Source organism: Pseudoalteromonas fuliginea (assembly GCF_000690055.1).
GTDB lineage: Bacteria > Pseudomonadota > Gammaproteobacteria > Enterobacterales > Alteromonadaceae > Pseudoalteromonas > Pseudoalteromonas fuliginea.
Window position 1 is genome coordinate 115,343 of record NZ_JJNZ01000017.1, and the last position, 45,183, is coordinate 160,525.

Consider the following 45,183-nt stretch of genomic DNA (forward strand, 5'->3'; position numbering starts at 1 on the left):
GGTAGCAAGCATTGGAAAAATCAATGTGAGTAACATTGTATTTAATGATTTTGAAATGCGTTTAGCACCTTCTAAAAATGATTTATATTTGAAGTTAAATGCTAAAGAGTTGCGTGCTGATGTATTTATTCCAACCTCTCAACCGAGCCAGCCCATACGAATTAATACCGATTACTTAAGGCTTAATTTTGCTGAAAAAATTAAGCCAGAGTTTGAAGTGGCCGACGTATTCCCCATAGCTGATTTAAGTTGGTTAACAAAACTACCGGCCATAGAGTTTGAATGTGGTGATTGTAAAATTGCACGCTATCAACTCGATAAGGTAAGCGCTTCATTATTAGGTGATGGAAAGCGACTCTTAATTTCAGAACTGGTGGTTGATAAAGGCGATCATGTACTGCGCACTAAAGGACAGTGGGAAAACGGCTTAACGGAGTTTTCAGGAGAGTTAAAAAGTGATGACATCGGTTCTTTATTCAATGAGTTTGATATCACTACGGCTATTAAAGATTCTAAAGCAAATATTAACTATAGCCTAGCATGGCAAGCGGCCCCTTACGACTTTGATGTTGAAAGTCTAAGTGGTGAAATTGAGTGGGATTTAGGCGAAGGTCATTTAACTGAAATCAGCGATGGTGGTGCACGCGTATTTTCGTTACTGAGTCTTGATTCATTAGTACGTAAGCTAAAACTTGATTTTAGAGATGTCTTTTCAAAGGGCTTTTTTTATAACAGTATGCAAGGCTCTATGCAGTTAGAAAACGGTATTGCTTACACTAAAGATACCAAAATGGACGGCGTGCCCGCCGATTTAACTATTAAAGGTTATGCAAATTTAAACACGCTTGATATAGATTATGACCTTGCTGTAGCGCCACAGGTAACCTCAAGTATTCCGGTTATAGTTGCATGGATGGTCAACCCAGTAACAGGGCTTGCTGCCTTAGCAATTGATAAAGTTATTCATTCTGCGCGCGTCATCTCAGAGATCAACTTTAAAGTAACGGGTAAAATGAACGATCCTATTGTTCAAGAACTCGACAGAAAAAGTCGTGAAGTTACGCTTCCTCAAGCTGCGCAAAATCAGCCACAAGCATCAGTCGATTTAAAACTTAAAGATGCACAAGTAACAGTAACGCAATGAACAAAACTGAAATACTAAGCACTCCCACAATAGTTGCCTTGCAAATGTGTTCAGGGCTAAGCCCTGATAACAACATAGCAAGCTTAAAGCGTGCACTTAAAACACTTCCAGCAACAAGACCATTACTTGTTTGTTTGCCTGAGGCTTTTTTAGTGTTTAGTAAAAGTGGTAACGATACGTTACGTGTTGCTAAGCAAGTTGAGCGATACAAACTACAACTTAGTGAATTGTGCCAACACCATAATATTTGGTTAAATGCAGGGACAATGCCTGAGCCATTTAACGAACGTAAATATTATGCAGCATCGCACTTATATAATAATCAAGGCGAGCTGGTTGCAACGTATAACAAAATACATTTATTTGATGTAAACGTAGATGATCAAACAGGTAGCTATCGAGAGTCAGATTTTACCCAAGCAGGTAGCGATGTGGTTGTTGTTGATTCTCCCTTTGGTAAAATAGGCTTAACAGTATGTTATGATCTGCGCTTTAGTGGCTTATTCAATGAACTAGTACGCCAAGGCGCCGATATTATTTTAGTACCAAGTGCATTTACAGTCGTCACAGGACAAGCGCATTGGCAGCCATTATTAGCAGCTCGCGCAATAGAAACACAATGTTATGTAGTTGCAGCAGCTCAGTACGGTACACATGAAAATGGCCGACAAACATATGGCCACAGTATTATTATTTCACCTTGGGGAAATATCCTGAGTGAATTGCCAACAGGCACCGGTTTTATAAGCTGCAACGCAGATTTAGACCAGTTACAAAAAATTAGACGAGATATGCCCGTGCAGTCTCATCAACGATTTAGAGAGCATTTATTATGAATTCGGTTGAACAGCATTTACTACATGACAGCCTGCTAAATAGAGAAGAGCTCGAAAAAACGCTCGCTTACATACATCAGCATAAAGTGGATTACGCTGACTTATATTTTCAATCAAGCCACCACGAATCGTGGGTGCTTGAAGACGGCTTAGTTAAAGAAGGTTCTTATAACGTTGAACGTGGTGTTGGTGTACGTGCTGTAAGTGGCGAAAAAACAGGTTTTTCTTACTCTGATGCAATAAACCTTGAAGCGCTAAATAAAGCGGCAACAGCAGCGCGTAGCATTGCCGATGCTGGCGAAGATAGAGCAATTAAAGTATTTAGCGATGTTAAAGCTAAAGAGCAGTTTGCACCGCATCAACCAATTTCGAGTATGAGCGATACCGACAAGGTTAATTTATTACGCGAACTTGAAAACTACATTCGTGAATTAGCACCCGATGCAGAGCAAGTAATTAGCTCAATGTCTGCGGTATACGAAGAAGTATTAATCGCGGCAAGTGATGGCACGTTTGCTACCGATATTCGCCCACTTATTCGCTTAAACTGTTCAGTACTGCTTGAAAAAAATGGTCGCCGTGAACGCGGCGGCGCAGGCGGTGGTGCACGTTTAGATTATGGCTATTTTAAAGAGCTTGTTGATGGTAAACCGCGTTGGATGGAGTTTGCTGAAGAAGCTGTACGCCAAGCTAAAGTAAATCTTGAAGCTATTGATGCACCTGCCGGCACGATGGAAGTTGTACTTGGTAATGGTTGGCCTGGTGTGCTTTTACACGAAGCAGTAGGACATGGACTTGAAGGCGACTTTAACCGCAAAGGCGCGTCTGCGTTTAGTGGTAAAGTGGGCCAAAAAGTAGCATCTGAGCTGTGTACTGTTGTTGATGATGGCACCATGGCTGATCGCCGTGGGTCACTTAATGTTGATGATGAAGGCACACCAGCTGCTTACAACGTACTTATCGAAAACGGTATTTTAAAAGGCTATATGCAAGATAAGCTAAACGCGCGTTTAATGGGTGTAAATCCTACCGGTAACGCACGTCGTGAGTCTTATGCGCATTTACCAATGCCTCGCATGACTAACACCTACATGTTAGGTGGTGAGCACAGCCAAGCCGATATTATCAGTAGTGTTAAAAAAGGGGTATTCGCGCCTAACTTTGGCGGCGGACAAGTTGATATAACCTCAGGTAAGTTTGTATTTAGCGCATCAGAAGCGTATTTAATCGAAAATGGTAAAATTACCCAGCCAATTAAAGGCGCAACGCTTATTGGTAATGGACCAGAAGTAATGCAGCAAATATCTATGGTTGGTAACGACTTAGCACTTGATAAAGGTGTTGGTGTTTGTGGTAAAGATGGTCAAAGCGTACCGGTAGGCGTAGGCCAACCAAGCCTTAAAATTGATCAGTTAACGGTCGGTGGTACAGCTTAAATATTACTCAAGCGCGAAGTGAATTCGTACCTACGTGCTTGACGTTTATTGTAGGTGAGGTTTTACACCTCGCTTTTTACGTTTAAGCTGGGCTCTATGCGCGAAGTAAATTCGCACTTATATGCTTGATGTTTATTGTAGGTGAGGTTTCACACCTCGCTTTTTAAATACAGACTTAGAAATAGAGCGCGAAATAAATTCGCACCTACGATTTGCATTCTTACTTTGGGTAGGTGAGGTTTTACACCTCGCTTTTTAAATACAGACTTAGAAATAGAGCGCGAAATAAACTCGCACCTACGATTTGTATTTTTACTCTGGGTAGGTGAGGTTTTACACTCGCTTTTTAAATATACGCTCAGAAATAGAGCACGAAATAAATTCGCACCTACGATTTGCATTCTTACTCTGGGTAGGTGAGGTTTTACACCTCGCTTTTTAAATATAGGCTCAGAAATAGAGCGCGAAATAAATTCGCACCTACAATTTGCATTTTTACTCTGTGTAGGTGAGGTTTTACACCTCGCTTTTTAAATATAGGCTCAGAAATAGAGCGCGAAATAAATTCGCACCTACGATTTGTATTTTTACTTTGGGTAGGTGAGGTTTATACTTCTCCCTCATCCCCTTTAGTTTTTTCAGCCTCTTTATACCATAACGAAAAAAAGCACTCTGTTAATTTGTGCTCTATCTCAAGCGCTTTTTCTGTAGGACAAAACAAGGTAAAGCTTGCTTTAAACTCACCTAAATCGGTTGTACCAAAGTGAATTACAGGCTCTGGACCAGATATTTTTGCATCAAGTTTACGCTCAATCATCGAATTATAGCGGCTTGCTACTTCTTGAAACTCTTCGCAGTACAGCTTAGCCTGTTCAGTTAATGTGTCGTGAATAGGGTACGGGTTAAAGCTCTCTCTTCGGACAATAATAAAATGATGTGTAACAAAGCGTTTTACAAAGTTTAAGTTTTTAATCGAGCTGGTAATCAGCTTATTATTTGGTATATATATGGTTTTTCTCGAAAATTGATAAGTATGTATATCAATTTCATGCATGGTTGTTTTTATCCAATCGGTTTCAGCAACTTCACCAAAGTAATCACCAACTTGTATCCAATCACCCACTCTAAATGGGCGTGTTGTTACTAGGTAAAAAAAGCCTATTACACACTGAATAAATTCACGCGTTGCAAGTACAATCGCTACAGCAAAAGCAGCAATAGAAAGTGCAAAGTTTTGAATCTCTGTAGACCATACAAAGAGAAGTGATATCACCATTACAAAGTTAATAAAGTGCTTAATATTATGCGCGATGTAGCGAATATCTTTTTCTTTTTTCTCGGCGCGACTTTTTGCTAACTTATCGACAAGTATCTTAAGCACAAATGCAATTGTTAACATTATTAGTGAGAGAAGAAACGGATGCAGTAATATATCTTTAGTCATAAATTCCTAATGGTTTAAAGTTGATAAACACGACCAGTTTATTGATTTATTTTGCCAATGGGCTAATTTAACGCAAATAAAAACCCTTTAGCAAATTAATGCTAAGGAGTATTCGTTTTTATCAGTAATTTTCAATGGTTAAACCAACCTACTCTATTTGATCTCTGGTTAAGAGGTTTACTAACATATTGAACTACAGTGATATTTAAGTTTATTTCTCTCTAGCTAGAGATTTCAGTAAATTAAACGCAGTTAGCGCTGAAAACAACTGCTTGAGATAAATTTATTATCCAGAGTTCAGGTTATTTAGATATGAGGTCTATTTAACGATAGGTAAATTGCACTATAACTAGAGTCTGTTTATCTTTTAGGTAAGGGTTAGCCTATGTTGTGCGGTTACCCCCATCAATAGGCGATAAAGCAGTATAAATACCAAACATGTGCAGCCCTAGGTTAAATAAATTTTAATACTTAAAGACTAGGTAATATTTTTTATATCTAGTTGTTTTAAATAAAAATTATAACAACGCTATTGGAAGGGGAATTCGTTAAATTGTACCGGTACTTATGTCAGTTGGTATTAAAGGCTATTTAACATCAATAATGCCTTTGCTTGTATTTTATCGAGAGTAAATTAGATGTACCGTGGTGGAATAGTCCAGATCCTATAGATAATTTAGTGTGAAGCACGCATTTCAAGTGAAGATGGGTATTGTGGTTTTAATCGATAAGACAAGCTGCTAGATACGTATTTCCGGCTTTTATTTAAGTACGCGCAATATAGAATTAGAATACTTATCAAGCATTAAATTTATTTCACTAAGTACTTTCCCTTTACTTCATAAGCTCCATTTAACCCATATTTTATAAGTCGGAAATAACAAAACAACTACTTATAAGTTAGAAGGTATTGAACCGTCCTATTGAGACTAGAACTGCTAATTTTTTGTCAGTGCAGTTTTATTTGATGAGGTTTAAGTTCACAGACTTTAATTTATAACGCTATTCTAATAATTAAAACTACATACAGTAATAAAAGCGATTATTAGTTTTTATCACTCCTCTACCTTGCAATATATTGGCGCTTTTTTGTTGTAATGCTTTGTAATAGACACGAATCAAAAAAGTAATACTATTATTTCCTTAAATACAGACAAGTAAGAAAAACACGATTAATGATAAATAACTACATTTTGTTATTTTTTTGTTTTTCTTTTGTTTTATTTTTGTTCACATAACTCTTGGTTCTACGTCATCGCTTCGTAAATTCAATTTAAAGCGGAGAGATGATGTTTTTATCAAGGAGTTCCCATTCAAGCGTTCAGCTTGAAACTAATCCCCACCTAAAGTTTTGGGTTATTTGGTCAGATTATGAAAAACGAGTGCGGGCTTGTTGCTATAAATGGTTATATAGCGACCAAGATCGAGTTGAAGACGCCATGGCACAAGCGTGTGAAAAAGCGCTTAAAGTTTATATACAAGACAGCTCTCAAATAGAAAACATGTTTGCTTGGCTTTGTCGGATAGCCCATAACATCTGTATGGATATACATCGCTTAAATAGTAAAGAAAGCGATTTAGTGAAACAAGCCAACAGCTCCTCAACACAGTTTTATTTTACGGAGAGCCAGTCACAAACATTGGAAAGTGAGTATGAACGTATTCACCTATATCAGAAGTTGATGGATGCCATTAATGATTTGCCTAATGATTTAAAGCAAGTGATCCAGTATAAATTTATTTATGAAATGGAGTACTCAGAAATAGCAAACCAATTACAAATTAGCCAAGAAAATGCAAGAAAGCGTGTGCAATTGGCTCGTAAGAAACTAAGTGCATTACAGTATGTATAAGCCCTCATGTTCAGGTCATCGGTTTTTCTTGGCTTGTAACCACAAAATAATTTAAAAAATCTTTTTCACAAACAGATGAATACCCCGTTATTCAAATAACGGGGTATCTGACCAAGATACCCAAATTTAAATCGAACATTCGCATCACCTTAGCTGGGATTGATGTGGCGGAGCTTGGCTGGAGCATTAATATGAAAAATGAAAGGCAGTGGTTTGTGGTTTATACCAAAGCCAATAGTGAGAAAAAATTTGCTGTACAGGTCAATCTTTTGCAAAGTGATTGTGAAGCATTTTTGCCTTTAATAGATCAGGCCCGCCAATGGAGTGACCGAACCAAAGTGGTAAGCGTACCGTTATTTAAATCATACGTATTTGTTTATATTGACGGTAATGAATTTCAACAGTTAAAACGCCTACCAGGTTTCGTTTCATATATTAAATTTAATAATCTACCAGCTGTGATTTCTCAGCAAGAAATGAAAAAAATTCAACGTTTTATATCTACAGGTAAAGTGGTTGAAGTGCTGTCTAATCGTTTGCTAGTAGGAACTAAAGTGGAAATTGTTAGCGGTAATTTACAAGGGTATTGCGGTATTCTGGTTGAGCGACGTAATCAACAATTAGTCGCAATTGAAGTCGAGGGATTAGCGCAAAGTATGATGCTAACTTTACCTGAAATGCTATTGAAACCGATTGTTGAGGTTTAATTATGGCGTATCTAAGTGAAACAAATATACAAACGCTGAAAGCCCAATTATTGCGTTATGAGGGGTTATCATTAAAACCATATAGATGTACCGAAGGAAAATTAACGATCGGTATTGGCCGTAACTTAGAAGATAAAGGTTTGTCATTGGATGAGGTAGATTACCTATTAAACAATGACATTAATAATGTTATAGCACAGGTTGCAGTGCATATTCGCGTTTTCAAATTATTGAATGAAACTAAAAAGATTATTTTGCTAGATATGGCGTTTAATCTTGGGGTTGCAGGGCTATGTAAGTTTAAAAATATGCTCAGGGCACTGGAAGATAAAAATTACCCTTTAGCAGCGGCTGAAATGCTTGACTCTAGATGGGCTAAGCAGGTTGGAGTGAGAGCTGATGAGCTGGCACAAAAAATGGCTCTAGGAGAGTGATATGAGTGCCATTATACCTCAATTACAAGTGCCTCATTCAGAGCAAGAGCGGCGAGTTGCTTATCATCTCTATCAGTTTGGTAGTGCGCTAAAAGCACAAGATGAACATCTAAGTGATACTGTTAAAGAGCTACATGAGCAGTTAAATAAACTAATTTTTATGCCACGGTTTAACCATCTTACTGATTTATTTTCGTTGTCTCATTCTGAAACTAAGTTGCTAGCACTTGTTTATATTCAAGTTCAAGATCCAGACGTAATAGCCCCATTTTTAGGATTAAGTTGGTTTGAGCAAGGGCCAACATTGAGTTTAGATAAGTTAGTAACATTAGTGGACGAATCTTTAAATAAATACAACACCATAGCAGAATTTGGCCCTAAATCAGCATTGTTTAAATGGGGGTTAATATACCTAACAAATGAGAGTATAGGTTTACAAAGCGCAGTGAATATTGCCCCTTATTTACATGAATTTTTGCAATGTGGTACTACAAGCTGTGATTACCTTAGTTTCTTTACTTTAGTAGACACGGCGCAGGACCCAGTATTTGATAGTTGTTTTAGTTTACCAGAAGAGGTTGCAGCTCAATCATTACTTATTATCGACAGTGAAAATGATGAAATAACCGCCTGGTATACTCAGCAGTTGGCATTACGGTGCGATACCACGTTGGCACACTATGTAGCAGAGCCAAACAATGGTTTCAACATATCTCATTTAGCGCATGAATTTGCCTGCTTACAGCTCATAGCTCAAACGCAACCAGTATTATTGTATTGGCCCGAAATTGGTAGCTTGTTACAACACAACTTAATTCAATTAAATACTCTAGTTGAGCAATGTACAAAATTGGCGTTAATAACAACAACAGCTAGCCCCTTGTTTGACGAGGTATTTACGCAATCATTAAAAATTAAAGTACAAGTACCAAATTTGTCACAATTAAAAGAGGCTTGGTTGTCGTTATGTAATAGCGAGCAACATACGCATTTAGATAAAGCCCAAGCTCAGCAGTTGGTGGCTAAATATCCCGTAGCGTTACCTCATATGAAGCAGCTAGCAAACAATGCTAAGGCAGATAAAAGTGATGAACAAGATTACTGGGAAACATTGCAAGCGCTGTGTTTTTCAGCGCAAAGTCAACACTGCGATGAACTAGCTAAATTGTGTCAAGCGCGCTTTACCCTCGACGACATGATATTGAATGACAAAATTACGGTGCAATTGCAGGAGTTAATCGCCAGAATTAATTTTAAAGCTTCATTACAACAGCGTCTACCTAGTTTTAATCAAGGATGTAAAGCGCTATTTTGGGGTAAACCAGGCACTGGTAAATCTATGGCCGCAGAAGCCATTGCAGGTGAATTGCAACTACCACTGTACATAGTTAATTTGGCCAATATTGCCAGTAAATGGATAGGTGAAACTGAAAAGCACTTAGCTAAGCTATTTGATTCAGCTCAGAAATATAATGCGGTACTCATGTTTGACGAAGCAGATGCGATTTTTGCAAAACGCAGCGAGGTAGAGTCAAGCCATGATAAAAACGCCAATATGGGCGTAAGTTACCTACTTCAACGTATGGAACACTACACGGGCTTGTTGTTACTAAGTACTAACTTTAAAAGTAACCTTGATGAGGCATTTTTACGTCGCTTTCAAGGGGTAATTGAGTTTACTTTACCTGATAAACAGCAGCGCGTTGATATTTGGCAGCGTAATTTAAGCACCAATGCAGATAGTGATTTATGCCAAGGCATTAGCCAACTTGCAGCATTGTTTGAGCTCAGTGCTGCGCAAATAATCAATATCTGCGAAATGGCATTGTTGCAAAGTTTGATCGCTGACAAAAAGTTGATTAGTCGAGCCGAGATTGCCAATGCATTACATAGAGAACTCTCAAAACAACATGCCGGCTTTATGACCCAGCAATCTTTATCAACGTGGTTAACGGGAGGGCACAATGGACGCAACCTTAATTTATAAAGTACAACAGGCACTTGATTCGTTTATTAAAGACAAAGTTTTATCGCTCAATAATAACGATGATGTAGTAGATACTTCTATTGTATTGAGCTTTCAAGCGCCAGATAATGAATTTACTACTAGTTTAGGCAGCGACCCCGCAATAAATTGTTATTTAGTTGGTATAACTGAAGATATTCAGCGTCGTCAAAGTGAGCCACCTCGTACGCAAATAAATTTTACGCAAACTCACCGTACACAATTCATTGAGCCTAAATTTGTGTCATTGACTTATATGCTAACCGTTTGGAGTAAAAACCCACAGCAAAGCGCTGCGATAGAGCATTTGATCATGGGCTATTTAATTGCAGGTATAGGACGGTACGATTTTCTACCTGAAGAGTTACTACTCACACAACAAATTGATATATCACCTTATGGTATCCGCAGCCAAATATTCGGTAATGAGTACAGTGAAAAAGTAACTGGGCAAGTATGGCAGGCACTCGGGAGTACGCCTAAAGCAACCATTCTCTATACGCTCTCTTTGCCTATGCCAGTATTTGAGCCAGTACAACTGCCAATAGTAAAAGAAATTAATAAACTCTTAGATAACAAAGCTTAATTTAACCTCAATTATTTCACCTAACAGATCCCATAATTTAATCGGCAGTTGTTGAGCATTCAGCTCAGCGGCTGAAATCATCATTTATTTATTAGATTACAGAGGAATATTATGAGTACTTCAGAACTCAATGAACGATTAAAAAGCTACTTTCAGCGTGGTGATATCCCTACTCAACAAGAATTTGGGGATCTAATTGATACGGCAACAAGCAGTATCAATAATGATCGTTTACCAGAGCAGATAGATTTAACTCAAATTGGAGAAAATTCATCGCTTAAAGTGAAAGAGGTTATAGCTAATGGCGCACAAATCACGAATATTGCCAACAATCATTTACCGTCGAAAATAGATTTAACGCAGAGTGGGTTGGTCACCGATTCAAGTGTAAAAGCGGGTGAATTAATTGGTGATGGCGCACAAATCACGAATATTGCCAACAATCATTTACCGCCTCAAATAGATTTAACGCAGAGTGGATTGGTCACCGATTCAAGTGTAAAAGCGGATGAATTAATTGGTGATGGGGCAAAAATAAGCAATATAGCCAACAATCATTTACCGCCTCAAATAGATTTAACGCAGAGTGGATTGGTCACCGATTCAAGTGTAAAAGCAGGTGAATTTATTGGTGATGGGGCAAAAATAAGCAATATTGCCAACAATCATTTACCGCCTCAAATAGATTTAACGCAGAGTGGATTGGTCATCGATTCAAGTGTAAAAGCGGGTGAATTAATTGGTGATGGCGCACAAATCACGAATATTGCCAACAATCATTTACCGCCTCAAATAGATTTAACGCAGAGTGGCTTAGTCACTGATTCAAGTGTAAAAGCAGGTGAATTTATTGGTGATGGGTCAGGCCTTATAAACTTACCTCAGATTGATCTCCCTTCGCAAATTGACTTAACCCAAGCGGGAACGGTGACGGATTCAAGCATAAAAGCAGGTGAATTTATTGGTGATGGATCTGGCCTTATAAACTTACCTCAGATTGATCTCCCTTCGCAAATTGACTTAACCCAAGCGGGAACGGTGACGGATTCGCGCATTGAAGCAGGTGAATTTATTGGTGATGGATCTGGCCTTATAAACTTACCTCAGATTGATCTCCCTTCGCAAATTGACTTAACCCAAGCGGGAACGATGACGGATTCGCGCATTGAAGCAGGTGAATTTATTGGTGATGGATCTGGCCTTATAAACTTACCTCAGATTGATCTCCCTTCGCAAGTTGACTTAACCCAAGCGGGAACGGTGACGGATTCGCGCATTGAAGCAGGTGAATTTATTGGTGATGGGGCTAGGTTATCTAATATTCAAACTACTAGTTTACCCATTGCAACGTTTGCAGATATTCAAATGGGTGATACAAGCAAGCTGACTACCGCACAACACGGTGGCTGGTTAAATCAAAAAGTAGAAGCGCTTACATGCCCCAATTTGTTGCCGCTGCTGATTGCATGTGTTGAGACAACACAAAACATCGATATTGATAACGTTCCTAGTGAAATTGATGGTTATATGCTTGTTGATGGTGATTTGGTGTTATTGAACGCCCAAACGAATAAGAGTGAAAACCGCATATGGCAAGTAAATGAACTATCAAGCTCATTTTCTTTACAGTCTGTAGTCCGCTATGAACCTGTTGACATGGTTCACGGCGATGCGGTGATCATAACTCAAGGTGACATTTATAAAGATCAAGCATTTATGCTTAGGGCTATTTACGATAATGATGCTGATTTTGAGTATCAATGGAAAATGACAGCCAGTTTAGTGACTGTTGGTGATGGGCTTATACAGAGTAAAAACCGCTTCAGTGTAAATTTCGCTTCAGCTAATGATCTCGCTAATGGCAGAGTTGATAAGGTTATTGATAGTGCTTTATTAAAGCAAAACTTAACTTCGCTTGGGCAACAGCTTCAAAACCAAATGCTTAATATTAACCCTCAAGTACACACTACTGACTTTACTATTGACGCAAATTCCATTCATTTTTTAGATCTTACAGATGACACTACATTGACAGCTATAATTGATGAAAAAGTCACCTATTTTAGGGTGCAGGACTTTAGTGGAACTTGGGGGACAAACAGCCAAGTTATTCTTAAATTTGCAGATAACTCCAGCCTTACAATATTGCTCAACAGCTCACATGCTTATTATGATTTATACAAAGTAAATGACATTTTTTATTCCTATGACTCAACTGGCAAATTCTTTCTCTAAGGCAACCAGTTATTAATTTAGTCATCAATTCAAACACCCCCTCCCTCTAAAAGGAAAACCCTATGAATAATTTTGTAAACGTGATCCAAAAACTTGAAGAACTGAGTGCTCGTGATAGTAATAAAGCTAGAAGCCTAAACTTATTAAATAGTGTTATTTATCAGGTTCGTGCTGATATGAACCAATATTTAGGTATGCAAACAACTGACTTACACAGGGTAGAAGATATTGCAGATGTGCTTGGCTATGCTGGTCGTGTAGTCGCCGCTAGTGATGACTTTCCAGTGACCCCGGTTGAGCCTGCCATGTTTGGCGCAACAGAGTTTTACACGGGGGATTACTTTTTGGTTAAAAATGGTTCTGATCGCGGTATTTATCCAATCACCATTTTTGATGATGGGGCTGGTTTTAAAACGTACGACCTAGACCCTGCTTTAAAACGATATTTAGGCGATGTTGCCGTTGTTGTACTTAAATTAGTTGAAAATGATTTAGTACAAAAACACAGTATATTCAACCTCTCCAACGATATATGGCAAGAGCGTGTAATTGCGTAATCACGTAATTATACGGTACAACTAAGCCATGTTTACGACCTTTCGAGAAAAGCTAAAACACTACTTCATTACAGGTGCAAAACCAACCCAGGCGCAGTTTGCCGAGTTTTTAGATGCAGCGTTTATTCAAAGTGATGATGGCATTACGAAGAAGTCATCTGCAGCGGGGCAAGTACTGACCTTTTTACTGCAAGAACACCATCATAACAATGCAGTTTTTCAACAAAGTGTGTGTATTCAAGGCGATTTAATTGTAGAGGGGCAGCTACTCGGTGCCCCTTCATCAAGCGCCACAACACCAACCAGCCGAGTTTATGAAACATCAAACTACAGTGCGGCTAACGCAAATACCCAACAAGTTAGCGTGCCAATTGGCTGTATTTTACTCTACTGCGGCGCACAAATCCCCGACGGCTTTTTAGCCTGCGATGGCCTAAACGGTACTCCTAGTTTGGCACCGTTGGTGGATAACCCCATTCAACCGATTCGTTACATTATTAAAATGCATTAATGCTGCTTTTTATTCATTGACATCTTATATACGGCAGCTTCATTTAACCTATTATTATACCTTGGAATTTTTATGTACCAGTCACTTAGTCAAAAGCAGCAAGAACACGACACGCTCCCCGTACAACGCCAAGCAATAAGCCGAGAAACGCGTTTAAAAGACAACGTAGGCAGCATGATGGGCGTCGATTTAAGCCACGTTGCTGTGCATACCAACTCATCCAAGCCCGCGCAACTTAATGCCCACGCCTATGCCCAAGGCAGAGAAGTACACATCAGCCCGGGGCAAGACCGCCATTTAGGGCATGAGCTTGCTCACATTGGCCAGCAAATGCAAGGTCGCGTACAAGCCACTACCCAGTTTGCAGGGCAAGCGGTGAATGATGATCCAAAATTAGAACATGAAGCCGATGTGATAGGGGCAAGAGCAGAGAGTATGTGACTAAGTTAGAGCGTCATGTCGAATTGACAAGCTTTGTTTTAAGTTAAGTGTTATGAAGCAAGTGACTTGACCCCTTATCTCTCTCAAGTGTTATGAAGCAAGTGACTTGACCCCTTATCTCTCTCAGCTACCAGCCTAAGAAAAATTTTTTATCGAGCATTACAGAGTTCAAAAATCCACAAAAAAGCATCGCTGCATACTTTGCGGCATTCGTTCGCTACACACCTATTAGAAAGAGGTACTGACTTGAGATATATCCAAGCATTGCTAGGGCATTCTAGCTCTAAAACGACCGAGATTTATACGCACATAACCACGAAAGGTTTTGAGGGGATAAGTTCACCGCTGGATGAGATTGACGGGTTGTGAATAGATGACCAAAAGAGTGGCGCTTTAACAGCCCATGCGGGTATTAAAGAGCCACCGCTAATGGGAAGTAGATGAAGTTTAAAAAAGTGGACTTTTAACAGCCAAAATAGGTGTTAAAAGTCCAGAAATGATAATGAGATAGTCAGAATAAACGCCACATCCACCACTGTGTGGTGTATCTGGGATTGTTATAGGCAACTAAAAACAGCCTATAACAGTAAATAAAGCCAATTTAAAAAGGGTTGAGATATGTATGCACAATTAGAGAAGCCAAAAGAAAATAAAAGTCGAGTAGTTACAAATTCGGTTGTTCAGAAAAAAACTGCTTTATTACAACTAAAAAAATTTACAGATGAAGCAAATACGATCAGTTCTTATGCTCGGGCAATGATACCGAACTCAGGTAATCGTACTAAAGAAGTGATTGCTTCAAATGGCAAATCTTATGCAGGCGTGGCACTGATTCATTATTTAATTGATAAAGATCATGCTGGAAGCTGGGAGAATCGCACTAATTTAGCCAAACGCGCAACATTAGCAGTTGACATAAAGGCTGCTAATTGCAATCAATTTGCTGCACTCGCTTACAGTGAAGCACTGAGAACTACTAAAGCCGATAATGTGAGTTTAGAATATGATGCACACCATGCTTATGCTGTTGCCTATGATAATGAAGATAAAGCAAAACCTGAGGAACAAACAATTATTGATCCATGGGTAAAAACAACGGGTTTACGCAAAGATCTCCAAACATATTATAAGGGAAGGGAAGGGCATCAAAAAGCAACGACTAAAGCCGATTCTGGAAATTGGTATTATTCACAATACACCGAAGAATTACTTAAGAAGTATGGTCGTTCAGTTGATGATGAGATATACAATGATACAGCTAAATATGGTTTTGATTTGGCAAAGGAAAAAGAAAAAGAAGGAGCTGCTTCATTTTAAATTATGTAAATAGCACGCCATTTTTGGGCTGTAGTGAAAAAACGATTTATTTTAAGTTAAAATGTTTAAAGAAAGCAAAAAAAGGGGTCAAATCACTTGCTTCATGACATGAGTCGACTACCTTCAAAGGAGTATTATTAAAACAAGTAGTTCACAATGCCAAGGCCACAACGAATTGAGTACGAACATGCTTTTTATCATGTTATGAACCGTGGGCGCGGACGGCAAAATACCTTTCACGACGAATTATACTTTCAAGCCTTTTTAACCACATTGGGTGAGGCACAAGCGCGCTTTGATTGCGTTATTCATGCGTATTGCCTTATGACGAACCACTATCATTTGTTGATTGAAACACCCAAAGCGAATTTAGGCCATGTTATGCGCCATATTAATGGGGTTTATACTCAGCGATATAATAAGTTGAAGCATACCGATGGGCCATTATTTCGCGGGAGGTATAAGGCGATATTGGTCGAAAAAGATGAGTATCTGCTGCAATTAAGCCGCTATATCCATCGTAATCCTATTGATATGACTATGCCGCTGGTGGATGACTTAGCGCACTATTCTTGGTCGAGCTACCCAGCTTATATCGGGAAAGTAAAACCACCAGAATGGCTTACGCGCGACTTTACTTATCAAATACTGGGTCATCGTCACAAGTTTAAGCAGTACAAAGCTTATGTATTACGAGGTAGCAGTGATGAACTCACTGACTTTTACGACAAAGGTAATATTGCATCGGTTTTGGGCAGTGATGGTTTTAAACGTTGGTTGAAAAACACTCAGCTTATAAATAGCCCCGAACCTGAGGTTTTACAGCAACTAAAACCGAATATCACAATGAATGAGGTGGTTATGGCGGTTGCTGATTATTATGCTTGCCCGCTATCTAAAATTACCAGTGTGCTTAAAGGGCCAAGCAAAGGATTTGAAGGACGTAAAGTTGCCATGTATTTTTGCCAAGAGGTTTTGGCTGAAAAGTTAAGTAATATTGCAGAGTATTTTAACCTTGGTCATAGTGGCTCTGTGAGTTTTATTACTCATCAAATAAGAGAAAAGCGCAGAGAGGATAAGCAATTTTCAAAACAATTAGATGCTATTTTTGACAGTATTATGAAGCAAGCGATTTGACCCCTTAAACTTCCTTTTGACAGTATTATGAAGCAAGCGATTTGACCCCTTAAACTTCCTTTATGAAGCAAGCGATTTGACCCCTTAAACTTCCTCTGACCCCTTAAATTTCCTACATGATTGTACTTTCATTTATTGTGATAATGTTGGATTTCACATTTTTACTTTTCACGCGTCTGTTCAGGTATGCAATTTATTTTATTTGAGTAAGGGATGGTTATGCCGCTTGTATGTGTGGATGGTGCTGCGATTAAAATTACAGTTAATGGCGCCCAGCAGCTAGTAAAAACCAGTGATAAAATTCCAACTGCGACTAAAAACAAATTCTCACAAGGTAAAAAAGCAGTGCTCACTGAGGATGATGTAAAACAGTGGTTGCAAAAATTTCAGTCAAACTACGATAACGCTGCTTTTAAGGGCGGTATTGCGATGGGTAAAGTCATTTCTGGTAAGCCAAATTTAACGGTTAAAGGTAAGTCTAAAACAGCGCTAGTCACCAAAGACACGCAAATAATGGCGCTACTACAAATTTCAAAACCAGCGCAAAGTCCACAAGGTGTACCCGATCCCGTACCTATGATCAATATTACTATTGAGTTTACTGATGCAGGGCAGACAAAGCTTACAGTTGTTTAGTTCGTGGAGTGTTATTACTCTTCATCAGTAAAAAAGCATATTTAATTTAAAGCAGGAGAATAAATGATGGGACTGTTATCGGTTTTATTTTCTTCCAAAGCACAAGAGCCTATTAACGCAATCGGCTCAATACTAGATGAGTTATTTACTAGTGATGAAGAAACGCTAAATTTAGATATTCTCAAACAACGTGTAGCGCAGCAACCTAATTTAGTTCAAGCAAAAATTAATCAAGTGCAAGCATCTCACCGTAGTTTATTTGTGGCGGGTGCCCGGCCTTTTTTAATGTGGGTGTGCGGCCTTGGCTTTTTATTTGCCTTTGTTATTAATCCTATATTGCAGTGGTTGTTGCCAGAGATTGGTACTCCACAATTACCACTCGACGTCATGATGGAGCTTACTTTGGCCATGTTGGGGTTAGCGGGCTTACGAACCGTTGAAAAACTCAAAGGTGTTTCTCGCTAGCTATAAAATAATGCATTACAAAATTATATTTCAATTAGTTTTCACATTTCTTATCGAACAACGTCTTCTGAACACAATATAAATAAACTTGTTATTAGGGCTGTTTACCTTTCGAGGTTGAATTTACAGCGGTATGTTTGGTTTGTAGGCAACGCAGCGCAGCGCCTATGCTGCGTTATTCCCTATAAATAGGCGATAACGCAGTATAAAAAACCAAACATGTGTAGCCCTTTGGGTTCGCCCTAGGGGCGATTTACTCTTTGTTGCTTGGTTTCAATTTATTGTTACATGGATGTAAGCCAGTAGGGTAACGCAAGATCAGTTACCGAGCCCACTAGGTTATAAACCTCGCAACGTGATTAATCGTCCCTAGATAGAACAAGCTGTAATCTTAAAAGGTTAACAGGCCTTAACGTGACAGATGAAGCTGGTTGTGAGGTAACTCAAATTTTCTTCTAAGTAAGTTTCAATTATTTTGCCATCAGTTGTGACTGATGAGGCGGAGCCGTGGGTTAACCCATAAAGTCTTTTGAGTACTAAGTAGGATCCGCCAGACGTTTATCCATTTTATTTGGTGGGTAGGCATTGATAAAAGGCTTGCTTGGTGCTCAATCCCTAATTCTTGCCATTTCGGCGTTTAAGAATGCGTTCTATTAACTAAAGGAAATACTATGTCTCAATATAAAACCCCTGACGTCTACGTTAGAGAAAAATCAATTCTACCGCCGTCAGTCGCAGAGGTGGCAACGGCAATTCCAGCATTTATTGGTCATACCACTCAACTTAATGAAGCCGGTGATGCTGCCAACTTTTTAAACATGCCTGTGCGTATTACTAGCATGGTGCAGTTTGAAGCAAACTTTGGTGGCCCATACAAAGAGAGCTTTACGCTAATGCCTAGCTCTAAAGGTTATGATATTACCAATGTAGCGGCTGTTGCTGATGATCTTGCAAAACTAGAAGGTGCTAAGTTCTTTCTTCATCAAGCAGTTAGTCACTTTTTTGCTAATGGTGGTGGGGCGTGTTATGTCGTTTCTATTGGTATGGCAGGTACACTTGCGTCAAAAGAGTCTTATAGCGCTGGCATTGACCTTTTAAATAAGGTTGATGAAGTAACACTTATTTCATCTCCAGAAGCAATTGGTTTAGACGAAGTTGGCCACTACGAGGTGCAAAATAAGGCGCTTAAACATGCAGAAAAACGCATGGACCGTTTTGCATTAGTTGATGTGCAAATGCAAGAAACGCCTGCTGGGACTACTGCAATTGTTCATGACTCTGAACGTTTGCGCGCCAAAGTAACGCAGGGTTTAAAATATGGTGCATCTTACTACCCATATTTAAAGACGACTATCGCACGCAGTTACGATGAAGCAAACGTGACTGTTAAGGTGGTAGAAGATGAAACAGCAGACCCTATAACTTACAAAGATGTGATGCTATCTGTACTAGGTAATGATGACAGTACAAATACAGATTATAACGCGCAAATTTATAATCAAGCTAAGGCGGCGTTAGCAAAAAGTTATCTCGTATTGCCTCCGTCACCTGCCGTTGCGGGTATTATCGCTAAAACCGACAAAGAACGCGGAGTATGGAAAGCACCTGCTAACGTAGCTTTATCGCAAGTGCTTGCGCCAACGCTTGCTATTGATAGCACTGAGCAAGAGAGCCTTAACGTTGATGCCATTTCTGGTAAATCAATCAACGCGATTCGTACCTTTGTTGGTAAAGGGACTTTGGTTTGGGGTGCACGTACTCTTGCTGGTAATGACAATGAGTGGCGCTATGTATCGGTTCGCCGTTTATTTAACTTAGTGGAAGAGTCAATTCAAAAAGCCACACAGTTTGCGGTGTTTGAGCCAAACACGCCTTTCACTTGGTTAAAGCTCAAAACCATGATTGAAAGTTACCTTGAGAATTTATGGCGTCAAGGTGCTTTCTTTGGTGAGACCCCAGATCAAGCCTTCTTTGTAAACGTAGGCCTTGGCCAAACCATGACCGAAGACGACATCAATAATGGTGTAATGAATATAGAAATTGGTTTAGCTGCGGTACGCCCTGCTGAGTTTATTGTATTAACCTTCTCACATAAGAGCTTAGAAGGCTAACGAACCCGACCAAGGTTGGTTGGGGGTCATATTTATACGTTTTATGTTTTCTCAATCAGCCTTTTTAATTTACTTATTTACCTAAGTTTTATTGTAACTTGGGCACTAAAATTATTATTTTTTGGAGTTTTTTATGGCTACTACAGCAGCAGACATTGCAGCAGAATACCCGATCCCGGTATATCGATTTGTCGTTAGTTTTGGTGAGGAGAGCATTCCGTTTTCTGAAGTGTCGGGCTTAGACATTGGTGTTGAAACCATTACTTACAAAGATGGTTACGGCAAAAAGCACATGCCTGGGCAATCAACCGATGTGAATATCACACTTAAACGAGGTTTAGTGCGTCAAAAGAGTCAGTTTTATGATTGGATTTCATCAATTAGCTTAAATTTGGTTGATAAAAAAGACATTACTATTTCACTCACTAACGAAGACCGTTCACAGCCATTGGTTACTTGGAAGGTGATTAATGCTTTTCCTAAAAAGCTTACAGCGCCAAGTATTAATGGTGGCTCAAACGAAGCCAGTGTGGAGTCGTTAGAAATGATGGCCGATGATATTAAGATCGAATTCCATTAATTTTATTCTCCTTGTCTTGGGCACGTTAGTGCCCTTTTTGGACATTACTATGATTCAAGAACTAACAACACCTATGGTGGGATACCGCTTTGCTGCGCTAATTACATCAGCGGCTATACCGAATCCGATAGATATTTTTTTTAAGGAAATCAGTGGCCTAAAAGTTAATCGCAACATTGAGTATGACGGTAATCGAGCAACGGTAGGCAGTAATAAACAATCGCGCACCTTAACTTTGAAACGTGGTGTACTGCGCACTGGTAGCACCTTGGAATTAACAAACTTTATTAGTTTACCGCAGTGGAATCAGTTTGCGGTTCGCAACGATATTTTGATCACTTTACTTAGCGATAACAACCTACCCACAAAAGCATGGCTAGTCACTCGCGCATTTATGGAAAGTTGGGAGTGGGACAGTCTAGATGCAACGCGTAACGATGTACTCATTGAGTCTATTACGTTTAGCTATCAAAACTTGGTGACAGTGCCAATTCCTTTTACTTAACACATTAAAGACAAGGTGATGCTAATGGAAATTCAATGTGATGCGATTCATGTTAAAGCTCGTTTATCTGGACAAAGTGAACCTGATGGCGATAGGCCGCAATCACAAAGTACTAGCACAGGCGAAAATACTGGGACTATTAATAACCAAGTTGAACAAATCGAAAAATCTTTAAAACGCTACATAGACAAGCAGTTTCAGCAATTTACTAAACAAAAAAGGCCATAAAAATGATAGGTATTGGCGCAAATGCGGCTGGGTCACCGCTATGTAAAGTGACCTTTTATAGTAAAATAGAGCGTGGCTCTGGTAACCAGCTGGCTGAGATGACACTTGCGTATGATGCAAAATCGTTGCAAACCAGCTATTCCAACAGTATTCAAAAATCACAAACGATAGGCGCCGAAAGCGGCGCAAGCCAATATCAAAAGTCTTCGCCTTCAAAGCTATCGGTGACCTTTTTGCTAGATGACACCATTATTGATTTACCCACCGAATTACTAGCAAAGTTGCAAGGGAACATAGAAACAGAAAAAAACATCCAAACTTTGTTGAAGTATGGCACCGCAGTTCAGAGTGAAACACACGAACCCACTTATGTGACAGTCCAACCATTGAATATGGTACTTAATCATGGCCCAAGTGGGACATTTGATGGCATGTTATGCACCACTAAAGTGGAAACTGAACTGGTAGATAACAAAGGACGCCGTTTAAAAGCCAAAGTTCATTGTTGTGTGGTGGAGTGTTTATCTGAAAAAGAAATGAAACTTAAATCAGGTAAAAGTTCTCCCGACTTAACTCATGTTATCCAACATAAGGCGGGCAGTTCGGTGCTTGTGCAAAGTGCAAAAATATACGGCAACCAACAGTTTGTACATCAGGTGGCGATGGTTAATCGTCTACCTTCTATTCGTAGCGCTGAGGTGGGTACGCAAATCATTTATCCGCCGTTGGAGCGTTAGTATGGATTTGCGATATACCATTGCCGTAGAGGGCAACAAAATCAGTGATAAATTTGCCTTGCGAGAAGCAACTGTAAAAAACGGCGTTAATCAAATTGCGCATCTGAGTTTAGTAATTGACGACGGTGATATGGCCAAAGAAACCTTTGCTAAAACTGATGAAGGGCTATTCACTATGGGTAAAGCGATAGAGCTAAAAGCCGGCTTTGGTGATGGCGAACAAAGTGTACTATTTAGCGGTGTTATTACTGCTCAAGGTATAGGCTTTGAACGGCAACCATTTATGCATATTGAAGCTCGAGCCGATACAATTAAGCTGTGTCAAAGTGCCATGAGTAAACTCTATGATGAAAAAGCCAAAGACGGCGATATTCTCAGTGATTTACTCACTACATACGGTGCAACGCCTGGCACTATAGCGGCCAGTAAAATTGAACATCACCAATTTTTAGTGGTGGATGAACAGCCATGGGCGGTGTTTATGCGCCGAGTGCTGTGCAATGGTTTTGCATTTTTTAACGATGGCAAAAATCACGTTGTTGATTTGGCAAAACACACTCCCACTGCGCATGAATTTAACGTGGCAATGGATGGCTGTGTTGATTTCGCTTTGCACTGTGATGTGAGTTCGCATCTTAAAAAACTGCAATACAGTAGTTGGGATATAAAAGAACAAAAACTCTACGACAATGCTGATCCAGTCATGCCGGCTGCTAAGTTTAAAACTCACAGTGATGCAGATACGGCGATGGCTTTACCTGATACTTTACGCCTATCACAAGCACCTATTGAAAAATTAGAGTTGGCGGCTAAAGCCGGTGCTGAGCAATATTATCGATTACTCGATATGTACCAAGGGCATGTACGTATAGATATGTCTGCGCAAAAAGCGCTTACTAAAGTCAAGCATTTAGATGCACTGACACTCTCTGGAGTGGGAAAGGAATATAGTGGTGATTATGTGGTGGGTGAAATTCATCACCATTTGTCGAGTGATGGCTGGTTTAGTGAATTCATACTGGGTGTTCCTTTAACGCTAAGTATTTGGTCAGACTATGCTAAACCAAGTTATACCCCAATATTGATAGGGAAAGTAGCTGCATTTAAAGCCGATGCACAAGCATTACACCGTATCCCAGTTTTATTACCCAGTGCCAGTGGTGAAAAACCACTTTGGGCACGGTTAGCCAGTCCTTTCTCAGGAGCTGAAGAGGGGTTGTTTCTGCCCCCAGACATAGATACAGAAGTAATGGTTGGATTTATTGGGGGCGATAGTCGTTACCCTGTGATTTTAGGTGCATGTCATAACCCCAAAGCAAAGCCACCATTTGAATATGATGATAAAAATGAGCAGCGCGGATTGTTTTTTAAAGAGCAAGCATTAGCGTTGCAATTCACCTTAAAAGAGCCGCTACTTACACTACAAAGTAGCGCCGATCACACCATCACTTTTGACGCTAAAGAAGGCTTAAAACTAACCCAAAAAGATATGACGTCTTTGGTTGCAGGGGAGTCATTAATGATTGAAAGCAAAGATAAGTCTACCTTAGAGGTGGCAAAAGCCATTAATTTTAAAACTTCAGATAGCATCACACTAGAAGGCAAAGGTGTGGATGTAAAATAACCTCAAATTAAGGCTAAAAGGAGCAGCAATGTTAAATCAAGCTTTTCTAGGAACTGGCTGGAGCTTTCCCGTGCAGTTTAGCAACCCCGCCACAGGGCCTGGTATGGATAGCGGTGAAACCTTACTTAAACAAGCGATTCATTTGACTTTAAATACCTTAGTCGGAGAGCGGCCTTTGTCGCCCAATATGGGTTCTGGTCTTTCGAGTTATTCATTTGCTGATGCGAATGAACAGAGTTTATCGCAACTAAGACAAGAAATTGCCACCGTGTTACTTAATCATGAACCTCGTATTACTCTGCAAACCATCGAATTTGATAGCAGCGAATTGTACGACGGCGTGCTGTTAATTCAGCTTAACTACGTGATACGGCAAACCAACAGCCGTAGCAACATGGTGTTTCCATTCTACTTGACTGAGCAGTCAGTTTAGCCACTATCAAAGTACGTTCTGTCATCTTTGTGAGCACGCTTTATTTTATTGCATTTTAATTAAATCTATTACTTATCAAGGTACTATCATGACTTTGAAGTCTAACAACAACCTCACCGTTGCGACGCTTAATACAGTTAACCCAAGTGAAGTGGGACGAAGTCAACTAGGGCGGCATATTAAAGCGTTATCTCGTTCTTTTTTTGACATAGAGCCGCGTACTGTAGACGCTTGGTTGAAGTACTTATCTGTGCTGGCCAAACAAGTAAACTATATCGATGAGCGTGTATTATCAGCTAATGGCACATGGGAAAACCTACTACCCGAGCCAGAAAAGCTTGCGGGTCTTGCGCAGCTACTTGAACATGGTAACGCGGATGAACATATTAAACAGTTAGCCAGTCGTCCTGATATGGCGTTATTACTCACCTTTATAGATTTATTACAACACAGTAATGCTCAGTTTAATCAATTTGTAGCGCGGCATTTAGATCATTTTTATGGCGAAGTGTTGCGCTTTGAGCCGTTATCAGAAAGCGCAGACAGTGCGCATTTAGTAATGTCGTTGAATAATGTTGATATGCTGACTTTACCTGCGGGAACACAATTTGATGGTGGTAAAGATGCAGAGGGAGCCCCTCTTATTTACAGTACTGATGAAGTAGTGACTATTAGCAAAGCGCAAGTGGATTATGTTGCTACTGTTAATAAAATCAAGTCTTCAGACCGAATCAGTTTAAATCAGCAAGTATTACTTGATAATGAGCAGAGTATATTACTTGAGCAAAGCGAGCCTACTTTTGGGCAAAAGCTAGCTGAACAAGTGTCATCAAGTGTTGAGGTTGGCTTTAAAATTGCCTCACAAGATTTATTTTTAAGTGGCGGTGAACGTATCGTCAGCTTAGGTTTTGGAGAACAAGCACTGTTACAAAATTGGTTAACTTGGTTTGACTTCTATATTTCAACCAGTGAAGGGATAAAAGAAATCGATGCAGCTCAATTGAGCGTTGTTGAACAGCATCTGCAATTAACATTCAATAGTTTGTTTCCTGCCATAACACCATTAGAAGATACGCCTATTGGCGAAGATAAAGCCCTGCCTTTTATTGCTTTGGTACTTAAAAATGATTATTACTATCTGCTCTATAGTGATGATTCGAGTGTATTTACGCGCTTTAATAGTTTCACAATCTCACAAATGAGTTTAACTACACAAGTGAGCGGTCTAGGTGGCGTGGTTGCGAATAATGGCGAGATAGATTTAGATACCTCAAAGCCATTTGAGCCGTTTGGTCTGACGCCAAGGTTGGCGTCTAAAGTTCATTTTACTCACCCCGAACTGGTTATCAAAAATATCACTCATGCTAATGTCGAGTTTGCATGGTTAGATAGACCCGATAATTTTGATAATTATTATCGTGCCTACAGTTATTATTACAGTGCACAGCATAGTCTAGATGAACGCTATTTTGATAGCAGCGCCTCATGTGGTATTGATCAACCTTGTGAAGGCATTGAATTGTTGGTGGAAACACTGTTTTCAAGTGATTGCCACTGCTTAACTTGGCCACACACTGTGGTGAATATTTCTCGCTCAGATGCGAGAAGTGATGCGCAAACGCATCTTGAGTTGTTTTATAATGAAGATTCGGGCGCGTTGCCTGAAGTAAAAAATAATATCGCTATTAACACACTAACCTTTGTGTATAACGATAATAATGCATTGCGTGACTATCAGTTATTACCTCTTGATGAGCCAACAGCTAGTAAATGGCCTAAGTATTATACCTTAGAGTTATCAGAGCAAGATTTTGCCCACAAAGATTATACCAAAGTGATTGAGCTATTTGCTTATAAGAATGCTAATTCAAATAACCCTGTATTAGTGAATGCACCTTACACCCCAACTCTTGATAGCTTAACTTTACACTATGAGAGTGAAAGTATTACTTCATCAGCGCTGACAGTGGGTAATCCTATTTTTTTAGAGCATATAACTCCTGTAGGGCGACCAATTGAGCAATTAAACAAGCAAAGCCTATTGTCTTTACTGCCCAGAATAGAAAAATTTGGTTATTTGTATATAGCGCTTAGCCAAGTCAATACGCCAGGGCAAGTGCGTATGTACTATCAGGTTGACCCCGTTGATGGTTATAACATGGGTGATAACCCGTTATTTGTATGGGAGTACTTTAACGCAGGTACTTGGCATCGTTTCAAGCGTGAAGAATCACAAGGTCAAGCGGGTGAGGGACGCATCCTCAGAGACAGCACTTATGATCTACTCGATTCGGGGTTAGTGGTATTTTATTTACCTGAACTGACACAAGACGGTTCATTTAATCACGATGGTAAGCTTTGGCTACGCGCCACGGTAGATCATAGTCAAACTGAAGTGCCGAGTAGCTTCGTTAATGCTTTTCCTATTTACTCCAAACTCAAAGGGGTGTTTGCGCAAGGTATGAAGGTGACTCTAACCAGCCAAGGTAATGACGCCTCTCATTTTGATCAACCATTACCCAGTGAGTCTATTAGTAAGTTGCTATTACCCAACCCTAACGTTGATAAAGTATTGCAGCCTTTTGCTTCTTTTGATGCCAAAGTAGCAGAAAAAACAGTGCAATTTGACCGTCGGGTGAGTGAACGATTACATCATCGACAGCGCTTATTAAGCGGGTGGGATTATGAGCACTTCGTTTTACAAACTTTCCCGCAGTTGCATTCGGTACGTCCTGTGGTTAATGCATCTGGTTTATCGCTTGTAGTTGTACCGCTTAATTATGATGTTACGGTGTTGCAGCCCAAGGTGCCGCGTTATCTTAAGCGACAAGTTAGGGAGCAGGTAAATGCGTTGTCTGTACCAAACTTAACAATTGAAATAGATGATCCAAATTATGTTGAAGTACAGCTGGAATTGATCGTAAAAATTGATCCATTATACGATATTCAAAGCACTGTTATTGACCTGAACGAGATGGTAGTAGATTCACTAACACCATGGAATAAATTAGATAAACCGCTTGAGCGTACTATTTATTTAGCATCAATAGCACAAGTGCTAGAAACCCACCCTGCAGTGGATATGATTCAAGTGATCCGTGCCACTAAAAAAGGTCAAACTGAGAAACAATACAGCGTAATTAGCGCCGATAATGCACATGATATTTTAGTGCCTGCTCGCAATCACAAAATAGCCCTCGCTAATACCTTAGGCGATGTATTTGAAGGTATTGGCAAATGGGAAATTGAACTGGATTTTGTTGTTCAATAAGCCCGTATTCCCCCACTAAATTAATTATTAAACGGCCGCTTACAAAATAATTGAAATTAATTTTCACAGTTTTTGGATGCGTGCGTCTTGTAGTTATTCATATGACTAATTCAGGAATGTTATGGACAATCAAGTTCTGCAGATCTTAAATATTGCGCCCAGAAATACGGGGCAAGATTTAGAGGCACTGCGTCAGCAAGGCATAGCTAGAATACAACAATTCGCGCCCAATACCTGGACCGATCACAACCGTTTTGATCCTGGTGTAACGGTACTAGAAGTGTTGGTGTATGTGCTGTCTGATCTCAGTTATAAGTTGGACTATCCAATTCCGGAGCTATTAGCGCAACCACATAGTGGGGGGAGTGTTAAATTTTACGAGCCCGAGCAAGTGTTATTTAGTCACTGCGTGACAGAAGATGACTATCGACGCCTTATTTTAGATTTACTAGAAGTTAAAAATGTACATGTTATATCGCGTCAAACCGAAGACTCAAATGCCACTGTTTTAGATTTTAATGTGCTGTTGTACTCAACTAATGACGACAAAAAAACAAATGTAACACAGCTGATTAGTCGTGTATTTAGCCAAGCTCGATGCGTGAACCATAGACTAGGTGATATTACATTTTATGACGTCAGTAAAGTGACAATAGGCATGACCTTGTCATTACAACATGTTGATAATTTAGTGGCTTTATTAACGGATTTGTATACGTTAATCGGTCGGGAGATCTCCCCTGATATCCCTAAGTATTCTGCGCAGCAGTTATTACAACTTGGCATGAGTACTGGGCAAATCTATCAAGGACCCAAATTACATCATGGCTTTGTACTAGATGAAGACTTACATAAGTCATCTTATAGCGTGCGCTTGTTTAGCTCAGACATTTTAAGTGTATTACATGGGTATGAAAACATAGAGCGCGTTAACGCGTTTCGGTTTTTAGCCGATCAGAATAATGCGGATGGGAACTACAATGCTCAAGATGGTTATGAGTTTTGGCAAATTCAATTTGGTAGCGATGATAACGAGAAAATCGTTAACATTGCGCAATTAGGCTTTGATGAAGATAATTTTTTTAATGGCTTAAATTTACTGATTGATGGTCAGTCATATCAGCTAACCGAACAAGAAAAAACCCTGATACGCCAAGGTTTGCAGGTGCTTAATCAAGCTCCTCAAGTTACTCAGTCAGTCATGTTACCTAAATTTGAGCAAGCAGGGCATTTAGGATTAAGTGACTATCGTTCATTACAGAATGAACTTCCACAAGTGTATGCTGTTGCAGAGCACACCTTAAATGAAGCTATTGATAGTACTGAAAAGGCTCGATTACTACAGTTTAAAGGGTATTTACATCTGTTTGATCAAATACTGGCAGATCAGCATAAACAACTTGATGTTTTACCCGATATTCTCTCGCTTCCAAAGCCGCAATCATTTGAAAGTTTGGGTAAGTTACTCGATTGTATGTTGGCTAGTGAGTCGTTAAATGCTCAACAGGTCGACGTATTTTGGCAGCATGCTTGCACTTTACCGCATTCGCAATTAAGTCAGGCGCTAGAAGAAATAAGTGGAATTGAGCATTTGTTAGATACTCAATCGCTTAATTACAGGCAGCGGGGCATGCAACACAGCCTTGAGAGTGACTTTTCTATTGCACAATTGACACGATTAAATCAAAGCGTAGACCATTTACTAGCGCGATTTGCTGAACGTCCTGTTGATAGTAATTTATTAAAATACAAAGCGGTATTTGCGCTTTATGCACCAAGCTTAAAAGATGAACGAGATCCTAACCCTGATGAATCATTGCTTGAGCGTTTGGTATTGTTGCGTCAGTACATAGATAAATGCCGCTTGCTAAGTGAGATTGGTGATTTAGGGCAGAATCGTTGTCGTGGTTTTGATTATCTTTCTAAAACTTTACAGTATCAGCATTGCAGTTCTATGGCTAAGGGTATTATGCGCCGCCTTGGTATGTCGCACCCTGGTCAAATGCCATTGGCCACCCATAACCGAGAAAGCTTTTACTTGGTTGAAGGGAGTTTACTTACAACGCCAGCACTGAGCGATACTTTACATGTCATTTTACCTGATTGGACAACTCGTTTTGCCACAGCAGAATTTCAGGATTTTGTACAACGTACGATCCGTGAATACACGCCGTTGCATATGCCTGTGCAATGTCTATGGCTAGACAGAGAAACGATGAGTTTATTTGAACGCTTATATTATGGTTGGTTGAATTATTTTGCGCAAACTCAACGTACTCGTTTTAGTGAGCAAAATGACACTCTGCTAAATATTACAGAGCAACTTAGCCAGCTACTAAGTTCTTTTTTAATTGAACCCAAAAGTACTGATGACAAAGGCCACACACATTGGCTGCTTGCAGATTTAATACTCACGTATCAAGCACTGCAGCATGGTAATTGGAATGCAATAAAAGCCACCATAGTGGAGCTACTCAATACCTACGATAGTGAACATTCAAATACTGATTTTATTATCACAGGGCAAAACGCTGATCAAATACATGATTCGGTTAATGAGAATATCCTAAGCCACGATGCGAACTTTCCCGATGGATTTGATGCCGATACTATTTTTTATCTAACAGCACAGCATCACATTGATGAAATCTGTCGCCCTAGTCTACAAGAGCATGCATCCCGTCAGCAGCGGCTCGCCATTAGCTATACGCCTTTGGCTTATTTAAAGCCACTTTTTCCTGTGTCTATTTCTGCTATTAATCCAATTTCGCCAGAGAAGTACCAATTTATCGTTGCTAACAGCACGCCAAATCGAATTTAATTAAGGAACACATAATGACTACACTTAATGATCAAAATGCGACGTTACCTGCGCATGCAACAACAGTAATTGAAAAGGAAAACCGCGATTCACTTATTGAGAAGTTTGATGATCTAAAAACGCCCTCAGGCAATGATTTTGAGGCGTTGATCCGCTCTAGTTTCAATCAAGTAGATGATCCTATTCAAGTGGTTAAAGTAGATGATAAAAGTGAATTAGAAGTGTCTGCACCTCTGACTATCACATCTGATACACAAACCAATGAAAAGTTGAAATTAAGTGCTAACGAATTGAGCATGACACAAGGTGAGACGCAAACGCTAAATCTCGATAGTGACAGCATGGAAATGTTTGACGGTGTATTGTCGCTTTCAAAAGACGATAAAAAGCTGCAAGTTTCGGGCACTGTACAAGCAAGTATGCTCAATGCGACTGCTCAGGTGAATACGGTTCAACTTAATACTGATGCATTGCTGGTTAACAATGCCAGTACAGAAATCTTACGTGCCGAGCTTGATGAAAATACAGCACCTAAAGTCACGATATCTGGTGATGCAAAGATCACAAAATCTGTTACAGCTCAATCACTTAATGTGACGGATACAATTGATGCGTCAGATTTGGTGGTGTCAGTATCATCGACACTTGCAAATGCCAGTGCCAATACATTAGTGGTTACAGGTAAAACAATACTTAGCGACAAGCTTGAAGGTGAAAATGCGATATTTACCAGGCATCTAGAAGTAAGTGACACATTAGGTGTGGGGATTGATGCGCAAAGTACGCAAGCTAAACTGCACATATCAAAACGTAGTAGTGATATGGATGCCTTGCTGCGAGTAGATGACTATAACAACGATACCACGCCATTTTTTATTAATTCTGAAGGTAAGGTTGGTGTGGGCACGACGGATGTTGCTGCCGATTTTCATGTGGCCAGTGATGCGCTTTTTGGTGATATACGAAATGCGCATTATGTGAAACTTAACGGGCTAGATAAAAGTCACTTTGAAGGTAATGTTAGTGTCTCTGAATCAATGTCAGTGGGTGTGAATGAATTACCGATTGACGCTGGAAGCTTAGCGGTATCAGGTAAGCTTGCATTGGGCAAAGTTAACGCTACGGCTAAGTTAGATGTGAATGGTAACACCGGAGAGTCATTATTAAATATAGCGACGAACGCAGCACAGTTTGTCAAAGTCACAGATGCCCCATTGCTAGATGAATCAAAAATTACGGTGTACCAAGCAACTAAAATCAAAGATGCTTTAAGCGTTGAGGGACATGTCACTGGCGAAAGCGTAACAGTAAATCAGCACCTTGATAGTGATACAGCAACAATAAATGGCCAGTTAATTGCTGGCAGTACAACGACTGATAGTTTAACGGTGAACACTCACGCTGATATTGAACAAGCGCAGATTTATAATCAGCTTAATATTGCTTCAAACAATGATCAACTAAACTGGGAGTGCGACGCAAAGCTTGCTGTATTGAGTAGTCCAAGTAACCCTTCAGGCGTTGAGATCAGTCATTTTAACGGCCAAGCAGTGACGCCTATTATCACCAGTAAGATGGATAAATTAGGTCTTTTTGAATCTAACCCAATGAAGTCCTTGCACGTAGGAGCTGATGCGCTGTTTGCGCACTCTGTAGATTTTGCCAGTGATATTAATGTATTGAACAATAATGACGAAGCCATTTTTAGCGTCAACGATATGAATGTGGTTGTGGGGAACAGTAATTTTTCCACACAACTTAGTGTGCATGGCGGTGCTGGTATTTTTGGTAATACAGAGGTTCATGGTCAATTAACGGTGGGTGTTGCTGGTAATCCATTATTAAGAACTGCCAACTCGCAAGTGCATATCACCCAATTGAGTGAACAAGCGGCAATAAAAGTGGAACATGCCACTGAAGGTTTTGCAACTTATATGGCTGCCGGTCAACTTGCTATTAACCAGCCATTACCAGTATCTGATGTGAATTTTGCACTAACTGGCCAAGCTTGTGTGACTGGTCAAGTGCAGATCATGGGGGAGGCGAACTCAGGTGAAGAGGTTGCGCTTGAAGTTCAAGGCGACACTAAACTAAAAAACAAGCTGTGTGTTAATGGCACGGCTCAAGTTGATGATGGTTTATCACTTAGCGTAACGAATAATAGCGCGCAGCAACAAAAAGATGCCTTAGCTGTGCAAGGTTCTAGCCACCTAGCTGGCACTTTATCTGTGACAGATGCCGTTGATTTTCATAATGGCTTAACGGTAACAGATGGTGATGTGACCTTTTCTGATAACTTCAATGCTAATGGTCCAACGACCGTCGATAATACACTTACAGTGAATGGCCATGTGAGTGTTATGGATGGTATGAAAATATCGCCCACTGAAAGCGGTAATGCGTTACTTGTTGAAGGCGGAGCGCAATTTGATACTGATGTAGAGATAGAGGGTGACTTAAATCTATCAGATAAACCGGCAAACGCACGGTTACATATTCAAGAGCAAGGAAAGCAAGGGCTTTATATTGAAAGGCAGGGAGGCCAGGCGGGTTTAGTATTTAACGACGGTCGATTAGGTGTGGGTGTTGAGCGACCCGATTATGCGCTCGATGTTGCTGAAGATAGTCAGTTTAGAAAAGACGTTGGGATCAAAGGGCGCTTAGAGGTCGATGAAAGTTTACATGTTGATGAGTATGCCAGCTTTAGAAGTAACATTAATGTGTACGGTAATAGCGAACTCGCAGGAGAAGCGCGCTTTGGTTTACCTTTTAGTAGCGTTATTGATGACGAATCAGCAGGTATGCCTGCGGGTATAGCACAAGTGGCTATTGACCAAAATCATTTTGCAAAAGCTTTTGCTGTTTACCATCAAGGTGCAAAACCCGTTGTGATTGAAGGCGGTAAGCTTGGTGTACAAACCGACTCACCAACACAAGCATTGGATGTTAACGGCAATGCAGTATTTAGAGGTGATGTTGAGCTTAAAGGAACGTTGCACGGCTCTGGTCGATTAGAGTGCTTGGATGGAGCAAAAATATTTGGCGATGTTGAGCTGCGATCGGACTTAACTGTTAGTGATGATGTTCATCTCAAAGATACGTTGTTAGTGGATGGTATCTCAACATTTAATCGCCATGTTGAAGTGAAAAGTGAAAGTACATTCCAAGGTTCGGTAAGGCTCAATGATGAGCTTTCGGTCCAAAATCACACGTCATTGCGAGATACCCTTACAGTTGCTAAGCAAGCAACGTTCCAAGGCGGTATAAACATTGAAGGATTAGAGGTTGGTTCACAGGTGTCTGTTACACCAGCAGCCACGTTCAATAATGCAGTAACAGTGCATGGTCAAGTTAATTTACTTAGTACTTTGCAAATGGGAAGCCGTATAACGGGGCCCTCTATGTCGGTATTTGGCACTGAGGGTGAGCATCTTATCAATGTTGAGTCGGGCAAAGATGCTGCTCCATTAATGATTCAAGCTAATGGCCACGATGCCCTACACATAACATCAGAAGGTAATGTTGGTATCGGCACGCAAACACCAAGCCATAAATTAGATATTGAAGGGGATGTACGTGTTCGCAATGCATTGCTGGTGGATAATAGCTTAAGCTTTGCTGATGGTGCCATCATACAAAGTGATTGCACTGTTAATGGGTCACTTAATTCATCAACACTCCAATTGGGTGAAACCCAAATGATTGACTGTATATCAGCTGATGTTGATCTTGGTGGTGATATGGCTTCAGATGAAGCTCTGGCAACACAGGCTGCCGTAAAAGCGTATATAGATGCACATTGTTGGTCGTGGGCTAAAAGTAACAAAGTACTGTTGATACAAAATCAGCAAGAGTTTGATGAAGTGATGAGCCGAGAGTTGCTCTGCAATGTGACTCTTTTACTACTGCCACACACCAGTCATCCACAAATGAACCGAGTTTACAAATTGAAACAACAAGTACGCATAGGTTCAAACGTTAGTATTATAGGTTTTAATGAACGAGAAACGCGCATTGTAAAAGAACATGCAGGGTGTCGCTTTTTAATTCATGGTCAAAGTGACGCGCTGATCAAAAGTGTTGAAATGCGTGGTTTTACCTTCGATGGTTCATTACTTAATGGTGGCTTGTATGAAGGTAATGGAGGCGCATTTCATTTACGTTATGTGCAAAGCACAAAACTTAATTGTGTCATCGAAAATCACCATGTTAATGGTGATGGTGGGGCTATTTACGGTGAAGCTGACGTCAGTGGTGTCGAAGCTAGCAATATTAAACACTGTTCAGCAACACGCCAAGGTGGCGGTGTGTATGGTGTGCGAGAGTCAACTTTAGATGTGTCGTCATGTCACTCTGAATATGGCGCAGGTGTTGCGTATTGCGATGATTGTCAAGTAGTTGCACGTGCTAACACCGCGGTGCTATACGGTGGTGGCGCATATAAATGTCAAAACCTGATGGCACAGGGTTATTGGCGAAGTAACCGTGCGGAGGCGAGTGTTGGGCATCATATTTATAGTGCAGGAGGAGACATTAGTCACGATGACCATACACATCAAGATTACTGGTGGCATGCATTATATTTAGATGGCCCAGTGATGTGTGGTACTCAACCTTGGCGCAATGATCACTTTTAATTATGAAACTAACCATCAAACAGTTTAGGGCTGATATACAGGCCCCTCAATCAGCTTTGCGTGCATCAGACATAACCTTGGATGATGTTCAAAGTCAATTTTCAGAGTGGATCATGCAAGGTCTATCACAAATGGACTGGCCTGAATTAGATGAATCAGACTTACAGCTTGATACGATTAAGTTACCCGATTTGGTTATTGATTTGGCTGAAATTGATTGGCAATTTGTAATGCTAGACCCATTTGCAGCGTTTAAACATTATGTTTATCCGCTGCTGAGCGACAGCATAGCAAGGCCATTAAAACAATACCGTAAACAGAACTCTGCTCAGTTCGCGGTGATAAATAGCCAAGGTGCAACTCGTCTTAATAGGGTTTTACTTAGTTTACTTACAAAATTAAGTAAACAAAATCCACAGGGAATAATGGCCAAGACGACGCTTAGACTTGAGTTAAAAAGGCAAATTAGTGAAGCAATTAAAACCATCTCTAACCCGCTTCAACAACTCCAAGCAGAGCCAAATTGGCCGCAACTTAGGCAAAGGTTTGTACAGTTATTCAAACAAGATAAAACGGTACTCCTGTTGCTGGTGGCGCCACTTTATAATGCGCAAGAACAGCAAAGAGTTAGCAAATTGTTGGCTTGCTTAAGTATGGCGCAATGTGATCGTTTTATTCGCTTATTAGAATTTACGACGAGTATCACTGAGCATACTGAACGCGAACAACAGTGCATTTTGTTGCTCTCACTACATGAATTATTTGTTGCCCATAGCGCTTTTAGCGAGCGATTATTACTACAAACTACTGCTGTACTTAATACACCTAAATATAGGCAAATGCTCAGCATGTGGTGTGTATTAAATAAAGCGCAGTGTAATAAAAAATTACTGAGTGATTTACAGCGTATTGTGACTAGTGCTGCGAAGCAAAGTGATCTAGCAATTGAGCTGGTTGAGCACACAGAGTTGGTTAACAATGACATTAGGAAACTAAATATAGCCAAAAAAGTCAATGCTTTAGGGGTAAAGCAACAACAAACTTTAAAACAGGTATTAACATTATTACAGATCCTTGCTGATTCACATGCTTTACCAAAGCAAAGGCTAAAAGCTTGGTTCGCACTGCAGGTTATTCGCGCCAATCAAACACGACTAAGCGTAACTTTAGCTTCCAAATTAACCCAAATAACTCAAGCGGTCGGCGATACTTTTCGAAAGAGAGAAACACCGCAGCATACAGTAGATAAAATAGTAAAACTAACAGACAAGCTAGGTTCTGAAGGACTATTTAGTTGCCACGTAAATAACCAAAAATTGGGAGTGTTGAGGCTCTATAGCTTGTTGAGTCGGTTGCCTGATGTGCCAGCTCTACTCTTAGAGAGACCGATTAAATGGCAAGTAAAAAAGCGTATACCTGAACAAGAAATACAATGCTGGTTTGATGACGTAAATAGATGGAGTAAGCAATATCAGCAAATAGCGACGAAGAAGCAATTAGATGAGTTCGCTATACAAGTTAACCATAATGAACTATCGACTGTGCTCAAACAGATTAAAATTTGGTTGGTGCAGTATCAACAAACGATGTCCCTAGATGCCTATGATCACATAGTACTACCTTGTGTTATTGAACTATTGAAAAGCTTACCTATTCAAAAAAACTCGAACTTATGGTTGCAATTACACAGTACAGAAAGTGGTCATGCATTTAATCGGATCGTTGAAAAGTTACAGGTAGAGTGTCAACGCGCTCTTTCAGATGAATCAACTACTCAAGCTAACTTAACCGGATTGTTATTTGATGGTGCGCAGAGTGAAAAAGCTATGCATGAGTGTTTAGATAAACTTTATCAAAAACTTAACCGCAATTTAGTAAACATGGTTCAAAGTTTTGAGCAACAACATGCTTTAACATCTGGGCAAACTGCAATGAATAACCGTGGCTCTATTACTTGGCAATGTTACGCTAGAGTCACCCACATGGCTAAATTTGGGTATAAATTACAGTTTTGCTATCAGCCATCATTACAGCGTGTTTATCGTTTTGTTTTAAATCAGCAAGTATGGCTTGCTAATGAACTAAGTTCATTACTTTTTGGTGAAATAAAGCAAGATGAGCAGTGCAAGCAGCTGCAAAAAATAATTACACAGCATGTTCAGTCGTTAGGTTTGATTGAAAAAGAGCTACTTCAAAAGTTACCGCTCATAGCGCGTGCCGAGGTTGGTTTGGATGCTTGGTTCACACCTTTGATTAGTCATGCAACAAAACATCTAACAGAAATGAATAGTGTATGGCTGCAGCCTTTTAATATTGAGGAACTTTATACATCACGCATAGCAAATTTCAATGATGAACAAGTTACGGTTTTTCAGCCACAAAAAAATGAGCGACGAGCTGACAGCGTTACTCATAACATAACCCAAGAATATGAGGTGGATGAAAAACCTCTAGCGGTGCAATGTAATTTACAAAAGCATAAAGTTGATACGCATATTACACATGGAGCGGTATCAACCTTGGTTGAAGACGAGCAAGTGTCTTTCACTAAAGCTACCTTAAATGCCACTAAAGACGATGACAAACTACGTAATAATTTTCTACCAGATGTACTTACGCATGAAGATAACAATGACAGCGTATTGTTAAACATGAGTAGCGATATGAACATAAGTCATAAACCTTCAGAAACGTTTGAGTATAGCGATGAAAATCAAGTTAATGTCGATAAAACACAAGTGACACTCGATAAAAACTCAGCGCAAGTACCTAAGCTCAATATGCAAAAAATAGCGTTTGAAAATAATAATACACGTCAAAGTAAGGGGGGTATAAAACAAACTCAAAGCTCACATGTCGAGCTGGATATAGAGACAATTAAAGACGATGAAGTACACCATGGTTCAGCGTTATCAGCACAGAATAATAAGCTTAATAAAGTGAGTTCATATCCAGAGGAAACCATAGGTACTCATTCATCAATATTAGTTAAACATGACGCAAAAGAAGCATTGATAGCACAGACGCTCGTAACTTTGCCTCAAGGAGAGAAAAACCAAGTAGTAACCCCCTCAGAAACGCTACTTAACGCATTAATGGCGGTTGAACGCGTTGATGAAACGCAAAACTTATTAGCTCATATAGAAAAACGAGCTGATGTTCAATCAACACTGCAAAATTCTGATCTCAAACAGGCAATTAAACAAAGTAAAAGACTTTTAACAAAGCTTGCCAGAACCACGTCTTCAGAGGGCGAAAAAGGGGTTGTTCAAAGTGCTATTTCACAAGTTAAAACGCAGCTAGCGCAATTACAACAAATGAATGAACAGCAAAGTGAGCCTGTCACATTTGATGTGGGTTTGGTTATTCTATGGCCTTTTTTACCTACTTTGTTTACCAGGCTTGAGCTGATGGATGAAGGGGAGTTTAAAAACGATGACACGCAAATGCAGGCGCATGCCGTGCTTTGTTATATCGCTAATATTGATCCACTTATTGAAGTTAGTTTAACCGTTAATGCGTTGCTGGGACTGCCATTAGATACCCAAATAGAGGAACCCATTGAGTTGAATGAACAGACAATTATAGCAATTGATCATATGTTACATGCGCTTGTGAATCGTTGGGAAGTGTTAAAAAGAATGCCAACGATTGAGTTTTCTAAGATGTTTATTACACGAGAGGGGACGGTTGAGCAAACAGAATCAGGTTGTCATATTCGCGTAGTGACTATGCCGCAAGACGTTCTAATGTCAAAGTTGCCTTGGGGGCTTGGCATGGTGACATTGCCTTGGTTAGGTCAAGCGTTACTTCATATTGAATGGAAGTATGGTTTTTAACAAACAAGTTACAGAGGATTTTTATGCATACCTATAGCGAAACCAACACGCATGAGTTGATTCTTACACATCAGCATAAATCAACACTTTATGACGCTGCTAAAGCGAAAGCCGATAGCACTCGCCTACTTAGCGAATACGATCGCAAGCGTTACTTTGACGAGCTGTTTTCACACACAGTGTTAGCGCAGTTAAGTGATATAAAAATAGAGTTGGCCAGTCATGGTTACGCGAGTGAAGTTATAACGGAAACAGCTCAGTTAGAGAGTGGCAACACTGTTGTTGATTTTATTTATGAAGTCACATTTAAATTTAATGGTAATTTACAAAGTGACGACACAATAGCCTCCGGTGATAGTCAAATGGTATTTTTCACACAACCAGGCAGCAATCATATTGCTTGTCGTTATAAAACAGCACAGTTAAATAGTCAGATACAACACTTATATTTTGACGATGAAGGATACAGTCATTTTCTAGCGAATGGCGAGTCTAAGACTTTGTGGCACGGGCATTTAAGGAATCATTCAGAGCTAGCATCAATCCTTGATGATTTTATTTCACTTATTTTTATTGAAAAAAGGACTAGTTTGAGTCGAATTTAATTCACATTTCTAATGCCCGCACGTTATTCCTAGAAGTTCTAACAAAGGAAGTGATAATGGCAAATTATGTGCAGGCATTTGAAAAAGTCTTTGCTTTAAAGCGTGAAGCAGCAAACATTTATAGTGTCAATATTGAGGATCTCACCTGCTGGCAAACCATGAAGGACATTGGCTTCTCCTCATCTGAGCTATACCAACTATTTAAACATCATTACTGTGAAGAAATATGGCTGCAGTTGCAGGGAGAAAATATCCAGCAACAAAGTATTGCTAATTTATTATTTAAAGCATCAGTTAAAGGCTATGTTGACGAATTATTAGTGCAATTTCAGCAGTGTTTTTCACTCCCTATTAGTGGCGTAATGTGTTCGTACACGCTGCAACAAATTAATCAAACTGATCAGCCTAGGCTCACTATATGGCTTCGTTTATATACTCTTTATTTTGATATTTATGCCAATCAAACACACCTATATTCTCAACTCGAATATTCACCGGAACAACACTTTTTTAGTCCTCAAGTTTGGCTTCATTAAGTAGCCCTATTTAAAGACATAACCCTCTTCCATACTCTCCTTCCTTCTCCTGTTAATAACGACTATTGCAGCGACTGACTAAGGAGGCTTTTGCCTCCCCCTCCTTCCCCAAAAAATTTATCAATCAGAGGAGTAATTTTGATGAAAAAAAATTTTGAGAGTTCATCGGACTGCGATGCAAAAACCAAATCTAACCCCGAGCTTGAGCAAACAAATATAGATCAATCTACCAATCGTACTATGCCTCAAGATATTGTCATTATGTTAATAGGACGATGGGCGATGCCCACTACGGTAGTGTTAGTCTTAGTAACTTGCCTTGCTGGATATTTTCTTGAGCTTCAAGCGTTTACTGCCGTGGTAGGAATGATATCGCCGGTAGTGATGGCACTAATTATGGTTATAAAAGAAGCTTTGATAGGAGGTAGAAACAAGCGTAACCGAAAGAAGTAACAAAGCTGGCAGTAAGTTCCCATACTGTTATCCAATTCAACAAAACATAAGACCGTAAGGCGATAATAAGGGTAGGGCGTTTATCAAGAAGTTTAAAAGTAGAATGGTTACCTACAGCCGTTTATCGAAATAACTCAGAAATAGAGAAAGATATAGGTTGTTACTGTATAGATTAAAGCTTGGAGGGCTACATAGTCACAATAGGCGGCTCGCCTTACTGCTACGGATGGAAAAATTAATTTACTGTCTAAAGTTAGTTGATCACTCCCCTCATTGATAAAGTGATTAATGCGGGGAGTTTAACGTTTTCAGATATTGAAAACGTTTATGTGTATCTTTTTTACACTAACCTCTCATGGTTACAAACTCTTCTGAGCCAGTCGGGTGAATAGCCACAACAGCATCAAAATCAGCTTTAGTTGCACCCATTTTCATGGCAACGGCAAAACCTTGAATCATTTCATCAACCGCAAAACCAATACCATGTAGGCCAACTACTTTTTCGTCTGGGCCGGCACATACAAGCTTCATTTTACAAGGCTGGCGATGTTTAGTTACCGCTGTGTACATAGCCGTAAAGCCAGATTGGTAAATCTTAACGTTTTCTTCGCCATACTGAGAAATCGCTTCTTGTTCAGTAAGGCCAATAGTACCAATTGGTGGGTGACTAAATACAACAGTAGGAACTAGGCTGTAATCCATTTTTAAATCATCAGGTAGTTCTTTATTAAATAAACGCTCTGATAAAGTTCGCCCTGCTTTAACTGCTACAGGCGTAAGCTCAATACCGTTTTCGATAATATCACCAACAGCATAAACGTTTTTAGCTGTGGTATTTTGAAACTCATCAACTTTAACAAAACCATCGCTGTTAACTTCTACGCCGGCAGCAGCTACATTAATTGCATCTGTTGTTGGCTGGCGGCCAATGGCCCAAATTACTTGGTCAACGTTATGAGTTTTGCCGTTATCTAAATGTAGCGTTACAGAGCCATCATTTTCTTTAACTAATTTATGAGGTACAGATTCTGTATGAAGAGTTGGGCCTTCAGCAGCCATAACATCAACAAGTGTTTCAACTATGTATGGGTCAAAGTTACGAAGTGGAGAATGTTTACGAACAAATAAATGTGTTTCAGTACCTAAACCGTGTAATACACCAGCAAGTTCGACGGCTATGTAGCCTGCGCCAATAACGGCAACGCGCTTAGGTTGCTCTTTTAGTTCAAAAAAGCCATTTGAATCGATACCGTGCTCAGCGCCTTCAATATGCGGAATGCTTGGGCGACCACCTACTGCAATTAATATATGGTCGGCTGTGTAGTGCTCGCCGTTTACTTCAACTGTTTTATTATCTACAAATTTAGCAAAGCCTTTAATTACAGTAACGCCATTGCTTGCAAGGCCACTGTCATAACCTTTATGAATTCGGCCTATGTAGGCTTCACGGCTTTCTACTAACTTGCTCCAATCAAAGCCTTTAACTTCAACATTAAAGCCGTAATCTGGGGCATATAAATTAATTGCTTCAGCAACCTGAGCACCGTGCCACATTACTTTTTTAGGTACGCAACCCACGTTTACACATGTGCCGCCCATGTGTTTTGCTTCTATAAGTGCTACTTTAGCGCCACGCATTGCCGCTCTATTTGCAGAGGCAATACCACCACTGCCACCACCGATTGCAATATAATCAAAGTGTTGTGTCATTTTATGTCCTTAGGCGTTGAGTTTTATGCGCATTAGCATAACATTAAGTTTTAAAAATAAAGAGTGTTTAGGTGACCTATGTTTAGTAAAAAAACATTCGAATTTCTTGCTCAGCTTGATCAAAACAATAATAGAGACTGGTTTAACGACCATAAATCACAGTATGAGGAATACGTAAGAGAGCCCGCTTTAGATTTCATTAGGCAAATGCAAGCACCACTTGCTGAGGTTTCTAGCCATTTTGTCGCATCAGATAAAAAAGTCGGCGGTAGTTTAATGAGAATCCATAAAGACGCGCGTTTTAGTAAAGATAAAGCCCCATATAAAATTAATGTAGGAATTCAATTTCGCCATTTTATGGGAAAAGACGTACACGCCCCAGGTTTTTACTTTCACTTAGCAAATGACGAATGTTTTATAGGTGCTGGTATTTGGCGACCAGAATCAAAGGCGCTTAACGCAATTAGAACCTGCATAGATGAAAACCCAAATAGCTATAAAAAAGCAATTTATGATGAGCAATTTAAATCTATATTTGAAATGTCAGGAGAGTCGCTAAAACGCCCACCAAGAGGTTTTGAAAAAGAGCATCCCTTAATAGATGAGCTCAAACGAAAAGACTTTATAGCCATTAGCCCACTTACTCAAAAGCAAATATGCAGTAATAACCTAGTTGATACGGTAGTAGGGCGTGTTGATCTTTGGTGGGTGAATTTGCAGCAGTGTGTTTGGTTTTTAGGCAAGGCAGAGCCTATATAGTGTGGTTATTCCCCATAAATAGGCGATAACGCAGCATAAATACCAAACATGCGCTGCCCTTTGGGTTCTTTATAGGGACGATTAACTCTTTGTTGCTCGGTTTTTACTTAGCCCACTAGGTTACAAACCTCGCGCCGTGATTTAATCGCCCCTAGATTGAACAAATTTCAATCCACAAAGTTCAACACGCCCTAGAGCGTTATAAAGTGGCTGATTCATTAATGGGTTATTTGTGCTTTGCTTTAGAGCAACCTTATTAAAATTACACAACTTAAAAGCAGTTGAGTTGTTTTTTTACTTTTAGACCCAATTTAAAACGTAATGCATTAACGCAAAGAGAGTATTTATGAGCAACCCACTAATTGGCCTTGAAGGCTTACCACCATTTTCAAAAATAAAGCCTGAGTACGTAGTACCAGCACTAAAAGACGGTATTGAGCTTTGTCGTAAAGCCATTGATGACGTGTTAGCGAAAGGTTCGTACACGTGGGATGACTTAGTATTACCCCTTGAAGAAGCCGACGACAAATTATCGCGCATGTTCTCCCCTGTATCGCATTTAAATTCAGTAATGAATAATGACGAATTACGTGAAGCTTACGAGCAGTGCTTACCGTTAATATCTGAATATTCAACATTTGTAGGTCAGCACCAAGGTTTATACAACGCGTATAATACGCTTTATAACAGCGACGAATTTAAAACGCTGACTACAGCACAACAAAAAACAATTACTAATGCGCTTCGTGATTTCAAATTATCGGGTATTGCATTAGCGCCAAAGCAGCAAAAACGCTACGGCGAAATTAGCGCGCGTTTATCAGAACTTGCCTCAAAATTTGGTAACAACGTAATGGATGCCACACTTGCTTGGCACAAACATATTACTGATGAAAGCGACTTAGCTGGCTTGCCAGAATCTGCTTTAGCGCTTGCAGCAGATACTGCAAAAAGTAAAGAGTTAGACGGTTGGGTATTTACCCTTGATTTTCCGTCGTATTTACCAATTATGACCTATGCAGATAACCGCGAACTCCGCAGAGAAACTTACACCGCGTTTTCTACGCGCGCGTCAGATCAAGGCCCTAACGCTGGTGAATTTGATAACTCAGGTATTATGAGCGAAGAGCTTGCGCTTCGCCATGAACTTGCACAGTTACTAGGATTTAACAGCTACGCTGAAAAGTCACTGGCAACTAAAATGGCCGAAACACCGGCGCAAGTATTCTCGTTTTTAGAAGACCTAGCGGCTAAATCAAAACCACAAGCAGAGCAAGAAGTGGCAGAGTTAAAAGCCTATGCTGAGCAAAAACATGGTATTTCTGAATTACAGGCATGGGATTTTGGTTACTACAGCGAAAAACTTAAGCAAGAAAAGTACGCTATTTCAGATGAAGTATTACGTCCTTACTTCCCAGCAAATAAAGTATTAAGTGGCTTATTCGAAACCGTTAACCGTTTATTTGGTATTAGCGTAAAAGAAGTTACTGACTTTGATACTTATCACAAAGATGTACGCTTTTTTGAAATTGTAGATAGCAGCAATACCTTACGTGGACGTTTTTATCTCGATTTATATGCACGCGACCGTAAACGCGGTGGGGCGTGGATGGACGACTGTATGGGTCGTAAAGTGCGTGCTAACGGCGAACTACAAACTCCAGTGGCTTATTTAGTGTGTAACTTTAATAAAGCGGTTGGCGATAAACCTGCATTGTTTACTCATGACGAGGTAACAACCTTATTCCACGAGTTTGGTCATGGTATTCACCACATGCTTACACAAGTTGATGATGCTCCTGTTGCGGGTATTAATGGTGTAGCGTGGGATGCGGTAGAGCTTCCTAGTCAGTTTTTAGAAAACTGGTGTTATGAAGAAGAAGCATTGAGCTTTATTTCAGGTCATTATGAAACGGGCGAGCCGTTACCTAAAGAGCTACTTGATAAGCTACTAGCGGCTAAAAACTACAACTCAGGCATGCAAATGCTACGTCAAATTGAGTTCTCGTTATTCGACTTTAAAATCCACAATGATTATAAAGCGGGTGAAGAGTGTCAAATTCAAGCCGTACTAAACGATGTGCGTAGCCGTACCTCGGTCGTTAATCCACCTGAGTTTAACCGTTTTCAGCATGGCTTTAGCCATATTTTTGCAGGCGGTTACAGCGCTGGTTATTACTCATATAAATGGGCTGAAGTTCTATCTGCTGATGCTTATTCTAAATTTGAAGAAGAAGGTATTTTTAACCCGCAAACCGGGCAAGCTTTCATGCAAAATATTTTAGAAAAAGGCGGCAGTGAAGAGCCAATGGAATTATTTAAAAAGTTCCGTGGTCGTGAGCCTAATGTTGACGCGTTACTACGCCACAGCGGTATTGCAGCTTAAAAAAGCTAATATTTAGCACAAACCAAATTAAAGCGCCTAATGGCGCTTTTTTATTATCTAAATTTTAGGGCGTGTTGATCTTTGGTGGGTGAATTTGCAGCAGACTGTTTGGTATTTAGGCAAGGCAGAGCCTATGTAGTGTGGTTATTCCCCATAAATAGGCGATAACGCAGCATAAATGCCAAACATGCGCTGCCCTTTGGG

34 protein-coding genes and 1 pseudogene (1 of these 35 running past the window's edge) are annotated in these 45,183 nt (G+C 39.9%); 33 read left to right on the forward strand and 2 right to left on the reverse strand.

Annotated elements, in window-relative coordinates; all coding sequences use genetic code 11:
- The 3 genes in view from DC53_RS14715 to tldD are tightly spaced (each overlapping or abutting the next) and all read left to right on the forward strand, a layout consistent with a single transcriptional unit that may run on beyond the window.
- Positions 1-1,144 carry the final stretch of a YhdP family protein gene (locus DC53_RS14715; RefSeq protein ID WP_033028844.1) on the forward strand. Its footprint begins 2,714 nt before the window's first position, so only the last 1,144 of its 3,858 coding nucleotides appear in the window; its start codon lies off the left edge, out of view; the stop codon is at positions 1,142-1,144.
- Complete coding sequence (locus tag DC53_RS14710) at positions 1,141-1,980, forward strand: carbon-nitrogen hydrolase family protein (protein ID WP_033028845.1); 840 nt, start codon at positions 1,141-1,143, stop codon at positions 1,978-1,980. The genes DC53_RS14715 and DC53_RS14710 overlap by 4 nt, the downstream gene beginning before the upstream one ends.
- Positions 1,977-3,416, forward strand: coding sequence for a metalloprotease TldD (tldD, locus tag DC53_RS14705; RefSeq protein WP_007378598.1), 1,440 nt, complete (start codon positions 1,977-1,979; stop codon positions 3,414-3,416). Before DC53_RS14710 ends, tldD begins: the two co-directional genes overlap by 4 nt.
- 607 nt (positions 3,417-4,023) lie before the next feature.
- On the opposite strand, the gene DC53_RS14700 is transcribed toward tldD, so the two are convergent.
- A complete protein-coding gene (locus DC53_RS14700; RefSeq protein ID WP_033028846.1) occupies positions 4,024-4,860 on the reverse strand; it encodes a mechanosensitive ion channel family protein in 837 nt (278 codons plus the stop codon).
- A 1,289-nt stretch (positions 4,861-6,149) separates the two neighbouring features.
- Between DC53_RS14700 and DC53_RS14695 the strand changes: the two genes are divergently transcribed.
- The 28 genes and pseudogenes from DC53_RS14695 to DC53_RS14565 all read left to right on the forward strand — a co-directional run bounded on the left by DC53_RS14695 (position 6,150) and on the right by DC53_RS14565 (position 40,124).
- On the forward strand, positions 6,150-6,713 hold the full coding sequence (locus tag DC53_RS14695) for an RNA polymerase sigma factor (protein ID WP_007378995.1): 564 nt from the start codon (positions 6,150-6,152) through the stop codon (positions 6,711-6,713).
- A 164-nt stretch (positions 6,714-6,877) separates the two neighbouring features.
- A complete protein-coding gene (locus tag DC53_RS14690; RefSeq protein WP_239462842.1) occupies positions 6,878-7,420 on the forward strand; it encodes a UpxY family transcription antiterminator in 543 nt (180 codons plus the stop codon).
- Between the two features lie 2 nt (positions 7,421-7,422).
- Positions 7,423-7,854, forward strand: coding sequence for a glycoside hydrolase family protein (locus DC53_RS14685; protein ID WP_007378997.1), 432 nt, complete (start codon positions 7,423-7,425; stop codon positions 7,852-7,854).
- Between the two features lies 1 nt (position 7,855).
- Positions 7,856-9,841, forward strand: coding sequence for an ATP-binding protein (locus DC53_RS14680; protein ID WP_007378998.1), 1,986 nt, complete (start codon positions 7,856-7,858; stop codon positions 9,839-9,841).
- Positions 9,819-10,445: a Pvc16 family protein gene (locus DC53_RS14675; RefSeq protein WP_033028848.1), complete on the forward strand. Its 627-nt coding sequence runs from the start codon at positions 9,819-9,821 to the stop codon at positions 10,443-10,445. The genes DC53_RS14680 and DC53_RS14675 overlap by 23 nt, the downstream gene beginning before the upstream one ends.
- Positions 10,446-10,556: 111 nt before the next feature.
- Positions 10,557-12,680: a hypothetical protein gene (locus DC53_RS14670; RefSeq protein ID WP_033028849.1), complete on the forward strand. Its 2,124-nt coding sequence runs from the start codon at positions 10,557-10,559 to the stop codon at positions 12,678-12,680.
- 62 nt (positions 12,681-12,742) lie between these two features.
- Positions 12,743-13,237 carry a hypothetical protein gene (locus DC53_RS14665; RefSeq protein ID WP_033028850.1) on the forward strand — a complete coding sequence of 165 codons (495 nt, stop codon included), beginning with the start codon at positions 12,743-12,745 and terminating at the stop codon, positions 13,235-13,237.
- Between the two features lie 28 nt (positions 13,238-13,265).
- Positions 13,266-13,748 (forward strand): hypothetical protein, encoded by a 483-nt coding sequence (locus tag DC53_RS14660; RefSeq protein ID WP_007377706.1) that lies wholly within the window; start codon positions 13,266-13,268, stop codon positions 13,746-13,748.
- 72 nt (positions 13,749-13,820) lie between these two features.
- The gene (locus tag DC53_RS14655; RefSeq protein ID WP_033028851.1) at positions 13,821-14,189 is read left to right on the forward strand and encodes an eCIS core domain-containing protein; all 369 of its coding nucleotides are present in this window, start codon (positions 13,821-13,823) and stop codon (positions 14,187-14,189) included.
- A gap of 132 nt (positions 14,190-14,321) precedes the next feature.
- Positions 14,322-14,558 (forward strand): annotated as a pseudogene (locus tag DC53_RS21620) (tyrosine-type recombinase/integrase); the annotation flags it as partial.
- Positions 14,559-14,807: 249 nt separating this feature from the next.
- Positions 14,808-15,506 carry a hypothetical protein gene (locus DC53_RS14650; protein ID WP_033028852.1) on the forward strand — a complete coding sequence of 233 codons (699 nt, stop codon included), beginning with the start codon at positions 14,808-14,810 and terminating at the stop codon, positions 15,504-15,506.
- Between the two features lie 156 nt (positions 15,507-15,662).
- The gene (locus DC53_RS14645; protein WP_033028853.1) at positions 15,663-16,643 is read left to right on the forward strand and encodes a transposase; all 981 of its coding nucleotides are present in this window, start codon (positions 15,663-15,665) and stop codon (positions 16,641-16,643) included.
- A gap of 219 nt (positions 16,644-16,862) precedes the next feature.
- On the forward strand, positions 16,863-17,279 hold the full coding sequence (locus DC53_RS14640) for a contractile injection system spike tip protein (protein WP_007377702.1): 417 nt from the start codon (positions 16,863-16,865) through the stop codon (positions 17,277-17,279).
- 63 nt (positions 17,280-17,342) lie between these two features.
- On the forward strand, positions 17,343-17,744 hold the full coding sequence (locus DC53_RS14635) for a 3TM-type holin (protein ID WP_007377701.1): 402 nt from the start codon (positions 17,343-17,345) through the stop codon (positions 17,742-17,744).
- A gap of 671 nt (positions 17,745-18,415) precedes the next feature.
- Positions 18,416-19,855 carry a phage tail sheath family protein gene (locus tag DC53_RS14630; protein ID WP_007377700.1) on the forward strand — a complete coding sequence of 480 codons (1,440 nt, stop codon included), beginning with the start codon at positions 18,416-18,418 and terminating at the stop codon, positions 19,853-19,855.
- A gap of 133 nt (positions 19,856-19,988) precedes the next feature.
- Positions 19,989-20,435: a phage tail protein gene (locus tag DC53_RS14625; RefSeq protein WP_007377699.1), complete on the forward strand. Its 447-nt coding sequence runs from the start codon at positions 19,989-19,991 to the stop codon at positions 20,433-20,435.
- A gap of 49 nt (positions 20,436-20,484) precedes the next feature.
- Complete coding sequence (locus DC53_RS14620) at positions 20,485-20,940, forward strand: phage tail protein (RefSeq protein ID WP_008136322.1); 456 nt, start codon at positions 20,485-20,487, stop codon at positions 20,938-20,940.
- 24 nt (positions 20,941-20,964) lie between these two features.
- Complete coding sequence (locus tag DC53_RS14615; RefSeq protein ID WP_007377697.1) at positions 20,965-21,168, forward strand: hypothetical protein; 204 nt, start codon at positions 20,965-20,967, stop codon at positions 21,166-21,168.
- A 47-nt stretch (positions 21,169-21,215) separates the two neighbouring features.
- Positions 21,216-21,905, forward strand: coding sequence for a CIS tube protein (locus tag DC53_RS14610; protein ID WP_240474585.1), 690 nt, complete (start codon positions 21,216-21,218; stop codon positions 21,903-21,905).
- A 1-nt stretch (position 21,906) separates the two neighbouring features.
- Entirely contained in the window at positions 21,907-23,529 is a 1,623-nt protein-coding gene (locus tag DC53_RS14605) for a phage baseplate assembly protein V (RefSeq protein ID WP_008136320.1), read from the forward strand.
- Positions 23,530-23,599: 70 nt separating this feature from the next.
- On the forward strand, positions 23,600-23,962 hold the full coding sequence (locus tag DC53_RS14600; RefSeq protein ID WP_237113683.1) for a GPW/gp25 family protein: 363 nt from the start codon (positions 23,600-23,602) through the stop codon (positions 23,960-23,962).
- Between the two features lie 88 nt (positions 23,963-24,050).
- The gene (locus tag DC53_RS14595) at positions 24,051-27,233 is read left to right on the forward strand and encodes a baseplate J/gp47 family protein (RefSeq protein ID WP_007377693.1); all 3,183 of its coding nucleotides are present in this window, start codon (positions 24,051-24,053) and stop codon (positions 27,231-27,233) included.
- 121 nt (positions 27,234-27,354) lie between these two features.
- Entirely contained in the window at positions 27,355-30,054 is a 2,700-nt protein-coding gene (locus DC53_RS14590; RefSeq protein ID WP_033028854.1) for a baseplate wedge protein, read from the forward strand.
- Positions 30,055-30,068: 14 nt separating this feature from the next.
- The gene (locus tag DC53_RS14585) at positions 30,069-34,691 is read left to right on the forward strand and encodes a hypothetical protein (RefSeq protein ID WP_033028855.1); all 4,623 of its coding nucleotides are present in this window, start codon (positions 30,069-30,071) and stop codon (positions 34,689-34,691) included.
- Between the two features lie 2 nt (positions 34,692-34,693).
- Positions 34,694-38,530, forward strand: a complete 3,837-nt coding sequence (locus DC53_RS14580) for a contractile injection system tape measure protein (RefSeq protein WP_239462878.1) — start codon at positions 34,694-34,696, stop codon at positions 38,528-38,530.
- A 23-nt stretch (positions 38,531-38,553) separates the two neighbouring features.
- On the forward strand, positions 38,554-39,135 hold the full coding sequence (locus tag DC53_RS14575) for a hypothetical protein (protein WP_007377689.1): 582 nt from the start codon (positions 38,554-38,556) through the stop codon (positions 39,133-39,135).
- Between the two features lie 56 nt (positions 39,136-39,191).
- Positions 39,192-39,671: a hypothetical protein gene (locus tag DC53_RS14570; protein WP_007377688.1), complete on the forward strand. Its 480-nt coding sequence runs from the start codon at positions 39,192-39,194 to the stop codon at positions 39,669-39,671.
- Positions 39,672-39,812: 141 nt separating this feature from the next.
- Entirely contained in the window at positions 39,813-40,124 is a 312-nt protein-coding gene (locus tag DC53_RS14565) for a hypothetical protein (RefSeq protein ID WP_033015760.1), read from the forward strand.
- 345 nt (positions 40,125-40,469) lie between these two features.
- On the opposite strand, the gene gorA is transcribed toward DC53_RS14565, so the two are convergent.
- Entirely contained in the window at positions 40,470-41,834 is a 1,365-nt protein-coding gene (gene gorA / locus DC53_RS14560; RefSeq protein ID WP_007377687.1) for a glutathione-disulfide reductase, read from the reverse strand.
- Between the two features lie 78 nt (positions 41,835-41,912).
- Between gorA and DC53_RS14555 the strand changes: the two genes are divergently transcribed.
- Positions 41,913-42,593, forward strand: a complete 681-nt coding sequence (locus tag DC53_RS14555) for a DUF2461 domain-containing protein (RefSeq protein ID WP_007377686.1) — start codon at positions 41,913-41,915, stop codon at positions 42,591-42,593.
- 346 nt (positions 42,594-42,939) lie between these two features.
- Positions 42,940-44,979, forward strand: coding sequence for an oligopeptidase A (prlC, locus tag DC53_RS14550; RefSeq protein ID WP_033028856.1), 2,040 nt, complete (start codon positions 42,940-42,942; stop codon positions 44,977-44,979).
- The last annotated feature ends 204 nt before the right edge of the window (positions 44,980-45,183 follow it).

Excerpts from the sequence above, each read along its gene's own strand:
- DC53_RS14710 (WP_033028845.1), top strand. The coding sequence starts at position 1,141 with ATGAACAAAACTGAAATACTAAGCACTCCCACAATAGTTGCCTTGCAA.
- tldD (WP_007378598.1), top strand. The coding sequence starts at position 1,977 with ATGAATTCGGTTGAACAGCATTTACTACATGACAGCCTGCTAAATAGA.
- DC53_RS14700 (WP_033028846.1), bottom strand. The coding sequence starts at position 4,860 with ATGACTAAAGATATATTACTGCATCCGTTTCTTCTCTCACTAATAATG.
- DC53_RS14695 (WP_007378995.1), top strand. The coding sequence starts at position 6,150 with ATGTTTTTATCAAGGAGTTCCCATTCAAGCGTTCAGCTTGAAACTAAT.
- DC53_RS14685 (WP_007378997.1), top strand. The coding sequence starts at position 7,423 with ATGGCGTATCTAAGTGAAACAAATATACAAACGCTGAAAGCCCAATTA.
- DC53_RS14680 (WP_007378998.1), top strand. The coding sequence starts at position 7,856 with ATGAGTGCCATTATACCTCAATTACAAGTGCCTCATTCAGAGCAAGAG.
- DC53_RS14675 (WP_033028848.1), top strand. The coding sequence starts at position 9,819 with ATGGACGCAACCTTAATTTATAAAGTACAACAGGCACTTGATTCGTTT.
- DC53_RS14670 (WP_033028849.1), top strand. The coding sequence starts at position 10,557 with ATGAGTACTTCAGAACTCAATGAACGATTAAAAAGCTACTTTCAGCGT.
- DC53_RS14665 (WP_033028850.1), top strand. The coding sequence starts at position 12,743 with ATGAATAATTTTGTAAACGTGATCCAAAAACTTGAAGAACTGAGTGCT.
- DC53_RS14660 (WP_007377706.1), top strand. The coding sequence starts at position 13,266 with ATGTTTACGACCTTTCGAGAAAAGCTAAAACACTACTTCATTACAGGT.
- DC53_RS14655 (WP_033028851.1), top strand. The coding sequence starts at position 13,821 with ATGTACCAGTCACTTAGTCAAAAGCAGCAAGAACACGACACGCTCCCC.
- DC53_RS14650 (WP_033028852.1), top strand. The coding sequence starts at position 14,808 with ATGTATGCACAATTAGAGAAGCCAAAAGAAAATAAAAGTCGAGTAGTT.
- DC53_RS14645 (WP_033028853.1), top strand. The coding sequence starts at position 15,663 with ATGCCAAGGCCACAACGAATTGAGTACGAACATGCTTTTTATCATGTT.
- DC53_RS14640 (WP_007377702.1), top strand. The coding sequence starts at position 16,863 with ATGCCGCTTGTATGTGTGGATGGTGCTGCGATTAAAATTACAGTTAAT.
- DC53_RS14635 (WP_007377701.1), top strand. The coding sequence starts at position 17,343 with ATGATGGGACTGTTATCGGTTTTATTTTCTTCCAAAGCACAAGAGCCT.
- DC53_RS14630 (WP_007377700.1), top strand. The coding sequence starts at position 18,416 with ATGTCTCAATATAAAACCCCTGACGTCTACGTTAGAGAAAAATCAATT.
- DC53_RS14625 (WP_007377699.1), top strand. The coding sequence starts at position 19,989 with ATGGCTACTACAGCAGCAGACATTGCAGCAGAATACCCGATCCCGGTA.
- DC53_RS14620 (WP_008136322.1), top strand. The coding sequence starts at position 20,485 with ATGATTCAAGAACTAACAACACCTATGGTGGGATACCGCTTTGCTGCG.
- DC53_RS14615 (WP_007377697.1), top strand. The coding sequence starts at position 20,965 with ATGGAAATTCAATGTGATGCGATTCATGTTAAAGCTCGTTTATCTGGA.
- DC53_RS14605 (WP_008136320.1), top strand. The coding sequence starts at position 21,907 with ATGGATTTGCGATATACCATTGCCGTAGAGGGCAACAAAATCAGTGAT.
- DC53_RS14595 (WP_007377693.1), top strand. The coding sequence starts at position 24,051 with ATGACTTTGAAGTCTAACAACAACCTCACCGTTGCGACGCTTAATACA.
- DC53_RS14590 (WP_033028854.1), top strand. The coding sequence starts at position 27,355 with ATGGACAATCAAGTTCTGCAGATCTTAAATATTGCGCCCAGAAATACG.
- DC53_RS14585 (WP_033028855.1), top strand. The coding sequence starts at position 30,069 with ATGACTACACTTAATGATCAAAATGCGACGTTACCTGCGCATGCAACA.
- DC53_RS14580 (WP_239462878.1), top strand. The coding sequence starts at position 34,694 with ATGAAACTAACCATCAAACAGTTTAGGGCTGATATACAGGCCCCTCAA.
- DC53_RS14575 (WP_007377689.1), top strand. The coding sequence starts at position 38,554 with ATGCATACCTATAGCGAAACCAACACGCATGAGTTGATTCTTACACAT.
- DC53_RS14570 (WP_007377688.1), top strand. The coding sequence starts at position 39,192 with ATGGCAAATTATGTGCAGGCATTTGAAAAAGTCTTTGCTTTAAAGCGT.
- DC53_RS14565 (WP_033015760.1), top strand. The coding sequence starts at position 39,813 with ATGAAAAAAAATTTTGAGAGTTCATCGGACTGCGATGCAAAAACCAAA.
- gorA (WP_007377687.1), bottom strand. The coding sequence starts at position 41,834 with ATGACACAACACTTTGATTATATTGCAATCGGTGGTGGCAGTGGTGGT.
- DC53_RS14555 (WP_007377686.1), top strand. The coding sequence starts at position 41,913 with ATGTTTAGTAAAAAAACATTCGAATTTCTTGCTCAGCTTGATCAAAAC.
- prlC (WP_033028856.1), top strand. The coding sequence starts at position 42,940 with ATGAGCAACCCACTAATTGGCCTTGAAGGCTTACCACCATTTTCAAAA.